This is a genomic window from Amycolatopsis ponsaeliensis (assembly GCF_030182635.1).
GTDB classification, from domain to species: Bacteria; Actinomycetota; Actinomycetes; order Mycobacteriales; family Pseudonocardiaceae; genus Amycolatopsis; species Amycolatopsis ponsaeliensis.
The window spans coordinates 57,011-114,270 of the sequence record NZ_JAPZLD010000033.1 but is presented as its reverse complement, the minus strand read 5'-3'; the positions used below and the strand labels follow the sequence as shown (position 1 = coordinate 114,270).

Here is a 57,260-nt window from a genome sequence, read left to right as displayed (position 1 = left end):
TTTCGTCGCCGTAGAAGAACAGCCTGCCGAGTGCGAACACCGTCTCGGGCCCGCGGCCGAGCCACCAGTTGACCAGGTCGAAGTGGTGGCCGGACTTGTGCACGAGCAGCCCGCCGGAGTTCGCCTTGTCGCGGTGCCAGCGCCGGAAGTAGTCGGCGCCGTGCGCGGTGTCGAGCAGCCAGCTGAACTCGACCGAGCCGATCTCCCCGATCGCGCCCGCGGCGAGCAGCTCGCGCACGCGCCGGTGCACCGGGTTGTAGCGGTAGTTGAAGGCGACCCGCACCGAGCCCCCGGTCTCGCGGCGGGCGGCCAGGATCCGCCGCGCGCCGCCGAGGTCGGTCGTCATGGGCTTTTCGGTGACGACGTCGCAGCCGGCGCGCAACGCGGCGACGACGTAGTCCGCGTGCGTGTGGTCCGGCGTGCACACCACGACGACGTCGACGCGCTCCTTCGTCAACATCGCCGTGAAGTCCGCCGGCCGGTAACCCGGTACCGAGGCGCCGAGCCAGCCATTGTGGACACGCATGCGGGTTTCGTTGTGGTCGCAGAAGGCCACGAGCTCGGCCCGCGGCGAGCCGGCCAGCGCGCGGGTGAACAGCTGGGCGCGGGAGCCCAGGCCGACGATCGCGTAGCGGCGCTCCACCATCACGTCTCCTCTCGAGCGAGGGTCCAGGGCAAGGCGAGTTCGGAGAAGAGCGCGAGCCGCTCGGCCGCGGTATCGACGGCCCGGTCGACGCCCGGCACGACGAACCGGCGCTCCGACCCGGTGCCGACGGCGCGCGCTTGGGGCAGCCGCCTCGGTTCGGGTGCGTCGCGGACGGCCTCGACCAGTGCGGTGAACGCGCGGGTGGCGGCCAGCGGAGCGAGCAGCGGCACGCCGTCGCGGACGTGGTCGACGAGGTTCGTCAGCAGGTCTTCCGGCGGGCCGACCGGGACCGGCTCGTCACCGATGAGGACGAGGTCGGTCTTGTAGTGCCACCGGATCCGGCCTTCGGTGCCGTGGATCAGCACGTAGGGCTCGTGGTCGGCTTCGGCGGCGAGCGTCGCGGCGGCGACGACGTCCGGGGCGCCGGCGAAGCACAGGCGGGCACACGCCGTGTCGTCCGACTCGATGTCGCGGGCGCGGTAGAGCTCGACGGCCGTGCGCTCGGGCAGGGCCCCCGCCGTGCCGTTGAGCAGCAGGGCGGTCGCGACGGCGTGGGCGAACGGGTTCGTCAGGGCGCCGTCCACGACCGCTCGCCCGTCGAGCCGGCGACGGCCCGCCCAGGCGGCCCGCGCGAAGTAGCGATCACGCCGGATCCACGCGCCCGCGGCGGCGATCCCGGTGACCGCCCCGATCGCCCCCCGGGCCAGCGCGGCCCGGATCACCGGGACCGCGGGCGAGCCGAAACTCTGGAACCCGACCTGGCACGCCCGGCCCCGGGCCCGCTCCGTCAGCTCGTCGAACGCCGTCAGATCGAGCACCGGCGGCTTCTCCACGAGGACGTGGCAGCCCGCAGCGAGCGCGAGGCGGGCCAGCGGCAGGTGCGTGTGCGGCGGGGTGGCCACCACGGCGATGTCCGCCGGCACGCGGGCCAGCAGCTCGGCCGGGTCGCGGGTGAACACCGGCACCAGCTCGCCGGCTTCGTCCGGCGGCTCGCGGATGTCGCACGCGCCGGCCAGGACGATCTCGCCCCGGTCGTGCAGGGCCCGGGCCCGGCGCAGGTGCGTGCGCGCGTAGCCGGCCGTACCGAAGACGACGACTCTCGGGATCATCGGCGGCAGCCGGTCGCCACCGCGGCCAAGGACAGGGGCCCGGCCACCAGCAACGCCAGGATCGGCAACATCCACACGAGCACCACCGCGAGGCCGGCCGCCCCGGCCAGGAGCAGGGCGTTCCCGGGTGCCGCAGCGGTCTCGCGCGCCGCCGTCACCGCCGCTCTGCGCCACGACGGTTCTCCGCTCGCGACGACCTCGCACGTCCGCAGGGCGACGACCGCGACCGCCGCGGCCAGCACCCACAACGCCGGGCCCAGCACTCCGGCTCCCGGCATCGAGCGCACGACTTCGAGGTCAACCGCGAACAGCACGACCGCCAGCAGACCCAGTCCGCCGAAGGCCAGCCCGCCCCGGGCCGCCTGCCGGAAGTCGGCCCAGAACGTCGTCCACAGTGGACGCCCGATGCCGTGGCGCGTCCGGTCGAGGACCCGGCAGCCCGCCGCCAGCGCCGGGGCCGCCGTCACCACCGGCACCGACGCGAGCGCGACGAGCAGGCCCGTCAGCAGGCAGTCCGAGAAGTTTTCCAACCCGGTTCGCCACTCGGTCGATCGCCTCTGGGTTCGCATCGTCGTCACCCCTTCAGGCCGCTGGTGCTGACGCCTTCGACCAGCAGGCGCTGGAAGGCGAGGAAGAAGAGCACGATCGGGACGAGCGCGAGCGCCGACATCGCGAACATCGCGCCGAAGTTCGACTCGCTGCTCGTGTCGACGAACAGCCGCAGGCCGAGCGGCACGGTGAACTTCTCCGTGTCGTTCAGGTACACCATCTGCGTGAAGAAGTCGTTCCAGGTCCAGATGAACGTGAAGATCGACGTCGTGACCAGCGCCGGTTTCGACAGCGGCAGCACGACGTGCCAGAACGTCCGGTAGACCGAGCAGCCGTCGATGGTCGCGGCCTCGTCGAGCTCGCGCGGGATCCCGCGCATGAACTGGACGATCAGGAACACGAAGAACGCCTCGGTGGCCAGCAGCTTCGGCAGGATCAGCGGGACGAACGTGTTGACCAGCCCGGCCTGCTGGAAGATCACGTACTGCGGGATGAGCGTGACGTGGTAGGGCAGCATCAGCGTCGTGATCATGAACGCGAACAGCGCGCCGCGGAACCGGAAGTTCAGCCGGGCGAAGGCGTACGCGGCCAGCGAGCACGACAGGACGTTCGCCGCCACCGACAGCCCGGCGACGAGGAAGGAGTTGAGGAAGAAGCGGCCGAACCCGACGTCCGCCGCGCCCTCCCAGCCCTTCGTGTAGCCGTCGAACACGAACCGCGTCGGCAGCAGCGCCAGCCGTGACAGGATCTCGTCCGGCGGCTTGACCGACGCGAACGCCAGCCACACCAGCGGGTACAGCACCACGGCGACGATCACCAGGCACAGCACGTGCCAGCCCACCGAACGCGCGGAGCGCGGGAGCACGGTCATCGGTGCTCCTCCGCATCGTCGTAGAACACCCACAGCTTCGCGGTTCGGAAGACAATGGCCGTGACGATCGCGATCACCGCCAGCAGGACCCACGCCATCGCGGACGCGTAGCCCATGTGGAAGTCCTGGAAGCCGACTTCGAACAGGTAGAGCGTGTAGAACAGGTCCGCGTCGGCCGGCCCGCCGCGGCCGCCGCCGATGACGAACGCCGGGGTGAACGCCTGGAACGCGTGGATGGCCTCCATCACCAGGTTGAAGAAGATCACCGGCGAGAGCATCGGCAGCGTGATGTGCCGGAACCGGCGGAACGCGCCGGCGCCGTCGATCGCGGCCGCCTCGTGCAGCTCGGCCGGGATCTGCTTGAGCCCGGCCAGGAAGATCACCATCGGCGCGCCGAACTGCCAGACCCCGAGCAGCACGATCGAGGCGAGGCTGAACTGCGGGTCGTCGACCCAGCTCGGCGTGTGCCAGCCGAAGAAGGCCAGCACCTCGTTCACCGGGCCGCCACCCATGAACAGCGCCCGCCACACCAGTGCCGCCGCGACGCTCGCGCCGAGCAGCGACGGCGCGTAGAACGCGGCACGGTAGAAGCCACCTCCGCCGCGGCGGGTGTTGAGCAGCATGGCCACCAGCAGCGACACGGTGAGCTTCAGCGGCACCGACACCAGGACGTAGACGAGCGTGACCTTCACCGACTGCAGGTAGCGGTCGTCGTCGGTGAACATGTGCGCGAAGTTGCCGAAGCCGACCCACTTCGGCGAGGTGAAGAGGTCGTAGTCGGTGAAGGACAGGTAGAGCGAGACGACCATCGGGCCGACGGTCAGCGCCACCGCGCCGAGCAGCCAGGGCGTCAGGAACGCGAAGGCCTCCGGCTGGCTCTTGCGGCGGCGCCCGGCCGGCCGGTCCCGCCTCCGGACCCGCGCGGCCGGCTCCGAGGCGACCGGCGGGTCCGGGGTGCGCACGGTCGTCATCGGCTACTTGAGTCCCTTCTCGGCTTCCGACATGAACCGGCTGACGGCGTCGTCGATGCTCATCCGCCCGAACGCGACCTCCTCGTAGGTGCGCTGGAGGAGCTTCTGGATCGCGCCGGCGCCCTTGGGCGGCACCGGCGGCGCGGCGCCCAGCTTCGGTTCGAGGGCGGATTCGTAGTCGTAGAGCGTCTTGTCGGCGCCCTTCGCCGCCCCCGAGAGCTGGGCGCGGACCTTGAGGTTCGGCGCGAGCCCGCGGTCGGTACCGACGATCTTGCCGACCTCGGCGTCGTTGACCAGGAAGTCGACGAGCTTCGCGGCCGCCTCCTGCTGGGGGCTGCGCGCGGAGACCGCCAGGAACATCGACGGCCGCCGGTACTGCCCGGTGTTCCCGTTCGCGTCCGTCGGGTACGGCGCCACGTTCAGCGGCTTGCCGTTCGCCTTCTGGTACGCGGGCAGGAGGTTGTCGTAGGCGAACTCGGAACTGGTCAGCTTCTTGCCGAGCGGCGACTGCTCGGGCGAGGTGTTGTAGGACGCCGTGACGTCGGCAGGGGACGCGCCCTTGGCGTCCCGGAACCGGCCCGCGAGCTGCCAGTACCGGCGCAGGTCGTCGGCGGTGAAGCCGAGCTTGCCCTCGGGGGTGTAGAACTGCTTGCCCTGCTGGCGCAGCCAGATCTCCAGCGTCGTGTCGAGGATGCCGAAGTCCGTCGTCCCGCGCGCGGCGAACCCGCTGGCGGCGCTGACCTTCTGCGTCGCTTCGGCGTACTGGTCCCAGGTCAGGCCCTTCGCCGGGTCCGCGCCCGCCGCGGTGAACGCGGCCGGGTCGTACAGCATCGCCGGTGTGTTCTGCGCCCACGGCACGGCGTACCGCTTGCCCTGGTACACGCCGGTGGCCGCCAGTTCGGGGTTGATGTCGGCCAGCGAGATCGCCTTCCCCGCGCCCCCGTTGAGGTCGGCCAGGACGCCCCGGCCGCCGTACTCGGCCAGGTAGCGCGTGTCGACGTTGAGCACGTCCGGCGGCTTGCCGCCCGCCGTCTGCGTCGCCAGCTTCTCCCAGTAGGCCGCGTACGCCGAGAACGACGTCTGCACCTTGATCTTCGGGTTCTTCTGCTGGAACAGCTCGACGGCCTTCTTCGTGAGGTTCGCCCGGCCGTCGCTGCCCCACCAGACGAACGTGATGGTCACGTCCCCGCCCTCGCCACCCGGGTCCGAGCCGCACGCGGCGACCCCGGTCAGCAGCAGCGGGACCACCGCGGCCAGCGCGACGAGCGTTCGCCGCTCTCTTGTCCGACGCATCGAGCTCTCCGTTCTCAGCCGGTCAGCACTTTTCTGAAAACGCTGTCAGCGCGCTCACGGTAGGCAGTGCGCGTGACTCGTGTCAACGGGCGAAACGGGGCAATAACCCTTGTGCAGCAACGTCTCTGACGTCCGATGGGCAGCCTGAGAAAGCGCTTACAGCAACCGGGTGAAGGCGGGCTGTCAGCGCGAGGGCACCGGGTGCGGGCGTTACCCGGTGCGTTCCGCGGCCGGCCCGCCCCGGCCGGCACTCGCCCACGGGACGCCGATCTCGGAGAACAGCGCCAGCCGGTCCGCGGCCACGGCGACCTCCTCGCCGATCCCGCGGACCACGGGGTGCCGGCTCGCCCCTTCGCCGGCCGTGCGGATCCAGCCCGCCGGGATCCGGGCCGGCGACGGCGCGTCCCGCACCGCCTCGACCACCGACGCGAACGCGCGGGTGGCCGGCAGCGGCGCGAGCAGCGGGACACCCGCCGGGTCGAGGTGGTGCGCGACGAGGTTCCGCAGCAGGTCCACCGGCTCGCCGAGGTGCACCCGCTCGTCGTCGAGCTCCAGCCGGTGGCTCTTGTACCAGAACTTCGCGCGCCCCTTCGAGCCGTGCACCACCACGTACGGCTCGTGGTCCTGCTCGGCGCACAGCGACGCTGCGACGACGATCTCGGGACCGCACTCGAAGCGGATGCGCAGGCAGGCCGTGTCGTCGGCTTCGATGTCGCGCGTGCCGTACAGCTCGAGGGCGATCTTCGCCGGGTCGCGCCCGCCGACCCCGCCCACGAGCAGCGCGGTGGCCACGGCGTGGGAGAACGGGTTGGTCAGAGCGCCGTCGACCACGGCTTCGCCGTCGAGCCACCGGCGGCCCGCCCAGGGGTTGCGGCGGTAGTAGGCGTCGGTGCGGATCCACGCCCCGGCCGCGCCGACGCCCACCACCTCGCCGAGCTTCCCGGCCGCGATCGCCGCCCGCAGCACCGGCAGGGCCGGGGAGCCGAAGCTCTGGAAACCGGTCTGGCACGCCGAGCCGTTCTCCGCGGCCAGCCGGGACAGCGTCCGGAACCCGGCCAGGTCGAGCACCGGCGGGGTTTCCAGGAGCAGGTCGCCGCCCGCCCGCAGCACCGCGCCGCCGACGCGGACGTGCGCGTGCGGCGGGGTCGCGACCACGGTGATGTCGGGACGGCAGCGGCGGAGCAGGTCGTCGACCCCGACGTGCGCCGTGGCGCCCTCGGGCAGCAGCGCGATCGCGGCGGCCGAGGGCACCCGGACGTCGGCCATGCCGGCGAAGCGCACCAGGCCTTCGTCGTGCAGGATGCGGGCGCGGTGCAGGTAGCTGAACGCGTAGCCGGACGTGCCGACCACGGCCAGCCTCGGCGGGTCCGCGACGGTGCGGCGCCTGCTCCCCGACATGGGTCTCCGATCGGCGCGACCGGCTCCGGCCGCGCGGGAACTGACGAATGGGCAGTTCGGGAGAAACTTCCGGTGGTCACGGTAGGGCGTTCGCGACAAGTGTGTCAATATCCGGGACTCGCTTTCGAATTCGTCGAATGCCGGATACTCCGAACGGCGGTGGCCGGTTCGAGATAGCGCTTACTCGAACCGGCCGAACGGCCCGCCGCCGGTCAGATCCGGCCGACGCCCGCGCCGGCGGTGACGCTGGCCTTGACCGTCGAAACCGGTTCCAGCGTGAAGGAATATGGCGCCTTCGTCATGCTCCCGGTGCGGGTGATCTTGTTCGTGCAGCCGCCGAAGGAGTTGCCCGACTCGTTGAGGTAACCGTCGACGTCGCTGTCTCCGGTCGTTTCGAGGCACACCTTCGTGGATTCGAAGACGTTGTTCTGGGCGAGGAACTGCGCGTTCATCCGCGAATGCACGGCGGAATCGGTGACCGCGTGGAAATAGTTGTCGTAGGCATGGCCGGTGCCGAACCGCAGGCTGGGCATCCGCGAGTTGACGTTCTCGAACCAGTTGTGACTGTAGGTCACGTGCAGCTTGCCGGTGTCCTCACTGGCGTTGCTGTCGCTGTGCCCGACGAGGGAGACCTTGTAGTGGTCGTGGAACTTGTTCCACGACACCGTGATCCCGTCGGCGGCGTGGCTGATGTCCAGCAGGCCGTCGTAGTAGTCCTTGCCGTGGTCGAGGTCGGAGGACAGGTCGTTGTGGTCGACCCACACGCGCGTGGCGCCGCGCTGGATCTGGATCGCGTCGGTGCCGACCGCCTTGGAGATGGCCAGGTTGCGGATGATCACGTTCGACGACTTGTCCACGGCGAGCCCGCCGCCGGTGAAGCCGGAGCCGGACCCGACGCCGAGCACGGTCTTGTTCGACCCGATCTTCACCAGCGTCTTGCTCGCCAGGGTGATCTTCCCGCTCACCCGGACCGTGCGTGCCGCCGAGTCCGCCACCGCGCTGGTGAAGGCGGACGCCGTCGTCACGGTGACGGTCTCACCGCCCGCGCCGCCGGTCGTGCCGGCGCCGTAGCCGGCGGGCGAACTTTCGAAAGCCGCGTGCGCGACTCCGGCGGGAACGGCGGCGACCATCGCCGCGGCGAGCGCGGCCGTTCCGAAAACGCGCAGGCAGAACTCGGTTTTCCTGGTCATCAGGCACCTCGAAGGGGGTGGGGACCCGCGCCCCGGGGAACGGGGAACACGGCGGAGACTCCGTTCTACGATTTGCAGCAAAACCCGGTCAATGATTTGCAGGGTTTTCATCCCAAGCCCAGCCGAATGGCCCTGCGGTGACCGGATCCCCGCTGCCGCAAGGCGATCCGTTGTTGACAACGCTGCCGGGCGTTTCCATGATGTTGCTCAGAGCCTGCCGAGGAGTAGCCGTGAGCGTGACCATTCACGACGTCGCCCGCCGGGCCAACGTGTCGATCTCGACCGTGTCGCGTGCGTTCACGTCCCCGGATCTGGTCCGCCACCAGACCCGCAGCCGGGTGCTGGCCGCGGCGAGCGAGCTCGGGTACCACGCGGTCGGTGCCCCACAGCCCGTCGTCCGTACCGGGCACATCGGCATCGTGGTGTCGGACCTCGGCAACCCGTTCTTCACCGGCGTGCTCGACGGCGTCCAGGCCCGCGCGCGCCAGGACGACGTCGCCGTGCTGTTCGCGAGCAGCGACCAGGACCCGGCGACCGAGCAGAACCTGGTGCGCCGGATGGCCCGGCAGGTCGACGGCGTGGTGCTGGGCAGCCCGAGCATGACCGACGACCAGCTGCGCGCGCTCGCCGGCCAGACGACGCTGGTGCTGCTCAACCGCGAGGTGCCGGGGATCCCGTCGATCGTGATGGACGCGGCCGACGGGATGCGCCAGGCGATCGAGCACCTCGCCGCGCTGGGCCACCGCCGCTGCGCCTACCTCGGCGGGCCGCGGATGTCGTGGGCGAACCGCGCCCGCCGCGCGGGGTTGACGGAGGCGGCCGAGCGCCACGGCACGGAGGTCGTCGAGTTCGGCCCGTTCCCGCCGGTGTTCGAGGGCGGGCTGCAGGGCGCGGACCTGGCACTGGCGGCGGACGTGACGGCGATCGTGGCCTACAACGACCTGGTCGCCTTCGGGGCCCTCGCGCGGCTGAACGCCCGGGGGGTGCCGGTACCCGACGAGATCAGCCTGGTCGGCTTCGACGACCTGGTCTTCGCGGCGATCTCGGCACCGCCCCTGACGACGATCGCGATGCCGACGGAGGCAGCGGGCCGCGCGGCGGTCACGATGCTGCTGGACCTGCTCGACGGTGCCGCGGACGAGCACGCGACCCAGGTGCTCGACACGTACCTGATCGTCCGCGCGACGACCGCCCCGCCGTCGGGCTGAGGCCCCGACCGGACTCGAACGTCTTGAATGAGTCATTCAGGTCTTCGGAGGTCCTGAATGACTCATTCAAGACAGCGGACCGGGCGGGCTAACCGCTGAACACGTGCCGGTCCAGGAACGGGTTCCGGAACTTGCCGGCCGGGTCCAGCTCCGCGGCCAGCGTCCGGAAATCAGCCAGCCGCGGATACGGCCCCGTGGTGTGGAAGAGCTTGCCCCAGTGGGCCCGGGCACCGAACGGCGCCAAGCGCTCCTCCAGCAGCGGGAGCACCGCCTCGACCTCCGGCTGCCGCGGCTGCCACGTGAAGTGGAACGCGACCCGGTCGCCCCCGTGGCACGGGCTCAGCCACAGGTCGTCACCCGCGATCGCGCGGATCTCCGACACCAGCAGCAGCGGCGCCAGCACGTCGCCGATCTCCCGGACCGCCCGCACCGCGGCCACCGCGTCCGCGTACGGCACGAAGTACTCCGACTGCAGCTCGTCCCCCACACTCGGGGTGAAGGCCAGCGCGAAGTGCGGCAGCCGGTCGTGCCACGGGCCCGGCACCCCCAGCTGGGGCGTGCCGTTTTCGGCGGAGATCCCCGCCGCGTGCGCGGGATGGCGCGGGCCGTCGGCCGGGACCGCGCCGAAGAGGTCCGTCCGCGCCGTGAACGCGTCCACGCGGCTCTTGATCCACACCTGGTCGATCGTGTCGTTCGCCCAGTTCGTGAACATGCTGACGCTGTAGCCGGCGTCCTCGATCTCGTCGAAGTGCCGGTCCGCGGCCTCCCACGGCAGGCCGTCGAAGACGTCCTGCCGCACGTCGAACGCCGGCACCACGTCGAGCGTCAGCCGGGTGACGACGCCGAGCGCGCCGAGGCCGACGACCAGCCCGGGGAACTCGGCGTGGGCGCGGGTGAACGTCCGCAGCTCGCCGTTCGCGGTGACGAGCTCGACCGCCGACACGGCCGCGGCGAGTCCCGGCTGACGGCGTCCGGAGCCGTGGGTGCCGGTCGCGACGCTGCCGGCCACCGTGATGTGCGGGAGCGACGCGAGGTTCGCCAGCGCGAACCCGGCGGCGTGCAGCTGCTCGGCGAAGTCGCCGTAGCGGGCGGACCCGCCGACGGTCACGGTCCCGTCGCCGAGCTCCACCGGGACGTCGAGGGTGCGCAGGTCCAGCAGGAGGCCGCCGGGTGAGTCCGCAATGTCGTTGAAGCAGTGACGGCTGCCCAGCGCCTTGACGTGCGTCGCGGCCGCGACGGCTTCCCGCACCTCGTCGACCGTGCGCGGCGTCGCCACCGTGTCCGCGGCGTAGGCATGGTTCCCGGCCCAGTTCGACTCGCCCACCTGAATGTCCTTCCACCGTGCCGGATCCCCGCGTCCGACCCTACGCGGCCGGGATGATCGCCTGGTGGGTGCCGCCGAGGCCGTGCGGGCTGAGCAGGCGGCCCATCCGCTTCGGCATCCGCAGGGTGATCGCGCGGTCGAGGACGCGGGCGCCCGGGGCCGCGGCCGCCAGCCGCGTCTCGTAGGCCGTGCAGCCGGCCGGCTCCCGCAGCCACGCCGACACCACCAGGTTGCCCTCCCCCACCACCGCGGCCGAGAGCCGCGTTTCCGGCAGCTGCGCGATCGCCGTCCCGGCGCGGTCGAGGTCGCCGGCCGCGATGTCGAGGCGGTAGCCCGCGATCACCGGCCAGCCCGCGGGGACGTGCGCGAGGTCGCAGCGGAAGTCGAGCTCGTGGTTGCGCAGCATCCGCGCGAGCGTGCGGCGCACGGCCGACTCGCTCATCCGGCAGTCGCGGGCCAGCTCGGCGTAGCTGCGCCGGCCGTCCTCGCCGAGGGACTCGACCAGCGCGCGCAGGTCCCGGTCGTTCCACTGTTGCGGGACGACCAGCCGCGCCTGCACGGCGGTCTCGTCGAGCACCGCGCGCTGTTCCGGGGCCAGCGCGTTCACCAGCCAGCCGCTGCCCTCGCGGTAGACACGCGTGGCGACGGCGAACCGGACCTCGCGCACGCCGGGCAGCGCGCCGAGCCGGCCGGTCACCAGCCCGTCCAGCGCGTCGAGATCGCGCGCGGCCAGGGACAGGAACAGCGAGAACCGGCTGGTCGTGCGTTCGACGCTGAACACCGACGGCCAGCCGCACAGCTCCCGCGTCAGCTCGGCCAGGGAGTCCGGGCGGCAGGCGACGTCGACGTACCCAACGGTCGTGGTCGGCGCCGTGACGTAGGCGGTGAGCCAGGCCAGCCCGGCGGCCTGCAGCCGGTCCCAGCGGCGGGCGGCGGTCGTGGCGTCGGTCCCGACGGCGGCGGCGATCCTCGTCCACGGCGCCCGCGGGTCGCGCTGCAGCGCCTCGACGAGCGCGAGGTCCGGACCACTCGGCCGCACCGGTTCCGGCTGGGCGGCCGTGGGAACGGGCATGGCGCATTCTGACCTGATCATGATCACCTGCCTAGAGGGCCGCCGGGCACACCGGCGGCCCCGGCCGTCCCTACCGCCGCCGCAGCCGCGGCATCACGACCCCGCCGGCCACCAGCACCAGGACACCGCCGAGCACGAACGGCAGCACCGGCACATCGCCGGGATCCGCGACCGGCACCGCGCGCTCACGGCCGCCGTAACCCCCGCCCGCGCCATCGCGGTCGTACGCCGAGCCTGGCAGCTTGTCCGCGTACCGCTCGTGCAGCGCCGCGCGGTAGTCGCGCACGCTCAGCGTCGTGCCCTCGGCCAGCCCAGTCACCGAGCCGGCCAGCACCGTGACCGCGTCTCCGTGCACCGCGTACCACGCGTTGACCTGCGGTTCGTGCAGGAGATAGCCACCGGCCGCGGCCTCGGCGTACTTCTTCTCGTAGTCACCCGACGCGACGTTCACGACAGTCCAAGCCGCGCCCTGACGCTCGGCCCAGACCGTCGCCGTCGTGCCGTCGCCGGTTCGGGCCGGCACCGCGACGTACGCGAGCGCGGCCGGGACGTCCGAGGTTCCGGCGACGAACGCCGCCGTCGGCTCGTAGACCGCTACCTGGGTGCTCGGGTCGGCGTTCGCCGCCGGTGCCGCCGCCGCGTGGGCGCCGGGGAACTTCGTCGTCGTGAGCCGGTCGAGGGTGGCCTGGCCGCCGGTGACCTGGCCGATCGCGGCGGTGTCGGCCGCCGTCGGGGTGCCGGCAGGCCCGGTCGCCGCGCCCGCGGTGCCGGCCGTGGTGAGCATCGCGGCGCCGGCCAGCACGGCCGCGCCCATCGCCTTCTTCAGCACGCTCATCCCTCGATCCCGTACAGCGTGTGCGTCCACTGGAACTGGTTGTTCGAGCGGTAGGTGTCGTAGTTCATCGAGTTGTACCGGCTGTTGTCCGGCCACGGGTCGCCGTATTCCACCCGCGTCGCACCACTCGAATTGTCGTACCCGTAGAGGACGTGCATGTGGCCACCGCCGGAACGCCAGCCGATGCGGGTGCCGATCGGCCGGCCCGCGTCGATCTGGTTCTTGATGGTGGCGAAGGAAAGGACCTGCCCGTTCGAGTTGTAGGAGCCGACATTCGCGAATCCCAGGGAACGGAACACCCGCTGCTGGTCGGACAGATATCCCTGGTTGTTCGCGCAGTCGCTGCCGGACTCGTTGTGCGCTATCTGGCAGAACCGCGTCTGGGAAAGCGAATATCCCCAGTAGTCGGCGATCGTGTTGCCGCTGGCGTCCCAGCACCACTGGTCCTTCTGCTGGGCCTGCATGGTGATGCCGAGATCGGTCCGCGCGGCGGCCGCGGCGGCGGGTGCCTGCAGCGCGACGACGGCCGCCGCCGCGGCCGAGACCGCCGCGAGTCCACGCAGGACTCCTGATGTGGTTTTCACGAAGTGGTCCTCCAGCCGGTGACGATTCGACGTGGTGGCACGGAATACTCCGCGCCCGGCCGGTGAATCGGTACCTACTAAGGGAGGATCACGTTGGGAGGGAACGGTTCCGGCGGATCCCGGCAGTTCCCGGGTGCCGGATTCCGGCATCCGCTCCGGCCCGCCGGGTGGATTCCGGCGGGCCGGTGCGGCGGGTCAGCCGACCGTCGTGGTGCCGAGGGTGGCGTCCTGGTCCGGCGGGTCCAGCGTCAGGTCGACGTCGAACTCGCCGAGGCCGCTGTCGGTGACGACGTGGGTGGTCGCCGCGGAGTCGACGCTGCTGGTCGCCTCGCCCGCCGGGGTGCCGGCCGGGATGGTGAAGTCGACCTGGCCCTGGGCGGTGAACTTCAGGCTGCCTTCGGCGGGGACCGGCGTCTCCGGGATCGGCAGGTCGATCGGGATGGCCACGGACTGGCCGCCGATCGCGACGTTCACCTTCGCCGCGATCGTGCCGGAGACCTTGGTGGCACCGACGAGCCGCAGGCCGTCACCGGCGGCCTGACCGGCGTCGACGTCGAGGCTGAACGGCACCGAGACCGGCGTGCCCGCCGTGGCGGTCGCGGGGATGTCCGCCTTGACCACCACGGTGACCTGCTGGTCGCCGATCAGGGGGAAGCCGCCCTTGAAGGTGAGCGATTTCTCGGCCGCCGCGGCCGGTCCCGCGGAAAGCAGGGCCACTGCGCCCGCGAGCAGCGTGGCCAGCCCCATTCCCAGGAACCGCTTTTTCCGCACGAGGGTTTCCGTCATCTCTGGGTCCTTTCGTCGTTGAACGGCTTTTCGGATGCTAGGCGGAAACTTCCCAACCAGCCAATACGCTTTTCCGTGGCCCAGAAATTTGTCACGTGGATTTGCGTCGTGGACATTGTTTTTTGTGAGGTGCGTGAGAGCGCGGGTGTAGTGGCCGTGTAGGGGCCGCGCGCAAGGTCGTCCCGGTCGCAACCTGTCCACTGAGGGAGACACCATGCGCAGCATCTACCCGGCGGCGGCGCTCTCGGCCGCCCTGCTCTTCGGCGGCGCGACCGTCGCCACGGCCGCCCCCGCGCCGGCCGACGTCTACGCGGAGGTGACGGCCGCCGACATCGCCGACCCGGGCGCGGTGATCGTCGACTCGGCCGCCGAACTGGCCGCCGCCCGGACCGCGACGCAGGCGATCGCGTGGTATTCGAGCCGCAACGGCAGCACGGCGTACCAGGGCTACTGCGAGAAGGCCGCGCGCCTGTCGTGGAACCGCACGACGCACCACGCGAGCGCGATCGAGCACTGGCGGTCCTCCGACGGCGCCCGCCACACGACGGGCACCCCGCCGAAGGGCGCGTTCGTGTTCTGGAACATCTCGGCGTACGGCCACGTGGGCATCGCGGACGGCAGCGGCGGCGTCTGGGCGACGAGCGTCAACGGCGCGATCGGCCACGCGAAGCAGAGCTACTTCGGCAGCTACCTGGGCTGGAAGCCGGGCAACAGCAACTGATCCCGGCCCGGCGGCCCGTGGTCTGCCGCAGCCGGTCGTGAGTGAGAAACAGTGTTCTAACCCTGTTTCTCACTCACGACGGGCCGCACCGCCGGTCGTAGCCGGGATCCGTCGCCGCTGCACCTGCTCCAGCAGCTCCAGCCCGGTCGTTTCCCCTTGCCGGTTCCCGGTTTCCCGGAACACCCGCAACGCGCGGTCGCACACCCCGCGTGCCTGGACCGGCTCGCCCGCCGCGAGCAACGTCTGCCCGATGCCCAGCAACGCATACGCGCTGCACCGCTCGTCGGTCAGCTCCTCGAGGATGCTCAACGCCAACCGCAAGCAGGTCAACGACTCCGGCAGCGCCCCCGTGTCCCGGTGGAGCGTGCCGAGCTCGGTGAGGACCTTCGCCTCGCGGTGCGGGTCGTCGATCTCCCGGGCCAGCTCACGCGCCTGGCGCAGCCAGGAACCCGCCTCCGCGAACGAACCCAGCGACGCGTACGTCGTCCCCAGGGAATTCCGCACTTGCGCGACGCCCCGGCGGTCGCCGGCTCGCTCCAGGCCGGCGAGGGCCCGGCGGTAGAAGCCGAGCGCTTCCTGCGGCCGGTCGCGGACCCGCGCCACCGTGCCGAGCCCCGCCACCGCGAGCGCTTCCCCGCGCACGTCGCCGAGCGAGGCGAACAGCGAGGCCGAACGCTCCATGTCCGTCACCGCCGCCGCGTATTCGTCGTGGTAGAGCCGGACCTGGCCGAGGCCCCGGTACAGGACCGCCGCGCCCGCGACGTTGCCCGCCGCCTCGACCGCCGCCAGCGCCGTGAGGTGGCTGCGGCGCCAGTCGTCGTACGTGCCGCGCAGGTCGTAGAACGGGACGGCCGTCGCGGTCAGCTGCCAGGCCAGCTCGTCCAGGCCGGCGTCCGCGGCCAGCTGGACCGCGGCCGCGAGCAGCTTGCGTTCCGCGGTGAACCAGCCCAGCGGGTCGGCGCCCGGCCCGGCCGTGGCGACCGGCTCGCCGACCGCCGGCCCGGTCATCGCGCCGAACGCCGGGGGCAGGCCCGCCGCGGCCGTCTTCGCCATGGCCAGCAACACCGTCAGCACCCGGGCGAGGGTCTCGCGCCGTGAAGACGACGGCTCGGCGGCCAGCAGTTCCGCCGCGTAGCACCGCAGCAGATCGTGCAGCCGGTACCGGGGATCGCCGCTGGAATCCCGTCCCGCCAACGCGACGAGGTTCGCGTCGACGAGCACGTCGAGCACCTCGTGCGCGCCGTCGCGGTCCAGCAGCGCGTCGACCACCCAGCTCGGGAAGTCCTGCGCGCCCAGCACCGCCGCGCGGCAGAACGCCGTCCGCGCGTCGGCCGGCAGCTGCCGGAGGCTCAGCTCAAAGCTCGGCCGGACGCCGAGGTCGCCGACGCGCAGTTCGCTCAGCCGGCCGGCTTCGTCGGCCAGCCGGTCGTGCAGCGTGCGCAGGCTCCAGGCCTGGCGTCCGGCCAGCCTCGCGCCGGCGATGCGGATCGCCAGCGGCAGGTACCCGCAGCAGCGGACGATCGCCGCCGCCTCGGCCGGTTCGCCGACCACCCGGTCGACGCCCGCGACCCCGGCCAGCAGCCGCGAAGCCTCGTGCTCGCCGAACACCGTCAGCTCGACGTGCTTCGCGCCCGCCAGCTCCGGCAGCCGCCCGCGGGTCGTCGCCAGCACCGCGCACCCGGCGTCCCCGGGCAGCAGCGGGCTGACCTGCGCGGCGGTCGCGGCGTCGTCGAGCACCAGCAGCACCCGCCGGCCGGCCAGCCGCGAACGGAACAACGCGGCCCGCTGGCCGAGGCCCGCGGGGACGGTGTTCCCGGTGACGCCCAAGGCGTGCAGGAAGTCGGCGAGCACCTCGGCCGGGTCGCGCGGCGTGCCGGTGCCGGCGAGGTCGACGTACAGCTGCCCGTCGGGGAACCGGTCCGCGACGCGGTGGGCGACGTGCATCGCCAGCGCCGTCTTGCCGGTCCCGGGTGCCCCGGTCAGGACGACCGGCGCCGGGCCCAGCGCGGTTTCCAGCTCCCGGACGTACTCCGCGCGGCCGGTGAAGTCGGGCAGGTCCGCGGGGAGCTGCCGCGGTGGCGGCGGGACCGCCGGCGGCGCCGCGACCGGTTCGCCCGCGAGGATCGCGGCCTGCACCGCCCTCAGCTCCGGCCCGGGTTCGACGCCCAGCTCCGTGACCAAGCGCTCCCGGGCGGTCGTGTACGCCTGCAGCGCTTCGGCTCGCCGGCCCGCGCCGGTGAGCGCGAGCAGGTACTGCTGCCAGAGGCGTTCCCGGTACGGGTGTTCGGCCAGCAGCACGGTGAGCTCGGCGATCGCCGGGTCGTGCCGCCCCAGCCGCACCTGCAGTGAAAGCCGTTCCTCGACGGCGGCCAGCCGGTTCTCGGCGAGCCGCCCGAGCTCGGCGTCCCAGGCGGGCGTGGCCGGCAGGTCCGCCAGTGGATCGCCGCGCCACAGCGACTCCGCCTCGGCGAGCAGCGTCAGCGCCGTCTCCGGTGCGGTGGCCCGCGCGGCGTCGGCGACGAGCCGGGTGAACCGGTGCGCGTCGACCGCGCCGGGTTCGACGACGAGCGAGTAGCCCGGCCCCTGCGTGCGCAGGACGGGCCCCTCCGGCAGCAGCCGGCGCAGCCGCCACACGTAGGTCTGCAGGTTGGCGGTCGCGGACGTCGGCGGGTCGCCCGGCCAGATCGTGTCGACCAGCTGCCCGGGCGGGACCGTCCGGTTCGCGTTGAGCAGCAGGTGGGCCAGCAGGACCCGCTGCTTCGCCCCGCCGAGCGGCACCGGCCTCCCGTCGACCGTCACGACCAGCGGTCCGAGCAGGTGGAACCGCACTTCAGGACCCATCGAGCACCCCGTTCCCGCGGCCGCCCCCAGGCGGAACCAAGCAGCGGGACTGTAGCCGGGCGAGGCCACGGACCGTGAGCGAATCGCACACATTCGAGACAGCGAGCCAGAACATGGCGCCCGATACGCCGGACAGCTCACGACGAAAGTCGCGTTTTGGATCAACCGACTATCGGCGGGTTCCGGAGATTCACCCACAGCAGTGACGGTAGGTGCGTCCTTCACTACACGTCACCGCGAGACCCCGGTCCGCGGCAGGAGGTTGATCCTAAAGTGCGTATCGCGCGAACCGGCGTAGTCGTCTCCGGTGTTTTGCTCTCGGCACTCGCGGCCGCGGCGCCGTCCGTGGCCGCCCAGCCGGCCATCATCGACGGCAGCAATGCCGACTCGCTCCACTCGGCGGCCCGGATGTTCGCCGGTGGCCAGGAGATCTGCTCGGCGACGATCATCGCGCCGGACTGGGTCCTCACCGCCCGCCACTGCACGCAGGGCGCCGACGGCAAGCCGATCAGCTTCCACGTCGGTGACCTGGACCAGACGAAGGGCACGACCGTCAACGCCACTTCCGTGCACGAGGCGCCGGACTCGGACATCGCGCTGGTGCAGATCGACCAGCAGGTGCAGACCGAGTACGCGCCGCTGGGCAGCGAGGGTGACGTGAAGGTGGGCGACCAGGCCGAGGTCTACGGCTGGGGCGCGACCTGCACCGACAAGCCCGAGATCGAGTGCCAGTCCCAGCTGCTGAAGGTCGCGAAGGTCAGCGTCACCTCGATCGACTGCCCGGACGGCGCGGCCGGCGTCTCGGTGTGCGCGAACCGCGGCGACGGCATCACCGCGGGCGGCGACTCCGGTGGCCCGATGTACGCGAACGGCAAGCAGGTCGGCGTCGCTTCGACGAGCGACCGCCAGTCGTACACGGCCTACATCAACATCACGAAGTACCGCGACTGGATCTCCCAGACCGCGGGCGTCTGAGCCCCTCCCGCCGCGCCCGTCGCGTCCACTGTGGACACGGCGGGCGCGGTCGCGTGACACGGCACCGGCCGCGCCGGCACTGGCGGGGTCGATAAGGTCCACTGCGTGGCGAATCGTGAGATCAGCGTCGGATCCGGTCCGTCGCTGGAGGGCCGGGTCGCCGTGGTGACCGGTGTCAGCCGCCGAGCGGGGATCGGTTTCGCGGTGGCCGGGGAACTGCTGGCAGCGGGCGCCTCGGTGCTCGCGCATTCGTGGTCCCCGCACGACGCGGAACAGCCATGGGGCACCGATCCTGTCGGCGATGCCGGGATTGCGGAGCTGCTCGGCGGCGAGGGTCACCGGCTGCGGCACGTCGCCGCCGACTTCGCCGAACCGCAGGCACCCGGGCTGGTGGTGGGCGCCGCGGTCGAGGCGTTCGGCACGGTCGACGTGGTGGTCGCCAACCACGCTCGAAGCTCGAACCAAAGCCTCACCGAAGTCACCGCCGCCGAGCTGGACCTGACCTGGGCCGTGAACGCCCGCGCGAGCGTGCTGCTGGCCCAGGCGTTCGCCGCCGCTCACGACGACGAGCGCCCCGGCGGGCGAATCATCTTGTTCACCTCCGGGCAGCACCTGGCGCCGATGAGCCAGGAGCTGCCGTATGCGATCAGCAAGGGCGCGATCCACCAGATGACGCTCAGCCTGTCCGACGCGCTGGTCGATCGAGGGATCACGGTCAACACGCTCAACCCCGGGCCGGTCGACACCGGCTGGGCGGACCCGGACCTCACCGAACGCGTCGGGCGCGCCCTGCCCGCGGGACGGTGGGGCAGCCCGGCCGAAGTGGCCCGTCTCGTCCGGTGGCTGGCATCCGATGACAGCCAGTGGATCACCGGTCAGGTCATCAACGCCGAGGGCGGATTCCGCCGCTGGGTCATGTGACCGCGCTTGCTTCGCCAACAAGAGTGAGTGTACAGTCACTCACATGACGAAACGCGGTGCCACGCTCTCCACCTCCGACGCCCGGCGGGACGTCGTCGTCGACGCCGCCATCGCCGAGTTCGCCAAGAGCGGGTACCACAGCACGCCGATCAGTGCCGTGGCCGCGAAGGCCGACATCTCCCCCGCCTACGTCTTCAAGTTGTTCCCCGGCAAGGTCTCCCTCTTCGTCGCCGCGCTCGACCGGTGCTACGAGCTCGTCGCGCACGCGCTGTCGAACGGGGCCGCCCGCGCCGACGGCGAAGGCCCCGACAAGATCCTCTACGCGATGGGCGGCGCGTACGCCGAGCTCATCGCCGACCGGAGCCTGCTCATGCTGCAGGTGCACGCCCAGTCGGCCGCCGACACCCCCGAGATCGCCGACGCCCTGCGGCGCGGCCTGGCGAAAGTCACCGAACTTGCCCTCGAGCGCTCCGGCGCCGGCGGCGAGCAGGTCCAGCGCTTCATCGCCTACGGGCAGCTCTGCCACCTCATCGCCACCCTCGACCTCGACGAGCGCACCGGCAGCTGGGCCGCCGTGCTCGCCGCCGGCATCCGCCACCCCGGCAAAAATTGACCCTGAGCAGCAAGTCCTTTGCACGCCCATCGAGTGATTGACCAGTCACTCACATCTCGGAAGGAAAGCACCATGACCACCACCACCGAAATCGTCCTCCCCGGCCTCGTCGAGCCGGACGGCCTGCGCGTAGAGCACCGCGAGCTGCCGCGCCCCGGCGCCGGCGAAGCCCTCGTTCGCGTCGAGGCAAGCGGGATCTCCTTCGCCGAGCAGCAGATGCGCCGCGGGAAGTACTACGACCAGCCGCCTTTCCCGTTCGTGCCCGGGTACGACGTCGTCGGCACGGTCCTCGAAGCCGCGGACCCGGCGCTGGTCGGGCAGCGCGTGGCCGCCATGACCAAGATCGGCGGCTGGAGCAGCCACCTCGTCGTCCCCGCCGCCGACCTGGTCCCGGTGCCGGCCGGGCTGGACGCCGCCGAGGCCGAGACGTTCGTGGTCAACGGCATCACGGCCTACCAGATGCTGCACCGGATCGCGAAGGTCAAGGCCGGCGGCACGATCCTCGTCCACGGCGCGAGCGGCGGCGTCGGCACCACGCTCGTCCAGCTCGCCCGGGCGGCCGGGATCGAGGTGATCGGGACCGCCTCGGCCCGCAACCTCGACGTCGTCACCGCGCTCGGCGCCACCGCGCTCGACTACCGCGGCGACGTCCCGGCCCAGGTCCGCAAGCTGGCGCCGGGCGGGGTCGACGCCGTCTTCGACCACGTCGGCGGCCCCGGCATCGTCGACTCGTTCCGGCTGCTGGCCCCCGGCGGGACGCTGGTCGCCTACGGCAGCGCGTCCACGAAGGACACCGGGGGCAACCCGAAGCCGGCCGTGCTGAAGCTGGTCGCCCGGCTGCTGTGGTGGCAGGCGCTGCCGAACCGGCGCCGGACGCACTTCTACAACGTCTGGGGCGGCAAGCGGAACCTCGCCCGGTTCCGCGCGCGCCTGGCCGAGGACCTGACGGCCGTCTTCGACCTGGCGGCGAAGGGACAGCTCAAGGCGCAGGTGGCGGCGCGGATCCCGCTGGCCGAAGCCGCGAAAGCCCTGACGCTGGCCGAATCCGGCACTGTCACCGGCAAGGTCGTGCTCGTCCCCTGAACACACCGAAGGCCACCACGGTGAGCGTGGTGGCCTTCGGGAAACGCGAAATCAGTCCGTGCCGAACTCCATCGCGGCGCTGTCGAGCAGCTCGTCGTCGTCGGTCTTGCCGCGGGAGGCGATCACCTGGGCGCCGCCCTCGGGCATCGCGCCGATCAGGCCGGTCGAGGCCGCCTGGGCGGCGCCGATCAGCTTCGGGTGCGAGTTCCCGCCGACCATGCCGAGGCTCGCGTACTGCTCGAGCTTGGCCCGCGAGTCCGCGATGTCGAGGTTCCGCATGGTCAGCTGGCCGATCCGGTCGACCGGGCCGAACGCCGAGTCCTCGGTCCGCTCCATCGACAGCTTGTCCGGGTGGTAGCTGAACGCGGGGCCGGTGGTGTCCAAAATGGAGTAGTCCTCGCCGCGGCGCAGCCGCAGCGTGACCTCGCCGGTGATCGCGGTGCCGACCCAGCGCTGCAGCGACTCGCGCAGCATCATCGCCTGCGGGTCCAGCCAGCGGCCTTCGTACATCAGGCGGCCGAGCTGGCGCCCGTGGTTGTGGTAGCTGGCGAGGGTGTCCTCGTTGTGGACGGCGTTGACGAGCCGCTCGTAGGCCGCGTGCAGCAGCGCCATGCCCGGCGCCTCGTAGATGCCGCGGCTCTTGGCCTCGATGATCCGGTTCTCGATCTGGTCGGACATGCCCAGGCCGTGGCGGCCGCCGATGGCGTTGGCCTCCAGCACCAGGTCCACGGCGGAGGCGAACTCCTTGCCGTTGATCGTCACCGGCCGGCCCTGCTCGAACCCGACGGTCACGTCCTCGGCGGCGATCTCGACCTCGGGGTCCCAGAACGCCACGCCCATGATGGGCTTGACGATCTCGATGCCGGTGTCCAGGTGCTCCAGCGACTTCGCCTCGTGCGTCGCGCCCCAGATGTTGGCGTCGGTCGAGTAGGCCTTCTCGGTGCTGTCGCGGTAGGGCAGGTCGTGGGCCAGCAGCCACTCCGACATTTCCTTGCGGCCACCGAGCTCGGTGACGAAGTCCGCGTCGAGCCACGGCTTGTAGACGCGCAGGGAGGGGTTGGCCAGCAGGCCGTAGCGGTAGAACCGCTCGATGTCGTTGCCCTTGTAGGTGGAGCCGTCGCCCCAGATCTGGACGTCGTCCTCGAGCATGGCGCGCACCAGCAGCGTGCCGGTGACCGCGCGGCCGAGCGGGGTGGTGTTGAAGTAGCCGCGGCCGCCGGAGCGGATGTGGAACGCGCCGCAGGTCAGCGCCGCGAGCCCTTCTTCGACGAGGGCTTCCTTGCAGTCGACCAGCCGCGCGATCTCGGCGCCGTACTGCCCGGCCCGCCCGGGCACCGAGTCGATGTCGGGCTCGTCGTACTGGCCGATGTCGGCGGTGTAGGTGCAGGGGACCGCGCCTTTGTCGCGCATCCACGCGACCGCTACGGAAGTGTCGAGGCCACCGGAGAAGGCGATACCGACACGCTCGCCGACGGGCAGGGAAGTGAGCACCTTGGACATGCGAATGATTATGCACGGCCATGCATCGTCGTGCAATTCGGGGTGCCCGGAGTCACGAAACCGCGTTGACGTGCGTGGTTCGGTGATCACATGGGCCGGATGCACGCCGACGAGCACACCATCGACACCACGCTGGTCCGGCGGCTGGTGCGCGGGCAGTTCCCGCGGTGGGCGGACCTGCCGGTCACTCCCCTGGCCTCCGGCGGCACGGTCAACGCGGTGTACCGGCTGGGTGACGACCTGACGGTCCGGCTTCCCCTGACCGCGGGCGGCGCCGGCGATGTGGCGAAGGAACAGCGCATCCTGAGCGCGCTCCCCGGGCTGCCGGTGGCGGTCCCCTCCGTCGAGGCGGTCGGCGAACCCGCGGAGGGCTATCCGTGGCCGTGGGCCGTGCACGGCTGGCTCGACGGCGAACCGGCGGTCGAAGGCCGGACCGCACCAGCTCGCGATCTGGCCGAGTTCGTCCGCGCGCTCCGGACGCACCCGGCGGACGGTCCCCCGGCCTACCGCGGCAAGCCGCTGTCCGCGGTGGACGCGGGTGCCCGCCGGGCGATCGACGAGCTGAGCCGCACCGACGAGCCGTTCGACGCCGTCGCCGCCCTGGCCGTGTGGACCGAGTCGCTCGCCGCTCCACAGTGGACCGGACCGCCGTGCTGGGTCCACTCGGACCTCATGCCGAGCAACCTCCTCCTGCGCGACGGCCGCCTGGCCGCGGTCCTCGACTGGGCCACGGCGGGCCTGGGAGATCCGGCGTGCGACCTGATCCCGGCGTGGAACCTGCTGACGGCGGCTACGCGCCCGGCCTTCCGCGACGCGGTCGGCGCCGACGACGCGACCTGGGCCCGCGGCCGCGGCTGGGCGCTGGCGATGGCCGTGATCCAGCTGCCGTACTACCGCCACACGAACCCGGTCATCTCGGCCAACGCCCGCTACGTCCTCGCCGAACTCGGCTGCCGAACGCCATGAAGGGCACCCTCATGGCTTTTACGACCATGAGGGTGCCCTTCATGGCACTTCCGCTCAGCCGGGCAGCAGAGCCGGGGCCGCGAGGCGGGTGGCGTTGGCGGCCTCGTCGTCCGGGGCCTCCTGCGCCGACCGCTCCGCTTCGACCCGGGCGAGGTAGTTCGCCACCTCTCGCTCGACCCGGTGCGAATCCCAGCCCAGCAGCGGGGCGATCAGCCCGGCGACCACCGGGGCCGCCACCACGCCGCGGTCGCGTTCCTCGATCGAGATGCGCGTCCGCCGGGTCAGGACGTCCTCGAGGTGCAACGCGCCCTCGTGCGAAACCGCGTAAACCGCTTCCACGCGAAGGTATTCCGAGGTGTCCGTGATCGGCGAACCCAGCGCGGGCTGGTCCTCGATCAGCGAAACGAGGTTCCAGATCCGCGTGCCGTAGCGCTGCAGCAGGTGCTCGACGCGCGGCAGCGGCAGCCCTGTCTTCGAAGCGACCGAAACGCGCTCGGCCCACAGCTCGTGGTACCCCTCGGCGCCCACGATCGGCAGCCGGTCGGTCCACGACGGCGGGGCCGGGCGGCCCAGCTCCTCGACCACGACGTCGACCGCGTCCGCGGCCATCACCCGGTACGTCGTGTACTTGCCGCCGGCCACGATCACCAGGCCCGGCACCGGGTGCGCCACCGCGTGCTCCCGCGACAGCTTCGTCGTCGCGGCCGCCTTCGCCGCGAGCAGCGGACGCAGCCCCGCGTAGACGCCCTCGATGTCGTCGTGCGTCACCGGTGTCCGGAGCACGGCGTTGAGGTGCTCAAGCACGTAGTCGACGTCCGCGCGGCTCGCCGCCGGGTGCTCGCGGTCGAGGTCCCACTCCGTGTCGGTGGTGCCGACGAGCCAGTGCTTGCCCCACGGGATGACGAACAGCACGCTCTTCTCGGTGCGCAGGATCAGCCCGGTGTCGAGGTCGATCTTCTCCCGCGGCACCACCAGGTGGATGCCCTTCGACGCGCGCACGGTGAACGGCGCGGGGATCCCGGCCGCCTCCGCCATGTCGTCACTCCACACGCCCGTCGCCGCGACCACGGTGCGAGCCCGGACCTCGATCTCGGCGCCGCTCTCGCGGTCCACGACCTTCGCCCCGACGACGCGCTCGCCGTCGCGAAGCAGCGACGTCACGCGAGCCCGCGTCAGCACCGAAGCGCCCTGCTCGGCGGCCGTCCGCGCGATCGTCATCGTGTGGCGGGCGTCGTCGACCTGGGCGTCGTAGTACTGGATCGCGCCGATCAGCGCGTCGTCGGCCAGGCCGGGCGCCACCTTGGCGGCCCCGCGCTTGGACAGGTGCCGGTGCCGCGGCAGTGCCCGGGCCCCGCCGAGCGTGTCGTACAGCGTGACGCCGGCGCCGATGTAGCCGCGCTCCCACACCCGGTGCTTCAGCGGCACCAGGAACTTCACCGGCCGCACCAGGTGCGGGGCCAGCGTCTGCAGCAGCAGCCCGCGTTCCTTGAGCGCTTCGCGCACCAGCTTGAAGTCCAGCTGCTCCAGGTAGCGCAGGCCGCCGTGGATCAGCTTGGACGACCGGCTGGACGTGCCGGCGGCGAAGTCGCGAGCCTCGACCAGCGCGACGGACAACCCGCGCGACGCAGCGTCGAGCGCGACGCCGGCGCCGGTCACTCCCCCGCCGACGACCAGGACGTCGATCTCCTCACGAGCCAGTTTCCGCAGCGCGTCCGCACGGTACTGCGGGGAAAGTGCTGTCACGGTGTTCCTCCTCATCACTCCACGTCCACCCAGTCGAGCGTCCGGCCGACGGCCTTCTGCCAGCCCGCGTAGCCCTCGGCGCGCTGGTCTTCCGTCCACGACGGCTGCCAGCGCTTGTCCTCGTTCCAGTTCCGCTCGAGCTCGTCGGTCGACCGCCAGAAGCCGACGGCCAGCCCGGCCGCGTAGGCGGCGCCGAGCGCGGTGGTCTCGGCGACGACCGGCTTAGACACCGGGACGCCGAGGATGTCCGCCTGCAGCTGCATGCACAGCTCGTTGGCGGTGACGCCGCCGTCCACCCGCAGCACGTCGAGAGTGACGCCCGAGTCGTTCTGCATGGCCTCGACGACGTCCCGGGTCTGGTAGCAGATCGCCTCCAGGGTCGCCCGCGCGAGATGAGCGTTGGTCGTGGCGCGGGTGAGCCCGACGATCGCGCCGCGGGCGTCCGAACGCCAGTACGGCGCGAACAGGCCGGAGAACGCCGGGACGAAGTAGATGCCGCCGTTGTCCTCGACCTGGCGGGCCAGGCTTTCGCTCTGCGACGCGCCGCTGATGATGCCGAGCTGGTCGCGCAGCCACTGCACGGCCGACCCGGTGACGGCGATCGACCCTTCCAGCGCGTAGACGGGCTTCTCGTCGCCGAACTGGTAGCACAGCGTCGTGAGCAGGCCGTGCTTCGAGCGGACCAGCTCGTGGCCGGTGTTGAGCAGCAGGAAGTTGCCGGTGCCGTAGGTGTTCTTGGCCTCGCCGGGCCGGAAGCAGACCTGCCCGACGGTCGCCGCCTGCTGGTCGCCGAGGACGCCGGTGATCGGCACCTCGCCGCCGAGCGGGCCGTCCGCGCGGGTGGTGCCGAAGAAGCCGGGGTCCGACGACGGCCGGATCTTCGGCAGCATCTGCCGCGGGACGCCGAAGAACGACAGCAGCTCGTCGTCCCAGTCGAGGGTTTCGAGGTCCATCAGCATGGTGCGCGACGCGTTGGTCGGGTCGGTGACGTGGACGCCGCCGTCCGGGCCGCCGGTGAGGTTCCAGATCAGCCACGAGTCGGTGGTGCCGAAGAGGGCGTCGCCCTTTTCGGCGTCCTCGCGCACGCCGTCGACGTTTTCGAGGATCCACTGCAGCTTGCCGCCGGAGAAGTACGTCGCGGGCGGGAGGCCGGCCTTGCGGCGGATGACGTCGCCCTTGCCCTCGCGCTCCAGCGCGGAGGCGATCCGGTCGGTGCGCGTGTCCTGCCAGACGATCGCGTTGTGGTACGGGCGGCCGGTGCGGCGGTTCCACACGACGGTGGTCTCGCGCTGGTTGGTGATGCCGAGCGCGGCGAGGTCACCCGCGGTCAGGTTGGACTTGGTGAGCGCGGTGGCGATGACCGAGCGGGTGCGTTCCCAGATCTCGGTGGCGTCGTGCTCGACCCAGCCGGGCTTGGGCAGGATCTGCTCGTGCTCGAGCTGGTGGCGGGCGATCTCGTTGCCGCCGTGGTCGAAGATCATGAAGCGGGTGCTGGTGGTGCCCTGGTCGACGGCACCGACGAAGTCCGGCATGGTCGTGCTCCTTCTCAGGCGGCGGTCTCGAAGTCCTTGGCGGGCATGGCGTCCAGCGGGTCCCCGGCGGGCAGGTGGCGCTCGATGAGGAACTTGTAGATGCCGCCGCCGACGATCGCGCCGAGGACGGGCGCCACGATCGGGATCCACCAGTAGGGGAAGCCGTACTGGTCGGACCACGCCGTGTCGTAGCCGGTCAGCCAGGAGGCCAGGCGCGGGCCGAAGTCGCGGGCGGGGTTGATCGCGTAGCCGGCGTTGGTGCCCCAGGCCATGCCGATCGCGACGACGAGGAAGCCGACGACGACCGGGGCCAGGTTCGCGCCCGGCGAGGTGTTGCGGAGGTCGGTGATGGCGAAGATCACCAGGACGAGGATCGCGGTGCCGATGATCTGGTCGCGGAAGGCGCCCCAGTCACCCACCGGGAGCGTGCCGTTACCCGGGAGGGTGGAGAACACGCCCTGGGTCTTGATCGTGAGGCCGGGGTCCTTGGCGTTGAGCACCTCGGTGTAGTTCCAGCGCACCAGCAGCGCGGCGAGGAACGCGCCGGCGGTCTGGGCCAGGGCGTAGGGGGCGACCTTGCGCCATTCGAAGCCCTTGAAGACCGCGAGGGCGACGGTCACGGCCGGGTTCAGGTGCGCGCCGCTGATCCGCGAAGCGACGTAGACACCGAGCGTGACACCGAGGCCCCAGGCCCAGGCGATGCTGTCGTGGTCCCCGATGCCCGCGGCGGCGACCTGCGCCACCACCCCGCACCCGAACAGGATGAGGATCATCGTCCCCACGAACTCGGCGGCCATCTCGCCGGCGAGTCCGTGGGCCTTGAGGTTTCGCACCATTGCTTCCTCCACAAAGGACCGTTCATTCCCCCTGGTGAGTGAAAGTTAAGTTCACGAAAACACCCGGTCAACGCGGCCGGGTCGGCATTGTCGAACGCGCGAAGACGATGTTCGACATTGTCGAATCAGAGCCGGTCGGGCTAGGGTCGCGGACGTGCCGGGTCCGATCCAGTCCATCGAGCGCGCCGCCGCGATCCTCAAGCTGCTGGCGCGCGGCTCGGGCCGTCTGGGTGTCGGCGAGATCGCCGAGTCCCTCGAACTGGCCAAGGGGACGGCGCACGGCATCCTGCGGACGCTGCAGGGCGTCGGGTTCGTCGAGCAGGACCGCGACACGGGCAAGTACCAGCTCGGAGCCACGCTGCTGCACCTGGGCACGAGCTACCTGGACGTCAACGAGCTGCGCTCCCGCGCGATCAACTGGGCCGACGCGCTGGCGTCGCGCAGCGGCGAGGCGGTCCGGATCGGCGCGCCGCTGGAGGGCCGGGTGCTGGTCGTGCACCACGTGTTCCGCCCGGACGACAGCCTGCAGACCCTGGACGTCGGTACCCTGCTGCCCCTGCACGCGACGGCGCTGGGCAAGGTCCTGCTGGCCTACGACACGACGTTGAAGGCCACGCCGGAGCCGTACACGCGCCGGACGCTGGTCACCCAGACGGCGATCAAGCGGGCGTGTGCGAAGGTACGCGAAGCGGGCTGGGCGGAGGAGAACGGCGAGATGATCTCCGGCGAGGCGGGCATCGCGGCCCCGATCCGCGGCCACGGCGGCATCGTGGTGGGCGCGATCGGCGTGTCGGGAGCGATCGAGCGCATCTGCGAGCACGACGGCAGCCCCAACCCCCGGCTGCTGGGCCACGTCCGCGACGCGGCGCGCGCGGTTTCGCGTGATCTCGGCGCGTCCCGATGGTGAGGGAGGTGAGCACGTGGTCCAGCGGTACGTGATGTCCATCGACCAGGGCACCACCTCCACCCGGTGCATCCTGTTCGACGCGCGCGGCCGGCTCGTCTCCGTCGTGCAGCGGGAACACCAGCAGCACTTCCCGCGCCCCGGCTGGGTCGAGCACGACGCCGGCGAAATCTGGCGGAACCTCTCGCGGATCGTCCCGCAAGCCCTCGCCGATGCCGGCGCCACCGCGGGGCAGGTCGTCGGCCTCGGGATCGCCAACCAGCGGGAGACCACCGTCCTCTGGGACCGGCACACTGGCAACCCGATCGGGCGGGCCATCGTCTGGCAGGACACCCGCACCGACGCCATGCTCGAACAGCTGGCCCGCGAACCCGGCGCCGACCGCGTCCGGCAGCTGTGCGGCCTCCCCCTGGCGACGTACTTCTCCGCGCCGCGGATCCGCTGGCTGCTCGAACGTACGCCCGGCCTGCGCGAACGCGCCGAGCGCGGCGACGTCCTCTTCGGCACCATCGAGAGCTGGCTGATCTGGAACCTCACCGGCGGCGCCGAGGGCGGCGTGCACATCACCGACGTCACCAACGCCTCGCGCACCATGCTGATGAACCTGCGCACCCTGAACTGGGACGACGAGCTCCTCGACTTCTTCGACGTCCCGCGCGCGATGCTGCCGCAGATCCGCTCCTCCACCGAGGTGTACGGCACCACCAGCCGGGTCGTGCCCGGCATCCGGATCGCGGCGGCGCTCGGCGACCAGCAGGCCGCGCTGTTCGGCCAGACCTGCTTCGCGCCCGGCGAGGCGAAGTGCACGTACGGCACCGGCAGCTTCCTGCTGCTCAACACCGGCTCGACACCCGTGCTCTCCACGCACGGCATGCTCACCACGGTCGGCTTCAAGATCGGCGACGAGCCGGCGGTGTACGCCCTCGAAGGCTCGATCGCCGTCACCGGGTCGCTGGTCCAGTGGTTCCGCGACGGCCTCGAGCTGATCGGCAGCGCGCCGGAGATCGAGACCCTCGCAAGGACGGTCGAGGACAACGGCGGCTGCTACATCGTCCCCGCGTTCTCCGGGCTGTTCGCGCCGCACTGGCACAGCGAGGCCCGCGGGGTGATCGCCGGGCTGACGTCGTACATCACCAAGGGCCACCTCGCGCGGGCGGTGCTGGAGGCGACCGGCTGGCAGACCCGCGAGGTCGTCGACGCGATGAACGCCGACTCGGGCCTGGCCCTGAAGACGCTCAAGGTCGACGGCGGGATGACCGCGGACAACCTGCTGATGCAGTGCATCGCGGACGTCCTCGACGTGCCGGTGGTCCGTCCGATGGTGGCCGAGACGGTGTCGCTCGGCGCGGCGTACGCGGCCGGGCTGTCCGTCGGGTACTGGCCGGACCTCGAGGGGCTGCGACGCAACTGGCACCGGGCCGGGCAGTGGCTGCCGGCGATGGACCCGGCCCGCCGCGACTCCGAATACGCGCATTGGCGCCAGGCGGTCGAGCTGACGTTCGGCTGGATGCGCCCGGGCCCGGCCGCGGTCCCGCCCGGGTCCGACCTGGTCGAGGTGCTGCTGGCCGACCACCGCCGGTTCGAGCAGCTGTTCCGCGACCTGCGCAACACCGAGGCCGACCGCCCGGCCCTGGTCGCGGAGCTGGCCGCCCTGCTGGTCGCCCACGCGACGGCGACCGAGCGGATCGTCCGGCCGGACTCCCCCGGTGTGCCGTTCGCCGACGACCTCCTGGCGGTCCTCGAAGAAAGCGACTTCGACAAGACGTTGCTACGCCTGGAGAACGTCGTGGACGCCCACGTCCGCGGCGAGGAACGCGGGCTGCTCAACGACCTGCGCCGCACGATGTCCACATCGGACCGCACGGGCCTGGGCCGCGCGTTCGTGGCCGAGCGCGGCCGCCAGCTGGACCTCGACTGCGGCAACGCCGACCACGTCCGCGACCTCGGCGACCGCCTGACGCTCTAGAGGTAGCCGGGAAAGGGTTGCGCGCTCAGGAACACCGCGCCCGCGGCGTCGTACATCGCCTCCGTCAGGAACGCGTGCTGCGGGACCACCGCCGCGTCGCGCAGGTGGCGCTGCAGCGGGTGGTCCGCCTCGATCGCCGACGTGCCGCCCAGCGTGTACGCCGCCCGCACCACGTCGAAGCCGACGCGGGCCGCGTGCGCCGCCGCCAGCCGGAGCAGGCTCACCTGCTCCGGTCCCGGCGTCCCCTCCGACGCCGCTTCCCAGGCCTCCTCCGTGACTTCGTAGAAGAACGCGCGCACCGAACGGAGGTCCGCTTCGGCCTTCGCGAGCGCGATCCGGGCGTACGCGCGGTCGGCGAGCACCGGGCCGCCGGTGAGCCCGGCGCGGCCCGCGCCGAACGCCGTCACGTGGTTCAGCGCCGCCCGGGCGATGCCGACGTTGACCACCGCGAGCACCTGCGAGGCGTACGCGAGCGCCGGGTAGCGGTAGAGCGGCTCGTCGATCGTGCTGCCGCCGCCGCGGACGAACGTCCACTCCGCCGGCACGACGACGTCGTCCACCCGCAGGTCGTGGCTGCCGGTGCCGCGCATCCCGACCGCGTCCCAGGTTTCGACGACCTCGGCGCGCGCCGCCGGCAGGACCGCGGTGCGCGGCCGGCCCGCGCCGCCCGGCCCGATGCCGACGCCGAGGTAGTCGGCGGCGAGGCAGCCGCTGGCCAGGCGCCACTGCCCGCGGACCCGGAACCCGCCCGGCACCTCCTCGGCCGGCTGCACGGGGAAGAGCGCGCCGGCGAACACGAGGTCCGGGCCGTCGGCGTAGAGCCGCTCCTGCGTCTCGGGTGGCAGCGCCGCGAGGTAGACGCCCGAAGCGCCGAAGCTCGCGACCCAGCCGGCGGATCCGTCCACTTCGGACATCCGCTCCACCATCCGGAGGAACTCCGCGGGCGGGCGAGCGTCGCCACCGAAGCGTTTCGGCGTGGTCGCGCGGTAGAAGCCGGCGAGGCGGAACTTGTCGACCACGTCCCGCGGCACGTGCCGCCGCCGGGTGAACTCCCCGGCCCGGCGCGCCACCTCCGCCAGCGCCGCGTCGAAGGCCGGCGAAGTCCCCCAGGTTGGCGCCATCCGGCCAGGGTAGCCGGTCAGGACACCGACGGACGGCTGCTTTCCCGCACCACCAGCTCGGCCTCGACCGTCGCGCGCGGCAGCGGCACCACCCCGTCGATCGCGGCGGTGAGCACCACGAGCGTCTGCCGGCCGGCGGCGAGGAAGTCCTGGCGGATCGTCGTCAGCGGGGGCGCGAAGTAGGCCGCCTCGGGGACGTCGCCGAAGCCGACGACGTGGGCGTCGCGCGGGACCCGCACCCCGGCTTCGGCGAACGCCGCGAGCAGCCCGAGGGCCATGTGGTCGTTGGCGGTGAACACCGCGCACATCCGGACTTCGACCGCGAGCGACTGCCCGGCCCGGTAGCCGGACCGGGCCGACCAGTCGCCGCGGAGCACCGGCGGGACGTCCGCGCCGTGCCGCTCAAGGGCCTCACGCCAGCCGCGTTCGCGGGCACGCGCGATCGGCGCGTCCTCCGGGCCGCCGACGTGCCAGACGGTCGAGTGGCCGATGTCGAGGAGGTGCTCGGTGGCCCGTCTCGCGCCGTCGTACTGGTCCGCGGCCGCGGCCGGGACGAGCGGAACGCCGACGACCGGCGGGTGTTCGGCGAAGAGGTGCGGGTCGAGCAGGACGATCCCCGCCACGCCCTGCAGCCGCAGGCCGGCCACCGCGGCCGGCACCGCGGAGCGGCCGCGCCCCGGCACGCTGAAGACGACGAGGGCGTACCCGACTTCCCGGGCGGCGGCGCGCAGGCCGTTGAGGAGCGGCCCCGACGCGGCGGTTCCCGTGGCGATCACGCCGAGCGTGCCCCGCCGGACCGGCATGCGGAGGGGACCTGCGTCGTCCACGGACATGCCGCCGATGTTAACGATCACACCGGCAGACGTGAACTTCCTTCACTTTCCATAAATAACGAAACGATAACGCGGGAAAGGCGCGGTGAACCGGCCTCGCGCCGGAGCCGTTTCAGCCAATGCCGGAACCAGTGACACCAGGCGCGGTTCCCCGATTCCCGCGCCCCGAGGTGGCACTCCCCTGGGTTCCGCGCGCCTCCCCATCGGGCACGCAGATGCACTCCGTCGTGCCCGGAAAACCGAAGAAGGTGACCATGCCCCGGAAAACATCCCCCGCCACGGGCAGACATCGCATCAGCCGCCGTACCAAGATCGCGACCGGCGGTCTCGCCCTCGCGCTCGCGGTCGGCGGCATCGTCGTCGCGACCACGGCCGGACGCACCGGCGAGGCCAGCGCGGATCCCGCCGACGCGTCGTTCTTCCTCGACATCGCGAAGGTGCCAGCCGGTGTTAACGTGAACAAAGCGCTGCAGGGCAAGGGTGCGCGCGGCACGTTCACCGTGGACTGCGGCCGCAACGAAAACCAGCACTTCAACCCCGACAACTTCATTGCGCAGCCCGGCATCAAGAACGGCGCCCAGCACCTGCACGACTACGTCGGCAACCTTTCGACGAACGCCGACTCGAACAACAAGAGCCTGGTCAAGGCCGGCACCACCTGCAAGAACGGCGACAAGTCCGCCTACTTCTGGCCCGTCGTCCGCATCGACACGGGCGAAGAGGAAGAACAGAACCCGCCCGCCACGCAGCCGGACCGCGCCGGGAGCGCGAGTGACAAGGCGAGCAGCCAGGTCGACTGCCCGGACGTCGCGAGCAAGCTCCCCGACGTCCCGGACCAGGCCATGGACGAGGTGAACCGCAACCTCGACCTGCTCGACAAGCAGATCGACGAGGCGAACGCGCGGATCGCCAAGGGCGACCTGAAGACTCCGCAGGACATCCAGAACGCCGTCGTGGGTCCGCTGAAGGACAAGCGCGCGGCGACGATCGACCGGATCGCCATCGCGATCGGCCGCCGCGCCGCCAAGCCGACGAACCTCGGCGGGCTCGCGGCGTGCGTGCTCAAGCAGAACGGCCAGGGTGGTCTCGACAACGGCGGGCAGAACAGCACCGGCCAGCCGGCCGAGCTGCCCGGCGTCAACGACCAGAACGAGGTGGCCGGCAACGACGGCGAGATCCAGCGCGTCCGCTCGGCGACGATCACGTTCACCAGCGGCGGCGCGAACAAGGTCGTCGCGATGCCGCAGTTCCTCCGCATCCTCTACGGCGACGCCAAGCAGAGCACCAACGGCCCGGCCAACGCGCGGCCCAGCTGGACCTGCACCGGCTTCGAGGACCGGTTGACCGACCACTACCCGATCTGCCCGGCGAACAGCAAGGTCGAGCGCATCCACGCCTTCCCGAACTGCTGGGACGGCAAGAACATCGACAGCGCGAACCACCGCACGCACATCGTGTTCGCCGACCAGCAGGGCAAGTGCCCGCAAGGGTTCAAGAACGTGCCGCAGCTGGTGATGAAGCTGGTCTACGACATCCCGCACGACATCCAGGTCAAGGGCCAGTACAAAGTGGACGCCTTCCCGCAGGAGAGCCACAACCCGCGCTCGGACCACGACGACTTCGCGAACGTCATGGGCCAGCGGCTGATGAACCAGGTGGTCAAGTGCATCAACAGCGGTCAGCGCTGCAAGCAGTGACCGGATTCAGGAGACCGTGACGGAATAGCTGTTCGCGGCGAAGTCCAGTCCACCGGCGGACGAGGTGATCTCGAAGCCGAACTGGACTTCGCCGAGCGTCACGTCCCCGAACCACCCGCGGGCACGGATCCAGTTCAGCACCGCGAGGACGTCGACGGTGCCCGCGTTGGTGTTCGAGGTGCGCACGAACGAGAACACCGCGTTCGAGCCGTTCGATCCCTTGTAGACGTCCCAGGTGTGGCCGCCGACCGTCGCGGTGGTCTGTTTTGTGCCCAGCGGGCCGACCGCGCCCTGCTTGTTCATCCACAGCATCGTCTCGTAGGCGTTGTTGTCCGCCCAGATATCGTACGCGGTCTCGTACGCACCACTGCCGGGCCGAGTGACGCCGAAGCTGCTGGAGACCCGGCTCAACGCGCTGAGCTTCTTGCCGGCGTTCTTCGCCGCGTGCGGGTACGACTTGACCCCGCCCGTGTTCGGGTGATCGGCCCAGACGCCCCAGTTCGAATACGAATTCGCCCAGATGGTCTGCGGGCCCGCGCCACCGCCCCAGACGTCGTTGCGGACGGTGTAACCACCATTCGACCAGGTCGCCCATTTGTCCGTGGACGACCACGTCGCAGCCGAAGCGACGCCGGCCGAGGTGACCACCGAGGCCGCCACGATCAGGGAAACCGCAAGGGAACGCACGACTTTGTGCATGAGTGAGGTCCTCCGCTGGTGAGGGATTCACCAGCACTATGACCGGCCCGTTACCGCGTGGTCAAGCAATTCGAGAACTTCGAAAAGAAAGGGGCTCCCCCGACCGGGAAAGCCCCTTCCGAAAACACCGGAACTCAGGAAGCCGCGCGGCGTTTCGTCCAGATGTCGTACGCCACCGCCGCCAGCAGCACGACGCCCTTCACCAGCATCACCCGCTCGCTCGGTGCGCCGATCAGCGACATCCCGTTGTTGATCACCGCCATGATCAGCCCGCCAGTGATCGCGCCGACGACCTTGCCCACGCCGCCCTGGACCGCCGCGCCGCCGATGAACGCCGCCGCGATCGCGTCCAGCTCGAAGTTCACGCCCGCCGTCGGGCCCGCCTGGTTCAACCGGCCCGCGAAGATGATCCCCGCCAAAGCCGCCAGCACGCCCATGTTGACGAAGATCCAGAACGTCACCGACTTGACCTTGACACCCGAAAGCGTCGCGGCCTGCAGGTTGCCGCCCACGGCGTAGATGTGCCGGCCGAACACCGACTTCCCGGCCACTAGCGAGTAGCCGAGCACCAGCACCGCCAGCAGGATCAGCACCCACGGCAGGTTCTTGAACCGCGCCAGCTGCACCACCAGGGCCAGCACCAGCACCGCGATCCCGGCGATCTTGAGCACGAACACCGCGAACGGGTCGACGTCCTGGCCGTAGCCCAGCCGGGCCGAGCGCTTGCGCCACTGGGTAAACACGATCCCGGCCACCGCCGCCACGCCCGCGAGCAGGGACACCAGGTCGGCGCCGCCGAGCGGGCCGAGGGCGATGTTGCCCAGGTAGCCGTCGGTGAAGCCGTTCGACAGCGTGCGGATCGTGTCCGGGAACGGGCCGATGCCCTGGTTGCCCAGCACCGTCAGGGTCAGCGCGCGGAACACGAGCATCCCCGCCAGCGTCACGATGAACGCCGGGATGCCGAAGTAGGCGACCCAGTAACCCTGCCAGGCGCCGATCACCGCGCCGACGACGAGCGTGATCAGCACCGCCCAGAACCACGGCAGGTGCCAATTCACCATCAGCACGGCCGACACCGCGCCGGTCACCGCGACGACCGACCCGGCGGACAGGTCGATGTGCCCGGAGATGATCACCAGGATCATCCCGATCGCGAGGATCAGCACGTAGGAGTTCTGCACGATGATGTTGGAGATGTTCTGCGGTTCCAGCAGCGCACCGCCGGTGAGCACCTCGAACAACACCACGATCAGCGCGAACGCGACGTAGATGCCGCTCTGGCGCGGGTTGATCGAGATCCGCCGGGCGGAGCGCTCGGCCGGGGGCGCGTCGGGACGCGCTTCGGTCGTGGTCATTGCCGTTCCTTGGTCATGTACTGCATGAGCAGTTCTTGGGTGGCTTCTTCGCGGGTCGCCTCGCCGGTGATCCGCCCGGCCGACAGCGCGTAGATCCGGTCGCAGAGCCCGAGCAGCTCCGGCAGCTCGGAGGAGATGACCAGCACGGCCTTCCCCTGCGCGGCCAGTTCGTTGATGATCGTGTAGATCTCGAACTTCGCGCCGACGTCGATGCCGCGGGTCGGCTCGTCGAGGATCAGCACGTCCGGGTCGGTGAAGATCCACTTGGCCAGCACGACCTTCTGCTGGTTGCCGCCGGAGAGCTTCCCGGTCACGCTGCGCACGGTCGGCGCCTTGATCGAAAGGCTCCGCCGGTACCCGACGGCCGTCTCGTGCTCGGCGTGCTCGTTGACCCAGCCGCGCTTGGCCAGCTTGCCGAGCCCCGCCGCGGACACGTTGCGCTGGATGTCCTCGATCAGGTTGAGCCCGTACCGCTTCCGGTCCTCGGTGGCGTAGGCGATGCCGTGGCGGACGGCGTCGCGCACCGACCGGACGTCGATCTCCTTCCCGTGCTTGAGGATCCGCCCGGAGATGTCCTTGCCGTAGGACCGGCCGAACACGCTCATCGCGAGCTCGGTCCTGCCCGCGCCCATCAACCCGGCGAGGCCGACGATCTCCCCGCGCCGCAGCGAAAGCGACGCGTTGTCGACGACGACCCGGCCGGCCTGGGTGGGGCTGTGCACGGTCCAGTCCTCGATCCGCAGCACCTCTTCGCCGATGTCCGGCTCCCGGGGCGGGAACCGGTGCTCGAGGTCGCGGCCGACCATCCCGGTGATGATGCGTTCTTCGGTCAGGCCGGCCGCGTCGAGGGTGTCGATGGTGCGGCCGTCGCGCAGGATCGTGACGGTGTCGGCGATCGCGGTCACCTCGCCGAGCTTGTGCGAGATGATCACGCAGGTCACGCCGTCGGAACGCAGCTCGCGCAGCAGCTCCAGCAAGTGGGCCGAGTCCTCGTCGTTGAGCGCCGCGGTGGGCTCGTCGAGGATCAGCAGCCGGACCTCCTTGGACAGCGCCTTGGCGATCTCGACCAGCTGCTGCTTGCCGACCCCGAGGTCCCGCACCGGAGTCACCGGGTTTTCCGCGAGGCCGACGCGCCGCAGGAGCGCGCCGGCCTCGTGGTTGGTGCGGTTCCAGTCGATCCAGCCCCGCTTGCCGCGTTCGTTGCCGAGAAAAATGTTCTCCGCTATCGAGAGCTGCCCGCACAGCGCGAGCTCCTGGTGGATGATCACGATTCCGTGCCGCTCGCTGTCGCGGACCGAACCGAACTCACACCGCTGCCCGTCGAAGTGGATCTCACCGTCGTACGTCCCGTGCGGGTAGACGCCGGAGAGCACCTTCATCAAGGTGGACTTCCCGGCGCCGTTCTCCCCGCAGATCGCGTGGATCTCGCCGCTGTTCACGGAAAGGGTGACGTCCGACAGCGCCTTGACCCCGGGGAAGGTCTTGGTGATCCCGCGCATGCCGAGCAGTTCGGTCATTTCAGCTGACCTGCCGTGTAGTAGCCCGAGTCGACGAGTTCCTTCTGGTAGTTGGCCTTGTCGACGGTCACCGGCTGCAGGAGGAACGACGGGACGACCTTCTTGCCGTTGTCGTAGTCCTTGGTGTTGTTGACCTCGGGCTTGCCGCCCTTGAGCACCGCGTCGGCCATCTTCACCGTGGTGTCGGCGAGGATGCGGGTGTCCTTGAAGATCGTCGAGTACTGCTCACCGGCGATGATGGACTTGACCGAGGCGACCTCGGCGTCCTGCCCGGTGACGACCGGGTACGGCTGGCCGGCGGTGCCGTAGCCGTTGCTCTTCAGGGCCGAGAGGATGCCGATCGACAGGCCGTCGTACGGCGAAAGCACACCCGCGACCTTCGCGCCGCCGGTGTAGGTCTTGGTGAGCAGGTCCTCCATGCGGCGCTGCGCGGTGGCCGGGTCCCAGCGCAGGATCGCCGCGCGGGCGAAGTCCGTCTGGGTGCTCTTGACCACGAGCTTGCCGCTGTCCATCAGCGGCTTGAGCACGGACATCGCGCCGTTGAAGAAGAACGTCGCGTTGTTGTCGTCGGGCGAACCGGCGAACAGCTCGATGTTGAACGGACCGGCGCCGTCGCCCAGCCCCTTGACCAGCGAGTTCGCCTGCTCGACGCCGACCTTGAAGTTGTCGAAGGTCGCGTAGTAGTCGACGTTCGGCGAGTTGCGGATCAGCCGGTCGTAGGCGATGACCGGGATCTTGCGGTCGGCCGCCTCCTGCAGCTGGGTGGTGATGGCGGTGCCGTCGATCGAGGCGATGACCAGGAGCTTCGCGCCCTTGGTGATCTGGTTCTCGATCTGGTTGACCTGCGTCGGGATGTCGTTCTCGGCGTACTGCAGGTCGACCTTGTAGCCGAGCTTCTCCAGCGCCGACTTGATGTTGTCGCCGTCGTGGATCCACCGTTCCGACGACTTCGTCGGCATGGTGACGCCGACCAGGCCGCCCGCCGCGCTCGCGGCGCCGGGTGCCGCCGTCTGGTCGGCGGTCTTCTGGCTCGAGCCGCACGCGGACAACGTCAGCACGAGCCCCGCGGCGGCGATCCCCGCGATTGTTCTGGTGAACTTCATTGTTCCTTCTTCCTTTCTCAGAAACCCTGGGCGAGGCGGTGGTACGCCTGGTTCCAGCGGATGCGGTCGGCGAAGCCGTGCGGGGTGGTGTCCTTGTCGATCACCAGCAGTTCGACGCCGAGGAGGTTCGCGAAGTCGCGAAGGGTTTCGGTGCCCACGGCCTGGGTGAGCACGGTGTGGTGCGGCCCGCCCGCGGTGATCCACGACTCGGCGGACGTCGACAGCGACGGCGCCGGCTCCCACACCGCCCGCGCCACGGGCAGGTTCGGCAGCGGCTCGTCGGGCGCGACGACCTCGATCTCATTGGCGACCAGGCGGAACCGGTCGCCGAGGTCGACCAGGCCGAGGGTGACGCCGGGCCCGGGCCGGGCGTCGAACACGAGCCGCACCGGGTCCTCGCGGTCACCGATGCCGAGCGGGTGGATCTCGCAGGTCGGCTTCGCGGCGGCGATGCTGGGGCAGACCTCGAGCATGTGCGCGCCGAGGATCTTCGGCGTGCCCGGCCCGAAGTGGTAGGTGTAGTCCTCCATGAACGAGGTGCCCCAGCCGATGCCGACACCCATCGCCTTGACCGCCGCGAGCAGCGCGGACGTCTTCCAGTCGCCCTCGCCGCCGAAGCCGTAGCCGTCGGCCATCAGCCGCTGGACGGCGAGGCCGGGCAGCTGGCGCAGGCCGCCGAGGTCCTCGAAGTTCGTGGTGAACGCGCCGAACCCGCCGTCGGTGAGGAACTTCCGCAGCCCGGCCTCGATCTTCGCCGCGTAGCGCAGCGACTCGTGCTGCGCTCCCCCGGCCGCCAGCTCGGGGACCACCGCGTAGTCCTCGGCGTACTGCGCCACCAGACCATCCACTGTGTCCTTTTCGGACACCGCGTCGACCAGTTCCACCAGGTCGTTGACGCCGTAGGTGTTGACCGAGACGCCGAACCGCAGTTCGGCCTCGACCTTGTCCCCCTCGGTGACGGCGACGTCGCGCATGTTGTCGCCGAACCGGGCCAGCCGGAGGTTGCGCAGGTGGTCGGCGCCGATCGCGGCCCGCGCCCACGCGTCGATCCGCGCGACGACGACCGGGTCGGAGACGTGCCCGGCGACGGTCTTGCGCGGGATGCCGAGCCGCGTCTGGACGAACCCGAACTCGCGGTCGCCGTGCGCGGCCTGGTTGAGGTTCATGAAGTCCATGTCGATGGTGGACCACGGCAGGGCTTCGTTGAGCTGGGTGTGCAGGTGCAGCAGCGGCTTGCGCAGCGCGTCCAGCCCGGTGATCCACATCTTCGCGGGCGAGAAGGTGTGCATCCATGCGATGACGCCGACGCAGGCGGCGTCGGCGTTGGCCTCCTGCAGGACCCGGCGGATCGACGACGCCTCGGTCAGCACCGGCTTGCCGACGATCTCGGCCGGCAGCCCGCCGGAGGCGGCCAGGAGCTGCTGGATCCGCAGGGACTGGCCGGCGACCTGTTCGAGGGTTTCCTCGCCGTAGAGGGCCTGGCTGCCGGTGAGGAACCAGAGCTGGGGTTTCGACGCGCGGGTCATCGTTTCTCCTGGAAGCGTTTCAGTGCTGGCCGTAGACGTTCTGGTACCGGGCGTAGAGCCGGTCGACGTCCTCGGGTGGGAGGGGTTCGGGCGTGCCGAGCTCGAAGGCCTTGTGCACGGTGCGGGCGACGTCCTCGACCATCACCGCGGCCTTGACCGCGTCACGCGCCGTGCGGCCGACGGTGAACGGGCCGTGGTTGCGCATCAGCACGGCCTTGGAACGGCTCGTGCGCAGCGTCTCGACGATGCCGCGGCCGATCGAGTCGTCCCCGATCAGGGCGAACGGGCCGACCGGGACGTCCCCGCCGAACTCGTCGGCGATCATCGTGAGCACGCACGGGATCGGCTCGCCCCGGGCGGCCCACGCCGTGGCGTAGGTCGAGTGCGTGTGGACGACGCCACCGATCTCGGGCATGTGCCGGTAGACGTAGGCGTGCGCGGCGGTGTCCGACGACGGCGCCAGCTCGCCGTGGACCAGTTCGCCGTGCAGGTCGGTGACGACCATGGTGTCGGCGGACAGGTCGTCGTAGGAGACGCCCGAGGGCTTGATCACCATCAGCTCGCGGCCGGGCACGCGGGCCGAGACGTTGCCCGCGGTCCAGATGACCAGCGCGTTGCGGGTCAGCTCGCCGTGCAGGTTCGCCACGGTCTCCCGGAGTTCGGCGACGGTGTCGAGGACTTCATCGGTCAGGGAGGACATCAGGACCTTCCTTTCGCGACAGCGCGACGGCGGGCCGCGAGGCGGTGCATGACATCGTTGGCGCCGCGGCCGAAGTAGTCGTGCAGCGTCGTGTATTCGGCGTACAGCTCGTCGTAGGCGGTGACGTGCGCGGGCACCGGCTGGTACACCGCGCGCTGGACCGAGCCCATCGCGGCGGCGGCCGCGCGGATGTCCGGGTGGGCCCCGGCGGCGACGGCCGCGTGGATCGCGGACCCGAGCGCGGGTCCCTGTCCGGAGCCGATGACCGATAGCGGGAGGTTCGTGACGTCGGCGTAGATCTGCATGAGCAGCGCGTTCTTCATCAGCCCGCCCGCGATGATCAGCTCGGTGACCGGGACGCCGGCTTCGCCGAACGTCTCGACGATCTTGCGGGTGCCGAACGCCGTTGCCTCGAGCAGTGCGCGGTAGACGTCCTCGGGGCGGGTGGCCAGGGTCTGGCCGACGATGACGCCGGACAGTTCGTGGTCGACCAGCACCGACCGGTTGCCGCTGTGCCAGTCCAGGGCGACCAGGCCGTGTTCGCCGATCTCCTGCCGGGCGGCGAGCCGGGTGAGCTGCTCGTGACCGTCGTGCGCGAAGTGCTCGACGAACCAGCCGAAGATGTCGCCGACGCCGCTCTGCCCGGCTTCGTAGCCCCAGAGACCGGGGACGATCCCGCCGTCGACGACCCCGCACATGCCGGGGACCTCGTGCAGTTCGGCGCCGTTCATGACGTGGCACGTCGAGGTGCCCATGATCGCGACCATCTGGCCGGGCTCGACGGCGTTCGCCGCCGGCGCGGTCACGTGCGCGTCGACGTTGCCGACGGCGACCGCGATGCCTTCGGGCAGCCCGGTCCAGGCGGCGGCCTCCGCGGTGAGCCCGCCGGCGCGGGAGCCCAGCGCGCCCAGGGGGTGTTCGAGCTTGTCGGCCACGAAGGACTCGAAGCCGGGCGCGAGCTCGCGGAGGAAGTCGCGGCTCGGGTACTGGCCGTCCTGCAGGATGCCCTTGTACCCGGCCGTGCACGCGTTGCGGACGTACACCCCGCTCAGCTGCCAGACGATCCAGTCGGCCGCCTCGACCCAGTGCCGCATCGCCGCGTAGACGTCCGGGGCCTCTTCGAAGACCTCGAGGCCCTTGGCGAACTCCCACTCCGACGAGATCAGCCCGCCGTAGCGCGGCAGCCACTTCTCGCCGCGGGTGCGGGCCAGCTCGTTGATCCGGTCGGCCTGGGGCTGGGCCGAGTGGTGCTTCCACAGCTTGACGTAGGCGTGCGGCTCGGCCTCGAACTCGGGCAGCTCGCACAGCGGCGTGCCGTCGGCGGTCGCCGGGACCATGGTGCACGCGGTGAAGTCGGTCGCGATGCCGACGACGGCCGCCGGGTCCGCCCCCGCATCGGCGAGCGCGGCGGGAACGGCGGTGCGGAGCACGCCGACGTAGTCCGCGGGCACCTGCAGCGCCCAGTCCGGCGGCAGCGCGCGGCCGGACGCGGGCAGCGTCTCGTCGAGCACGCCGTGCGGGTACTCGAAGACCGCGCTGCCCAGTTCGGCGCCGTCGGCCACGCGCACGACCACCGCACGTCCCGAGAGCGTGCCGAAGTCGACGCCCACGACGAGAGGGTCTGCTGACACTTCTGGTTCCTTTCCGGTACGGCTCAACGGCCGGTCATCACGAGAGTCGTCACGGAGTTGGCGGGCAACGTCAGCTTCGACGTCGCCGCCAGCCCGGTGATCTCCCTGGTCTGCGGCACGATGGCGGTCGGCGCGGCGAGGCTGTTGCGGCCCGCCGGGTCGCCGGTGAGCGTGGTGAGCGTCCCGGTGCCGTCGACCGCCGTGACGCCGGTGAGCGCCAGCCGCGCGGTCTGCACCTGCCCGGTCGGGTTGACGAGCTTGACCGTGAACGTCTTCTTTCCCGCCTTGGTGGTCACGTTGACCACCTGCCGCAGCGGGCTGCCTTGGCTGAGGCGGCTGGTGACGATCTGCTTGCCGAGCGTGCTGGAGAACATCTGCTGCACCCAGTACGACGGCGAGCCGTAGCTGCTCCCGGCGTCGAGGCCGATCAGGTTGACCGGCCAGTTGGCCTGGTTTTCGTGCACCAGCACCGGCGCGTACATCGAGCCGATGACGATGTCGCTGTTGCGCTCCAGCCCGGTGAGGAACGCGGCTTCGCCGATCGCGGCGGCCAGGGTGCCGGTGGGCCGGCCGTCCTGGGCGCCGTACTCGCCGACGAGGATCTCCGGGCCGCTGCGGTCCGCGGTGTCGTAGCGGGTCGAGTTGTCCGTGAACCACTGCGGCGACTGGTAGTAGTGGTCGTCCGCGGCGTCCGGGCGCACGCCGGTCGGGGTGCTCGACGCGGCCCCGCCCTGCAGGCCGCCGGTCGTCGCGATGACCGTCAGCTGCGGGTACTTCGCCTTGATCGCGTTGTACATGTCGGTGAAGCGCCAGGCGTAGCTGCCCGACCCGTCGAACCAGTCCTCGTTGCCGACCTCGACGTAGTGCAGGTCGAACGCGGCCGGGTGCCCGTCGGCGATCCGCTTCGCACCCCACGCCGTGGAGGCGTCGCCGATGGCGTACTCGATCTCGTCGAGCGCTTCCTGGACGTACTGCGGGTAGTCGGCCTGGCTGACGTGCTGGCCGTTGAGGGTGTAGCCGGCGAACAGCGCGAGCAGCGGCTGCGCGCCGATGTCCTCGGACAGCTTGAGGTAGTCGAGGATGCCGAAGCCGTCGGTGGACCAGTAGCCCCACGCGGTGTTCTGGTGGCCGGGCCGCTCTTCCGGCTTCCCGATGGTGTTCTTCCACGCGAACCGCGTGTCGAGGGTGTTGCCTTCGAGGTAGTTCCCGCCCGGGACGCGGAACAGGCCGAGCTTCATCGCGGCGAGCTTCTGCCCGAGGTCGAGGCGGACGCCGTGGTTCTTGAAGGTGGGCGGGAACAGCGACACCTGCTGGAACCAGGCGTCCCCGGCGAGCGCCTTCTTCCCCTTGTTCACCAGCGAGACGACGATCCGGTTGTCGGTGGACGTCGTGATCGTCGACGGCGTGGTGAGGCTGAACGTCTGCTGTGCCCAGTCCACGCCGGCCGGCTGGAGGTCCTTGCTCGCCAGCACGGTGCCGTCCGGCTTCTCCAGGCTGACGCGGACCGCGCCGGTCCACGTGCCCCTCGCGAAGAAGCTGCCGGTGTACTTCGTGGACGGCTTGGCGGCGATGCCGTAGTAGCCGACGTTCGCCGCGGCCACGCGCCCACCGGCCGGGACGACGTCGGCGTGCAGCTTCATCGACCGGTCGAGGGCGGTGTTCAGCGGGGTCGCGGTGTCGATCGCGTACGTGCCGGTCGCGCCGGTGGAGGTGAGCAGGGACCAGTACGGGACCGGGGTGTCGCCCGCGCCGCTGCCGCGCTGGTAGGCCTCCTTGAAGGTGCGGTTGCGGACGAGTTCGGCGTACAGCCCGCCTTCGACGGAGTGGCTGATGTCTTCGAGGATCGAGCCGTACGTGGTCGGGCGGGTGTTGGCGCGGACGACGTTGGCGTCGACCGCCAGTTGGTTCGCTCCGGCGAGGGTGCCGATCTGGGCCGCGCTGAGCGGGAAGCGGCGCAGCTCGACCTCGTCGACCGCGCCGGTGAACCCGGCGCCGACGGTGAAGGCCGCCGTGCTGTTCCCGGACGCCGGGCAGGCCGAGACGTCCAGGGTCGTGCCCGTCGGTGTGCCGCAGGTGCTGGTGACCGCGGCCGCGTCACCGTCGGCGTAGACGGTGAGCCGCTGCGAAGCGCGGTCGAGGACGACGGCGGCGTGGTGCCAGTTGCCGTCGGCCAGACCGCCGCCGCTGGTGGTCACCTGGATCGTGCCGACGCGGGCGGTGAGCTTGCCGCCGGCCACGCCGAGGGCATAGCCGTCGCCGTGGTCGACCAGCGTCCCGTCCGCGGCGGTGCGGAACCACGCGGCCAGCGAGAGCGAGCCGGTGCCGGTGTCGAACGCGGGCGAGGTTCCCATGTCCACAGTGGACTTGCCGTCCAGCTGGACGGCCTTGCCCGCCGCGCCCGCAGTCCAGGTCGCTCCGCGGAGCGTGCCGTCGGCGGCGTTGGCCGAAGAGTCGCGGGCGACCGTGCCCGTGCCTTCGTCGAAGTGCCACGACCCGCTCGCGGCCAACGCGGTGACGGCGGACGCGGTCAGCGGCGTCGGGTACGCGCGGACGTCGTCCACTCCCCCGGCGAACCAGTCGGCCGGGCTGCCGGCCCACTTGCCGCGTCCGATGACCAGGTGCCCGCCGGCGGTCCACGGCGTGGTGAACGGGACGCTCTGCTGCAGGGTTCCGTTGACGTACAGGGAAAGCGTGCCGGCGGCGCGGTTGTAGACGCCGACGACGTGCTGCCACTGGTCGGCCTGGGCGGGCAGGGTGGACACCGCCGAGGACGACGCCGCGTCGCCATCGGACGCCCGGCGGGTGAAGGCGAACCGCCCGTCGGCGGTGCGCTGGAGGTAGAAGCCGCTGATGGTCGTGCCGTCGACGCTGACGGCGGTCCGGAAGCCGGTCGCCGCGGTCGGCTTGACCCACGCGGACACCGAAAAGCTCTGCGCCGTGTCGACCACCGGGGCCGGGGCGTCGATCGCCGCGTCGGTGCCGTTGAACGCGGCGCCGTGCGGGCCGACGACGCCGTCGCCCCACGTGGTGCCCCCGGTGAGGGTGGCGGTGCGTGCGTCGAGGGAGTCGTCAGCGGCGGTGGTGCCGGTGCCCTCGTCGAGGGTCCAGTGCCCGGCGATGGCCAGGCGGGCGGCCTCGGCCGCGGTCAGCGGGCCGGAGTAGGCGCGGACGTCGTCGATCGTGCCGTCGACGTAGTCCACCGGGTTGCCGCCGTACTTGCCGCGGCCGATCACCAGGTGGCCGGTGCCGGCCCAGCCGGCGGGCGCGGACACCGTCGCCTGCCGGGTGCCGTCCACGTACAGGGCCAGGGTCGACGCGGCCGCGTCGAACACGCCGGTGAGCTGGTACCACTGGCCGACGACCGGGTCGAAGTTCGCCGAAGCGACGACGCCGTCGGCCGGCGCGTCCCCGGCGAGGCGGGTGAAGGCGAAACGGCGCGAGTCGTCGCGGAACTGGAGGAAGAAGTTGCTGACCTGGTTGCCGTCGACGCTGACGAACGTCTGGAAGCCGGACGTCTTGTCGAGCTTGACCCAGCTGCTGACGGAGAAGCTCTTCGTGGTGTCCAGCACCGGTGCGCCGGCGTCGGCGAAACCACTCGCGCCGTCGGTCGTCAGGGCGCCGCCGCGGATGCCCGGGCCCCAGCCCGCGCCGGAGTTCAGCGTCGCGGGGTGCTCCCCCACGGTGTCGGCGGCGGTCGTGCCACTGCCTTCGTCGAACGTCCAATGCCCGGCGAGCGCCGGGTCGGGGTCGGCCGCGGCGGCCGTGACGGGCAGGGCGGAGAACAAGGTCAGGGCCGCGAGCACGGCCAGGGGGCGCCGGATTCTGCGGAGCATGACTCTCCTTCGAGTGTGAGCGCTCACAGTCAGGGGGTTCGGCGGGTGACGAGGCGTTGCAGGACGATGAAGACGAACAGGAGGGCGCCGGTGATGATCGAGGTCCACCAGGAGTTGAGGGTGCCGTCGAAGGTGATCAGCGTCTGGATGATGCCCAGCACCATGATCCCGAGCACGGTGCCCAGCACGTAGCCGGAGCCGCCGGTGAGGATGGTGCCGCCGATGACCACCGCGGCGATCGCGGTCAGCTCGAGGCCGACGCCGTTGAGCGGGTCCCCGGAAGACTTGTACAGCACCAGCAGCAGCCCGCCGAGGGCCGAGCAGAAGCCGCTGATCGTGTACACCGCGATCTTCGTGCGGCCGGTCTTGAGGCCCATCAGCATCGCGGACTGCGCGTTGCCGCCGATCGAGTAGACCGTGCGCCCGAACCGCGTGAAGGCCAGCACGTAGACCGCGACGGCGACGACGACCAGCGCGACGACCACGCTGATCGAGATGTGCAGCTCCCCGCCCAACGGGATCTGCGTCTGGGCGAGCGTGGCGATCGTCGCGTTGTCGATCGAGTACGCCTCCGTGCTGATCGTGTAGCAGAGCCCGCGGGCGAAGAACATCCCGATCAGCGTCGCGATGAACGGCTGGATCTCGAAGAAGTGGATGAGCGCACCCATCCCGGCGCCGAGCAGCGCGCCGACCACCAGCACCACCGCGATCGCCGCGTACGCGGGCCAGCCGTGCTTCTGCAGCAGGTCCCCGGAGATCACTGTGGACAGTGCGACCACCGACCCGACGGACAGGTCGATGCCGCCGGTGAGGATCACGAACGTCATCCCGACCGCGACCACGAGCAGGAAGGCGTTGTTGATGAACAGGTCGAGCACGACCTGCCCGGACCCGAACGCCTCGTAGCTGGCCGCACCGAAGATGTAGGCCCCGATGAGCAGGGCCATCGTGGCGAGGATCGGGAGGTGCCGTTGGCGCGGCCGGTAACCGCGGACGCGCGCGAGGGTGGTCATGCCGTGACCTCGACCTTCTCGGGGGCGGACGTGGGTGCCGGGTGCCCGGCCTGCGGAGTCCGGCGCCGCCGGAGCTTGCGGCGGAACGCGGGCGACTGCAGCAGGCAGACCGCCAGCACGACCACGGCCTTGAACAGCATGATCGCCTCGGGCGGGATGCCGAGGGCGTAGACGGTGGTGGTGAGCGTCTGGATGAGCAGCGCGCCGATCACCGCGCCGCCCACGGAGAACCGGCCGCCGGTAAGCTGCGTGCCGCCGACGACGACGGCGAGGATCGCGTCGAGCTCGATGAACAGCCCGGCGTGGTTGGCGTCGGCGCTGTGCACGTTCGCGCTGATCATCAGCCCGGCGATGCCCGCGCACAACGCGCAGAAGACGTAGACGAGCCAGGTCAGCCGCGCCGACCGGAGCCCGGCCAGCCGGCTGGCCTCCGGGTTGCCGCCGACGGCCTCGACGAGCAGGCCGAGGGCGGAGCGGCGGACCAGCAGCGAAGCGAGCACGAACACGGCCAGGGCGATGAGGATCGCGCTCGGCAGGGTCAGCACGAACCCGCTGCCGATCCATTCGTAGGGGGCCGAGTTGATCGTGATGATCTGCCCGCCGGAGATCAGCTGCGCGATCCCGCGCCCGGCGACCATCAGGATGAGCGTGGCGATGATCGGCTGGATGCCCAGCGCGGCGACGAGCCAGCCGTTCCACACCCCGAGCACCAGCGACAGGCCCAGCGCCAGCCCGACGGCGACGAGCGTCGCGCCGATGCCGCCGGGGTGGTCGGCGATCCACAGGCAGGCGAGCGAACCGCTGATCGCGACGACCGCGCCCACCGAGAGGTCGATGCCGCGGGTGGCGATGACGAGCGTCATGCCGATCGCGATGAGGATCAGCGGGGCGCCGTTCTTCAGGATGTCGACGAGGTTCCCGTAGAGGTGACCGTCGCGCAGTTCGATCGAGAAGAACGCCGGGCTCGCGATGAGGTCGCCCACCAGCAGCGCCAGCAACGCCACCACGGGCCAGAACAACCGGTGCTTGGTCATGAGACGGCTCCCTCGGCCATCGTGGCCATGATGTCGTCGGCGGTGAGCGCCTGGTTCGCCAGCTGGGCCACCACTTTCCGGTCGCGCAGCACCACGACGCGGTGGCTCAGCCGGAGCACCTCCTCCAGCTCGGCGGAGATGTACACGACGGCCATCCCCTCGGTCGAAAGCTGGGTGACCAGCCGCTGGATCTCCGTCTTGGCGCCGATGTCGATGCCGCGGGTCGGCTCGTCGAGGATGAGCAGCCGGGGCTCGGTGATGAGCCAGCGCGCCAGCAGCACCTTCTGCTGGTTGCCGCCGGAGAGGTTGCCGACCAGGGCTTCGGGGTCGGTGGGGCGGATGTCGAGCGTCTCGATGTACTTGCGCGCGATCTCGTCCTGGCGGCGGCGGGACAGCGGCCGCGCCCAGCCGCGGGAGGCCTGCAGCGCCAGGACGATGTTCTCCCGGACGGTCAGTTCCTCGACCAGGCCTTCGGTCTTGCGGTTCTCGGAGCAGAACGCGATCCGGTGGTCGAGCCCGGCGCGCGGGGTGCGCAGTGACGTCGCGTCGCCGTCGATCTTCACGGATCCGGTGTCGGCGTGGTCGGCGCCGAAGAGCAGCCGGGCGAGCTCGGTGCGCCCGGAGCCGAGCAGCCCGGCCAGCCCGACGACCTCGCCGGCGTGGATGTCGAGGCTGAACGGCTCGACGCCGCCCTTGCGGCCGAGGTCTTCGGCGGACAGGAGCACCGGCGCGTCCGCGACCTCGGCCCGGGTGGGACCGGAGTCTTCCAGGGTTTCCAGGACGCGCAGTTCCTTGCCGATCATCTTGGTGATCAGGTCGACGGGCGTGATGTCCGCCGTGCGGAACTCGCCGATCAGCTTTCCGTTGCGCAGCACGGTCATCCGGTCGGCGACGGCGAAGACCTGGTCGATGAAGTGGGAGACGAACAGGATCGCCAGCCCCTGCTCGCGCAGGGACCGGACGACCTTGAGGAGCTGTTCGACCTCGCCGGTGTCCAAACTGGACGTCGGCTCGTCGAGCACCAGGACTCGCGCCTCGACGTCGAGGGCGCGGGCGATCGCGACCAGCTGCTGGACGGCGATCGAGCAGGTGCTCAGCTCGGCCGAGACGTCCACGTGGACGTCCAGCCGGGCGAGGAGCTCCTCGGCCCGCCGCCGCATCGGGCCCCACTGGATGCGGCCGAAGCGGCGGGGTTCCCGGCCGAGGCAGACGTTTTCCGCCACGGACAGGTTCGGGCAGAGGTTGACCTCCTGGTAGACCGTGCTGACGCCGGCCTGTTGCGCCTCGCCGGGACCGCCGAAGGCGACGGCGGTCCCGGCGAGGGTGATCGTGCCCGCGTCCACCCCGTACACCCCGGTCAGCACCTTGATCAGGGTGGACTTGCCGGCGCCGTTCTCCCCCATCAGAGCGTGGACCTCGCCCGGGAACAGGCGGAAGTCGACGCCGTCGAGGGCGAGGACACCGGGGAACTCCTTGCGGATGCCGGTCATGGTGAGCAGTTCGGTGGACACGAGGACCTCTCAGTACTGGCGCTGCGGCAGGGCGGCCTTCGCCGACGCCTGGTCGAACTCGGTCTCCTTGGTTTCGATCCGCGCGGGCACCGACTCCCCGGCGGAGACCTTCTTCACCAGGTCCATCAGCTGCGGGCCGAGCAGCGGGTTGCACTCGACGATGTGGTTGATCTTGCCGTCGGCCAGCGCCTGCATCCCGTCCTTCACGGCGTCGACCGAGATGATCTTGATGTCCTTGCCCGGGACCTTGCCCGCGGCTTCGATCGCCTCGATGGCGCCGAGCGCCATGTCGTCGTTGTGCGCGTAGAGGACGTCGATCTTGGGCTGGGACTTGAGGAAGGCCTCCATGACCTCCTTGCCCTTGGCGCGGGTGAACTCACCGGTCTGCGAAGCGATGATCTTGTACTTCGGGTCCGCCGCGATGACGTCCCCGAAGCCCTTCTTGCGGTCGTTGGCCGGCGCCGAGCCCGTGGTGCCCTGCAGTTCGACGATGTTGACCTGGCCGGTGGCGCTGCCGTACTCCTTGGTCAGCCACTCCCCCGCCTTCTTGCCCTCGGCGATGAAGTCCGAGCCGAGGAAGGTCTTGTAGAGCGACTTGTCCGGCGAGTCGATCGCCCGGTCGGTCAGGATGACCGGGATGTTGGCCGTCTTGGCCTCCTTGAGCACGGTGTCCCAGCCGGACTCCACCACCGGCGAGAAGGCGATGACCTTGACCTTCTGCTGGATGTAGGAGCGGATGGCGGAGATCTGGTTTTCCTGCTTCTGCTGCGCGTCCGAGAACTTGAGCTCGATGCCGGCGGTCTTCGCCGAGTCCTGGATCGACTTGGTGTTGGCCGTCCGCCACCCGCTCTCGGCGCCCACCTGGGCGAACCCGAGCGTGATCGCCCCGCCGGAACTGCCGGAGGAACCACCACTCCCGCAGGCGGTGAGCAGCACGAGTCCGGCCGCCGCGGCCGCCGCGGCGGCCCATCGCTTCTTCAGCACGTTCACTCCTCGATCGACGGTGATCATTCTTGTTAGCGTTAACATTCGGAGCTGGACATCTTCGGTTCGGCGCGCGCGGGGCGCTAACGCGGCCCGGTGCTCTCGCGGACGATCAGCTCGGGCACGACCAAAGCGCGCGCGTGCCGGTCGCCCCCTTCCATCCGCTGCGTGAGCAGGCCGAACGTGCGCCGGCCGACTTCGATGAAGTCCTGGCGCACCGTGGTCAGCGGCGGCGTGAAGTACGCCGCCTCGGGTACGTCGTCGAAGCCCGCGACGCGCACGTCCCGCGGCACCGAGACGCCGGCCTCGGCGAACGCGCGGAGCAGGCCGAGCGCCATCTGGTCGTTGCCGGCGAAGACGGCGTCGAGGTCGCCTTCCTTGGCGAGGGATCGCCCCGCCTCGTAACCCGAGCGCGAGCTCCAGTCGCCGCGGATCACCCGGGGCACGTCCACGCCGTGGCGTTCCAGGGTTTCCCGCCAGCCGAGCTCGCGGTCGCGGGCCTCCAGCCAGTCCTCCGGCCCGGCGACGTGCCAGACCGTGCGGTGGCCCAGGGCCAGCAGGTGCTCGGTGGCGCGGCGGGCGCCGTCACGCTGGTCGACGGAGATCACCGGGACCGGCGCGGCCTCGCCGCCACCGACGGCGACGACCGGGAAGTCCGCCGGCGCGGCTTCCAGGGCGCGGCCCGCGGTGACGTGCGGGGCGATGACGATGATGCCTTCGACGGCCTGGCGGCGGAGGTTCTCCACCGCGTCGGTGATCGACGACCGGCCGGGACGGCTGACACTGGAGATCGTGATCGCGTACCCGGCTTCGCGGGCGGCGTTCTCGATGCCGTAGAGCGTGCTGGCCGGACCGTACAGATTGGACTCGAGCGCGACGACACCGAGCGTGCCGGTGCGTCCGGTGACGAGCGCGCGGGCCGCGGAGTTCGGGCGGTAGCCCAGTTCTTCGATGGCGGCGAGCACCCGGGCGCGGGTTTCGGGGCGCACCGGGCCGGTCCCGTTGATGACCCGGGAGACGGTCATGTGCGACACGCCCGCCACGCCCGCGACGTCGGTGAGACTGGGCTGCCGCGTACCGGCCGCGGTCACCTTCACAGGGCCGCCGGAGCGGGGTCGTTCGGCCACCGGCGTCCCCTTCCGTCCGCGTCGACGTGGTCCCCGTCACCCGTTCCGGTGACGGCGAGGAGTCAGTGTTAGCGATAACACCCACGCGGTCAAGACCGGGGTGCGTAACGGTCTCGTCACGTGCCCTCGCGTCCGGCCCGGGGCCGCCGACCAGCGGGAGGCGTGGTGGGGAATTCACCGGAAGGGACACAGGCGCGGTGTTCAGGCCCGATGTTCGGCCCACGGCAGCGCGTCTTGAATGACTCATTCAGGACCTCCGAAGACCTGAATGAGTCATTCAAGACACCGGACCCGGGACAGCGCCGGCGTCAGAGCGCCAGGGTGGCCGCCACCGGGAGGTGGTCGCTGCCGGTGGCGGCCAACGTCCACGACGCCACCGGCCGCACCCCCGTCACGAAGACCTGGTCGATCCGCGCCATCGGCAGCCCGGCGGGCCAGCTGAACCCGAACCCGTCCCCCGCGTCGTCCTGGGCGGACTGCATCCGCGCGGTGATGGGCGCCAGGGCCCGGTCGTCCGCGGTGCCGTTGAAGTCGCCGACCAGGACCGTGCGCGGCGACGGTTCCCCGGCCACCGCGTCCGCGAGCAGGCCGATCGCCTCGTCGCGGCCGTTGGCGGTGAAGCCCGAATCGAGCCGGACCCGCACCGACGGCAGGTGCGCGACGAAGACCGCCACCGGGCCCTTCGGAGTGTCCACTGTGGTCCGCAGCGCCCGGGTCCACGGCATGATCGCCACCGGTTCCGTGTCGCGCAACGGGAAGGTGCTCCAGATCCCGACGGTCCCCTGCACCGAGTGGTGCGGGTAGCCGGCCGCGAGCGCGTCCTCGTACTTCGGGATCTCGGACTTCTTCAGCTCCTCCAACGCGATCACCTGCGCCCCCGAGGCGGCCAACGCACGCGCGGTGCCGGCCGGGTCTGGGTTCTCGTCGTTGACGTTGTGCGAGACGATCGTCAGGTCGCCGCCGCCTGCCGTCCGGTCGACCAGCCTGCCGCCGAAGAACCCGCCCCAGACCAGCGTCGGAAGCAGCAGCGACACGAGCGCGAGCGCGGAACGCCGGACCAATGCCGCGACGAGCAACGGCAGCACGAGCAGGCCCGTCCACGGCAGGAACGTCTCCAGCAGGCTGCCGGCGTTGCCCACCCAGTTGGGCACCAGCGAGTGCGCGAGCAGCAGCAGTGCGGTCAGCGCGGAGAACACCGCGATGACCCGGCCGCGGCGCCAGGTCCCGCGGTCCGGCACGGTCTTCTCCGGTTCGAGGGTCGCGGTCACCGGGTCGCCGCCGGCAGTTCCCGCTGGATCGCCGAGATGAGCGTCTCGCTGGTGTCGAGCGCGGCCCGCAGCCCGGCCGCCGGGCTGCCACCCGGGTTCTGGTGCAGGACGACCCCGAGGATGAGCGCGCCGCCGTCGGCCCGCGCGGCCCACATCAGAGCGCCGCCGGCCGCGGTCGACGAGCCGGTCTTGAGCCCGATCACGCCGTGGCGGCCGAGGAGGGTGTTGGTGTTGACGACGTCGCCGGGCACGCCGTCGACGCGCAGGCTCGCGGTGCCGACGATCGCGCGGATCACGTCGTTCTTCATGACCTCGCGGGCCAGCCGCAGCTGGTCGGTGGCGGTGCTCGTCGTCGAGTCCTCGACACCGCTGGCGCCGGTGTAGGTGGTGCTGGTCATGCCGAGCGCGGCGGCCTCGCGGTTCATCTTCGCGACGAAGGCGTCCTGGCTGCCGGCGTCCCACCGGGCCAGCAGGCGGGCGACGTTGTTGCCGGACGGGACGAGCATGAGCGACAGGAGGTCCCGCTCGCTGATCTCCCGGCCGGCGCGCACGGGAGCGCTCGACTCTTCGGACGACGTCGACTCGGCTTCGGCCTGTTCGTCGACGGTGATCCGCGGGCCCGCTTCACCGGCGGCGAGCGGGTGGTCCTTGAGCACGACGTAGGCGGTCATGACCTTGGTGACGCTCGCGATCGGCACCGGCCGCTGGTCCCCGCGACTGCCGAGCGAGCCCAGGCCCTGCACCTCGGCACTGGCCTGCCCGCCGGCCGGCCACGGAAGCGGCAGGTCGACAACGGGCCGCGCGGCACTGGCGCGGCCGTCGACGGTGGGCGGGAAGAGCACCCAGCAGGCCACGGCGAGAGCCACCGCCACGGCGGCGGCGATCCCGCCGGCGACGGGTGGGATGCGGGTACGGGCCATGGGTCTCCTCCGGGTGCCGGGGCGCTTCTCGAGCGCACACCGTCACTTTGTCCGGGGAAGATCGCCGGGCCGTCGGGGTTGTTCGACAGGTCTGAACCAGAAATGTCCCGGTTCTGTACCAAAGGCCCGCCTGCGGTGCCTTGAATGACTCATTCAGGACGTCCGAAGACCTGAATGAGTCATTCAAGACCACTGCCCGAGACCGGGGAAATGGCGCGGGACCGGCCCCCCTCCGCCGCGCGCGGTGGGAAGCCGGTCCCGCTGGTCTGGACCCTCAGCTCACGTGGACGTAGTCGACCACGAGCTGCTGCGGGAACTGGGTGCTGCCGTCGGGGTCACCGGGCCAGTAGCCGCCGACCGCCAGGTTCAGGATCACGAAGAAGTCGTGGTTGAACACCCACTGGTTGCCGCCGACGTCGGCCGGCGTGCGGGTCTGGTAGGCGTTGCCGTCCACGGACCAGACGATGCGATCGGCAGACCAGTCGATCGCGTACGTGTGGAAGTCGTCGGAGAAGTTCGGGCCGTTGTAGGCCGCGCCGATGCCGCCCGAACCCGAATACCCCGGGCCGTGGATGGTGCCGTGCACGGTGTTCGGCTCGAAGCCGACGTTCTCCATGATGTCGATCTCGCCGCACTGCGGCCAGCCGACGTTGCCGATGTCCGAACCCAGCATCCAGAACGCGGGCCACATGCCCTGCCCGCGCGGCAGCTTCATCCGGGCTTCGATGTGCCCGGAGGACGCGGTGAACTTGCCGGACGTGTTGAGCCGCGCCGACGTGTACTCGCAGGCGCCGTACCAGCAGTTGTTCCCGCTGTTCTCCTTCTTGGCGGTGATCACGAGGTGGCCCTGGCCGTCGAGCGCCGCGTTGGCGGTGCCGTCGGTGTACCACTGCCGCTCGTGGTTGTTCACGTTGTCGCCGGTCTCGTGGACCCACTTCCCGCCGTCGACCCCGCTGCCCGCCGGGCCGTCGAAGTCGTCGGTGAAGGAGGCCAGAACCGACGCGGGTGCGGCCTGGACCTGCGGTGCGGCCACCAGAGCGCCGGCCACGAGCAAGGCCGCGGGTGCCACCAGCAGGCGGGTCGTCCGCCGCCATCGGGCGGAGTTCCTGGTCGACATCGTCGTCGCCCCTTCCGTTCCGCGGGCGACGGCTGGCGGCTCACCGGCACCCTATTTGTTGTCGGACGCAACAAAGTATGAACGGGTACCTGGCGAAGAACAAGGTTAACCGGTCGGACATTTTCCGACGAGTACCCGATGGTCCGGACCACCGGGTACTTTCGGGCAACTTCAGCGCTGGATGCAGTCGAGCCCGAGCCCGACGCCGGTGGCGACGTACTGGCAGACGTGCGACGCGTGCGCCACGTCGGTCTCCGCGCAGCCCAGGGGCACCCCGAGCAGGTCGACCGCGCAGTAGGCGTAGAACTGGTTCGGATTGCCCGGGACCGGGTCGGCCGACGCCGGGGTCGCCGTGGCGACGGCGGCGGTGACGGTGAGCGCGGCCGCGAGTGCGGCGATACGGGTCTTCATGGTGTTCTCCTCCCGGAAGCCCCTGTACGCCAGGGGTTTGTGCTGGGAGAGGTTCCCCGTGCGGACCGGGTTCACCTCCGGGTCACCGGAAAGTGTCACGCGGCCGGGCCGCGAACCGAACAGCTCGTGAACTTCGTTCTGCGTGATTCCGTCCGAAGGTCGGTGTTTCCGAACAGCTTTGATCACTTACGCTGGCCCGGCCCTGCCGAGGTCCCCCTGGAGGCTCCCCGTGATGGCCGACCCGCACGAGTTCACCCGCCGCAGCTTCCTCGGCGGGGTCGCCGCCGCCGGCGCCCTCGGCGCCCTGCCGCCCGGCATGGCCGAAGCCCTCGCCGAGCCCCGCGTCTCCGGCAGCCTGTCCGACGTGGAGCACGTCGTGGTCCTCATGCAGGAGAACCGCTCGTTCGACCACTACTACGGCACGATGAAGGGCGTCCGCGGCTACGGTGACCGCTCGGCGATCGTGCGGCCGAACGGCCAGGACGTCTTCCACCAGCCCGATTCCGGCCGCAGCGACGGCAAGTACCTGCTGCCGTTCCGAGTGGACACCACCACAGTGGACGGTCAGGACCTCGGCGACCTCGGCCACGGCTGGGCCGACCAGCACCAGGCGATCGCCGGCGGCGCGAACGACGCGTGGGTCGCCGCCAAGGGCGAGATGACCATGGGCTACTTCGCGCAAGGCGACATCCCCTTCCACCGCGCGCTGGCCGACGCGTTCACCCTGTGCGACCACTACTTCTGCTCGGTGCAGGGCCCGACCACGCCCAACCGGCTCTACCTGTTCACGGGCACGATCGACGCCGACGGCAAGGCCGGCGGCCCGGCGAACTACAACCCCGCCGACTACAAGCCGGTCTTCGGCTGGACGACCTACCCGGAACGCCTGCAGCAGCGCGGCGTTTCGTGGAAGGTCTACGCCAACAAGGAGGTCGGTGACGCGGGCGGCTCGTTCGTCGGCGACTACGGCGACAACCCGCTGTGGCTTTTCAAGGCCTACCACCAGGACTACGCGAGCGATCTGTCCGAACGGGCCAGTGTGTTCAAGACCTGGGGCCCGGATTCGGGGAAGGGCAAGGACGTCGGCCACGTGCTGGCCGAGTTCACCGCCGACTGCGCGAGCGGATCCCTGCCGAAGGTTTCGTGGATCGTCGCGCCCTACGGCTACTGCGAGCACCCCGAAGCCCGCCCGGTCGACGGCGCCGCGTACACCCAGACCGTGCTGAACGCCTTGTGGGCGAACCCGAAGCTGTGGGAGTCCACTGTGGTCTTGATCAACTATGACGAGAACGACGGCTTCTTCGACCACGTCGCGCCGCCGATCGCGCCGCCGGGGACCGCCGGCGAGTACATCGGCGGCAAGCCGATCGGGCTCGGCGCGCGGGTGCCGATGACGGTGATCTCGCCGTGGAGCCGCGGCGGC

General features: G+C 71.0%; 47 protein-coding genes and 1 pseudogene (2 of these 48 running past the window's edge). 11 read left to right on the top strand and 37 right to left on the bottom strand.

Annotated elements, in window-relative coordinates; translation table 11 throughout:
* From QQ657_RS37815 to QQ657_RS37780, 8 genes are all read right to left on the bottom strand, one after another.
* A protein-coding gene (locus QQ657_RS37815; RefSeq protein WP_284747139.1) for a Gfo/Idh/MocA family oxidoreductase crosses the window boundary here: on the bottom strand, positions 1-646 show its 5' portion. It extends 581 nt beyond the left edge of the window; the window shows 646 of its 1,227 coding nt (coding positions 1-646); the start codon lies at positions 644-646; its stop codon lies off the left edge, out of view.
* The gene (locus QQ657_RS37810) at positions 646-1,755 is read right to left on the bottom strand and encodes a Gfo/Idh/MocA family protein (RefSeq protein ID WP_284747138.1); all 1,110 of its coding nucleotides are present in this window, start codon (positions 1,753-1,755) and stop codon (positions 646-648) included. Before QQ657_RS37810 ends, QQ657_RS37815 begins: the two co-directional genes overlap by 1 nt.
* Complete coding sequence (locus QQ657_RS37805) at positions 1,752-2,324, bottom strand: DUF624 domain-containing protein (RefSeq protein WP_284747137.1); 573 nt, start codon at positions 2,322-2,324, stop codon at positions 1,752-1,754. The genes QQ657_RS37810 and QQ657_RS37805 overlap by 4 nt, the downstream gene beginning before the upstream one ends.
* Before the next feature lie 5 nt (positions 2,325-2,329).
* Positions 2,330-3,175 carry a carbohydrate ABC transporter permease gene (locus QQ657_RS37800; protein ID WP_284747136.1) on the bottom strand — a complete coding sequence of 282 codons (846 nt, stop codon included), beginning with the start codon at positions 3,173-3,175 and terminating at the stop codon, positions 2,330-2,332.
* Positions 3,172-4,146: a carbohydrate ABC transporter permease gene (locus QQ657_RS37795; RefSeq protein WP_284747135.1), complete on the bottom strand. Its 975-nt coding sequence runs from the start codon at positions 4,144-4,146 to the stop codon at positions 3,172-3,174. The genes QQ657_RS37800 and QQ657_RS37795 overlap by 4 nt, the downstream gene beginning before the upstream one ends.
* Positions 4,147-4,149: 3 nt before the next feature.
* On the bottom strand, positions 4,150-5,439 hold the full coding sequence (locus QQ657_RS37790; RefSeq protein WP_284747134.1) for an ABC transporter substrate-binding protein: 1,290 nt from the start codon (positions 5,437-5,439) through the stop codon (positions 4,150-4,152).
* A gap of 210 nt (positions 5,440-5,649) precedes the next feature.
* Positions 5,650-6,837, bottom strand: a complete 1,188-nt coding sequence (locus QQ657_RS37785) for a Gfo/Idh/MocA family protein (protein ID WP_284747133.1) — start codon at positions 6,835-6,837, stop codon at positions 5,650-5,652.
* A 212-nt stretch (positions 6,838-7,049) separates the two neighbouring features.
* Entirely contained in the window at positions 7,050-8,027 is a 978-nt protein-coding gene (locus QQ657_RS37780) for a pectate lyase family protein (protein ID WP_284747132.1), read from the bottom strand.
* Between the two features lie 230 nt (positions 8,028-8,257).
* Between QQ657_RS37780 and QQ657_RS37775 the strand changes: the two genes are divergently transcribed.
* Positions 8,258-9,235, top strand: coding sequence for a LacI family DNA-binding transcriptional regulator (locus QQ657_RS37775; protein WP_284747131.1), 978 nt, complete (start codon positions 8,258-8,260; stop codon positions 9,233-9,235).
* 88 nt (positions 9,236-9,323) lie between these two features.
* Here QQ657_RS37775 and QQ657_RS37770 read toward each other — a convergent pair whose 3' ends face one another.
* The 5 genes from QQ657_RS37770 to QQ657_RS37750 form a co-directional block, all read right to left on the bottom strand.
* Positions 9,324-10,559, bottom strand: a complete 1,236-nt coding sequence (locus QQ657_RS37770; protein ID WP_284747130.1) for an FAD-binding protein — start codon at positions 10,557-10,559, stop codon at positions 9,324-9,326.
* A gap of 40 nt (positions 10,560-10,599) precedes the next feature.
* Positions 10,600-11,631, bottom strand: coding sequence for an Lrp/AsnC family transcriptional regulator (locus QQ657_RS37765; RefSeq protein WP_284747129.1), 1,032 nt, complete (start codon positions 11,629-11,631; stop codon positions 10,600-10,602).
* A gap of 70 nt (positions 11,632-11,701) precedes the next feature.
* Complete coding sequence (locus QQ657_RS37760; protein WP_284747128.1) at positions 11,702-12,466, bottom strand: hypothetical protein; 765 nt, start codon at positions 12,464-12,466, stop codon at positions 11,702-11,704.
* Positions 12,463-13,050: a papain-like cysteine protease family protein gene (locus tag QQ657_RS37755; RefSeq protein ID WP_284747127.1), complete on the bottom strand. Its 588-nt coding sequence runs from the start codon at positions 13,048-13,050 to the stop codon at positions 12,463-12,465. Before QQ657_RS37755 ends, QQ657_RS37760 begins: the two co-directional genes overlap by 4 nt.
* 195 nt (positions 13,051-13,245) lie before the next feature.
* Entirely contained in the window at positions 13,246-13,836 is a 591-nt protein-coding gene (locus QQ657_RS37750) for a DUF6801 domain-containing protein (RefSeq protein ID WP_284747126.1), read from the bottom strand.
* Between the two features lie 214 nt (positions 13,837-14,050).
* Between QQ657_RS37750 and QQ657_RS37745 the strand changes: the two genes are divergently transcribed.
* A complete protein-coding gene (locus QQ657_RS37745; protein WP_284747125.1) occupies positions 14,051-14,557 on the top strand; it encodes a hypothetical protein in 507 nt (168 codons plus the stop codon).
* Positions 14,558-14,626: 69 nt separating this feature from the next.
* Here QQ657_RS37745 and QQ657_RS37740 read toward each other — a convergent pair whose 3' ends face one another.
* Positions 14,627-17,398, bottom strand: coding sequence for an AfsR/SARP family transcriptional regulator (locus tag QQ657_RS37740; protein WP_284747124.1), 2,772 nt, complete (start codon positions 17,396-17,398; stop codon positions 14,627-14,629).
* Between the two features lie 273 nt (positions 17,399-17,671).
* Here QQ657_RS37740 and QQ657_RS37735 point away from each other — a divergent pair, with 273 nt between their 5' ends.
* The 4 genes from QQ657_RS37735 (at position 17,672) to QQ657_RS37720 (ending at position 20,990) form a co-directional block, all read left to right on the top strand.
* The gene (locus QQ657_RS37735) at positions 17,672-18,373 is read left to right on the top strand and encodes a S1 family peptidase (protein WP_284747123.1); all 702 of its coding nucleotides are present in this window, start codon (positions 17,672-17,674) and stop codon (positions 18,371-18,373) included.
* 105 nt (positions 18,374-18,478) lie between these two features.
* A complete protein-coding gene (locus tag QQ657_RS37730) occupies positions 18,479-19,294 on the top strand; it encodes an SDR family oxidoreductase (protein ID WP_284747122.1) in 816 nt (271 codons plus the stop codon).
* A 43-nt stretch (positions 19,295-19,337) separates the two neighbouring features.
* The gene (locus QQ657_RS37725) at positions 19,338-19,907 is read left to right on the top strand and encodes a TetR/AcrR family transcriptional regulator (protein WP_284747121.1); all 570 of its coding nucleotides are present in this window, start codon (positions 19,338-19,340) and stop codon (positions 19,905-19,907) included.
* A 72-nt stretch (positions 19,908-19,979) separates the two neighbouring features.
* On the top strand, positions 19,980-20,990 hold the full coding sequence (locus QQ657_RS37720) for a medium chain dehydrogenase/reductase family protein (protein WP_284747120.1): 1,011 nt from the start codon (positions 19,980-19,982) through the stop codon (positions 20,988-20,990).
* 51 nt (positions 20,991-21,041) lie between these two features.
* Here QQ657_RS37720 and argG read toward each other — a convergent pair whose 3' ends face one another.
* Positions 21,042-22,490, bottom strand: a complete 1,449-nt coding sequence (argG, locus tag QQ657_RS37715; RefSeq protein WP_284747119.1) for an argininosuccinate synthase — start codon at positions 22,488-22,490, stop codon at positions 21,042-21,044.
* 90 nt (positions 22,491-22,580) lie between these two features.
* Between argG and QQ657_RS37710 the strand changes: the two genes are divergently transcribed.
* Complete coding sequence (locus QQ657_RS37710; RefSeq protein ID WP_284747118.1) at positions 22,581-23,456, top strand: aminoglycoside phosphotransferase family protein; 876 nt, start codon at positions 22,581-22,583, stop codon at positions 23,454-23,456.
* A 54-nt stretch (positions 23,457-23,510) separates the two neighbouring features.
* Here QQ657_RS37710 and glpD read toward each other — a convergent pair whose 3' ends face one another.
* The 3 genes from glpD to QQ657_RS37695 are packed head-to-tail and all read right to left on the bottom strand — an operon-like array spanning position 23,511 to position 27,567.
* Positions 23,511-25,214 (bottom strand): glycerol-3-phosphate dehydrogenase, encoded by a 1,704-nt coding sequence (gene glpD / locus QQ657_RS37705; protein WP_284747117.1) that lies wholly within the window; start codon positions 25,212-25,214, stop codon positions 23,511-23,513.
* Positions 25,214-26,731: a glycerol kinase GlpK gene (gene glpK / locus QQ657_RS37700; RefSeq protein ID WP_284747116.1), complete on the bottom strand. Its 1,518-nt coding sequence runs from the start codon at positions 26,729-26,731 to the stop codon at positions 25,214-25,216. Before glpK (QQ657_RS37700) ends, glpD begins: the two co-directional genes overlap by 1 nt.
* A gap of 14 nt (positions 26,732-26,745) precedes the next feature.
* Positions 26,746-27,567: an MIP/aquaporin family protein gene (locus QQ657_RS37695; RefSeq protein ID WP_284747115.1), complete on the bottom strand. Its 822-nt coding sequence runs from the start codon at positions 27,565-27,567 to the stop codon at positions 26,746-26,748.
* 154 nt (positions 27,568-27,721) lie between these two features.
* Here QQ657_RS37695 and QQ657_RS37690 point away from each other — a divergent pair, with 154 nt between their 5' ends.
* Entirely contained in the window at positions 27,722-28,474 is a 753-nt protein-coding gene (locus tag QQ657_RS37690) for an IclR family transcriptional regulator (protein ID WP_284747114.1), read from the top strand.
* A 13-nt stretch (positions 28,475-28,487) separates the two neighbouring features.
* The gene (glpK, locus tag QQ657_RS37685; protein ID WP_284747113.1) at positions 28,488-30,437 is read left to right on the top strand and encodes a glycerol kinase GlpK; all 1,950 of its coding nucleotides are present in this window, start codon (positions 28,488-28,490) and stop codon (positions 30,435-30,437) included.
* Here glpK (QQ657_RS37685) and QQ657_RS37680 read toward each other — a convergent pair.
* A complete protein-coding gene (locus QQ657_RS37680) occupies positions 30,434-31,558 on the bottom strand; it encodes an acyl-CoA dehydrogenase family protein (RefSeq protein WP_284747112.1) in 1,125 nt (374 codons plus the stop codon). The two genes, glpK (QQ657_RS37685) and QQ657_RS37680, sit on opposite strands and share 4 nt — an antisense overlap.
* Positions 31,559-31,575: 17 nt before the next feature.
* Entirely contained in the window at positions 31,576-32,391 is an 816-nt protein-coding gene (locus QQ657_RS37675; protein ID WP_284747111.1) for a substrate-binding domain-containing protein, read from the bottom strand.
* Between the two features lie 254 nt (positions 32,392-32,645).
* Between QQ657_RS37675 and QQ657_RS37670 the strand changes: the two genes are divergently transcribed.
* Positions 32,646-34,088, top strand: a complete 1,443-nt coding sequence (locus QQ657_RS37670) for a DUF1996 domain-containing protein (RefSeq protein ID WP_284747110.1) — start codon at positions 32,646-32,648, stop codon at positions 34,086-34,088.
* A 6-nt stretch (positions 34,089-34,094) separates the two neighbouring features.
* On the opposite strand, the gene QQ657_RS37665 is transcribed toward QQ657_RS37670, so the two are convergent.
* The 17 genes and pseudogenes from QQ657_RS37665 to QQ657_RS37585 all read right to left on the bottom strand — a co-directional run bounded on the left by QQ657_RS37665 (position 34,095) and on the right by QQ657_RS37585 (position 55,837).
* Positions 34,095-34,787: a glycoside hydrolase family 12 protein gene (locus QQ657_RS37665; protein WP_284747109.1), complete on the bottom strand. Its 693-nt coding sequence runs from the start codon at positions 34,785-34,787 to the stop codon at positions 34,095-34,097.
* Between the two features lie 134 nt (positions 34,788-34,921).
* Positions 34,922-36,142, bottom strand: coding sequence for a multiple monosaccharide ABC transporter permease (gene mmsB, locus QQ657_RS37660; protein WP_284747108.1), 1,221 nt, complete (start codon positions 36,140-36,142; stop codon positions 34,922-34,924).
* Complete coding sequence (mmsA, locus tag QQ657_RS37655; RefSeq protein WP_284747107.1) at positions 36,139-37,659, bottom strand: multiple monosaccharide ABC transporter ATP-binding protein; 1,521 nt, start codon at positions 37,657-37,659, stop codon at positions 36,139-36,141. The genes mmsB and mmsA overlap by 4 nt, the downstream gene beginning before the upstream one ends.
* Positions 37,656-38,762 (bottom strand): multiple monosaccharide ABC transporter substrate-binding protein, encoded by a 1,107-nt coding sequence (gene chvE / locus QQ657_RS37650; protein ID WP_284747106.1) that lies wholly within the window; start codon positions 38,760-38,762, stop codon positions 37,656-37,658. The genes mmsA and chvE overlap by 4 nt, the downstream gene beginning before the upstream one ends.
* 17 nt (positions 38,763-38,779) lie before the next feature.
* Positions 38,780-40,288, bottom strand: coding sequence for an L-arabinose isomerase (gene araA / locus QQ657_RS37645; RefSeq protein ID WP_284747105.1), 1,509 nt, complete (start codon positions 40,286-40,288; stop codon positions 38,780-38,782).
* Between the two features lie 19 nt (positions 40,289-40,307).
* Complete coding sequence (locus QQ657_RS37640; RefSeq protein ID WP_284747104.1) at positions 40,308-40,988, bottom strand: L-ribulose-5-phosphate 4-epimerase; 681 nt, start codon at positions 40,986-40,988, stop codon at positions 40,308-40,310.
* Positions 40,988-42,619 carry a ribulokinase gene (gene araB / locus QQ657_RS37635; RefSeq protein ID WP_284747103.1) on the bottom strand — a complete coding sequence of 544 codons (1,632 nt, stop codon included), beginning with the start codon at positions 42,617-42,619 and terminating at the stop codon, positions 40,988-40,990. Before araB ends, QQ657_RS37640 begins: the two co-directional genes overlap by 1 nt.
* 23 nt (positions 42,620-42,642) lie before the next feature.
* Entirely contained in the window at positions 42,643-46,452 is a 3,810-nt protein-coding gene (locus QQ657_RS37630; RefSeq protein ID WP_284747102.1) for a LamG-like jellyroll fold domain-containing protein, read from the bottom strand.
* Positions 46,453-46,481: 29 nt separating this feature from the next.
* A complete protein-coding gene (gene yjfF, locus QQ657_RS37625) occupies positions 46,482-47,465 on the bottom strand; it encodes a galactofuranose ABC transporter, permease protein YjfF (protein ID WP_284747101.1) in 984 nt (327 codons plus the stop codon).
* Positions 47,462-48,499 (bottom strand): ABC transporter permease, encoded by a 1,038-nt coding sequence (locus QQ657_RS37620; protein WP_284747100.1) that lies wholly within the window; start codon positions 48,497-48,499, stop codon positions 47,462-47,464. Before QQ657_RS37620 ends, yjfF begins: the two co-directional genes overlap by 4 nt.
* Positions 48,496-49,989 carry a sugar ABC transporter ATP-binding protein gene (locus QQ657_RS37615; protein WP_284747158.1) on the bottom strand — a complete coding sequence of 498 codons (1,494 nt, stop codon included), beginning with the start codon at positions 49,987-49,989 and terminating at the stop codon, positions 48,496-48,498. Before QQ657_RS37615 ends, QQ657_RS37620 begins: the two co-directional genes overlap by 4 nt.
* Before the next feature lie 30 nt (positions 49,990-50,019).
* Entirely contained in the window at positions 50,020-51,021 is a 1,002-nt protein-coding gene (locus QQ657_RS37610; protein ID WP_434056819.1) for an ABC transporter substrate-binding protein, read from the bottom strand.
* Between the two features lie 56 nt (positions 51,022-51,077).
* Entirely contained in the window at positions 51,078-52,121 is a 1,044-nt protein-coding gene (locus QQ657_RS37605; protein WP_284747099.1) for a LacI family DNA-binding transcriptional regulator, read from the bottom strand.
* A gap of 308 nt (positions 52,122-52,429) precedes the next feature.
* A complete protein-coding gene (locus QQ657_RS37600) occupies positions 52,430-53,359 on the bottom strand; it encodes an endonuclease/exonuclease/phosphatase family protein (protein ID WP_434056821.1) in 930 nt (309 codons plus the stop codon).
* 26 nt (positions 53,360-53,385) lie between these two features.
* Positions 53,386-54,309 carry a D-alanyl-D-alanine carboxypeptidase family protein gene (locus QQ657_RS37595; RefSeq protein WP_284747097.1) on the bottom strand — a complete coding sequence of 308 codons (924 nt, stop codon included), beginning with the start codon at positions 54,307-54,309 and terminating at the stop codon, positions 53,386-53,388.
* Positions 54,310-54,586: 277 nt separating this feature from the next.
* Positions 54,587-55,426: pseudogene (locus tag QQ657_RS37590) on the bottom strand (glycoside hydrolase family 16 protein); the annotation flags it as partial.
* A 171-nt stretch (positions 55,427-55,597) separates the two neighbouring features.
* A complete protein-coding gene (locus QQ657_RS37585; RefSeq protein WP_284747096.1) occupies positions 55,598-55,837 on the bottom strand; it encodes a hypothetical protein in 240 nt (79 codons plus the stop codon).
* Between the two features lie 232 nt (positions 55,838-56,069).
* On the opposite strand from QQ657_RS37585, the gene QQ657_RS37580 reads away from it, so the two are divergent.
* Positions 56,070-57,260, top strand: partial view of a phosphocholine-specific phospholipase C gene (locus QQ657_RS37580; protein ID WP_284747095.1) — the 5' portion only. The gene runs 849 nt beyond the window's last position; 1,191 of the gene's 2,040 nt are visible here — the first part of the coding sequence; it begins with the start codon at positions 56,070-56,072; its stop codon lies off the right edge, out of view.

What these genes read in the sequence shown, in the direction of transcription:
- QQ657_RS37810 (WP_284747138.1), bottom strand. Translation starts at nt 1,755, where the DNA reads ATGATCCCGAGAGTCGTCGTCTTCGGTACGGCCGGCTACGCGCGCACG.
- QQ657_RS37805 (WP_284747137.1), bottom strand. Translation starts at nt 2,324, where the DNA reads ATGCGAACCCAGAGGCGATCGACCGAGTGGCGAACCGGGTTGGAAAAC.
- QQ657_RS37800 (WP_284747136.1), bottom strand. Translation starts at nt 3,175, where the DNA reads ATGACCGTGCTCCCGCGCTCCGCGCGTTCGGTGGGCTGGCACGTGCTG.
- QQ657_RS37795 (WP_284747135.1), bottom strand. Translation starts at nt 4,146, where the DNA reads ATGACGACCGTGCGCACCCCGGACCCGCCGGTCGCCTCGGAGCCGGCC.
- QQ657_RS37790 (WP_284747134.1), bottom strand. Translation starts at nt 5,439, where the DNA reads ATGCGTCGGACAAGAGAGCGGCGAACGCTCGTCGCGCTGGCCGCGGTG.
- QQ657_RS37785 (WP_284747133.1), bottom strand. Translation starts at nt 6,837, where the DNA reads ATGTCGGGGAGCAGGCGCCGCACCGTCGCGGACCCGCCGAGGCTGGCC.
- QQ657_RS37780 (WP_284747132.1), bottom strand. Translation starts at nt 8,027, where the DNA reads ATGACCAGGAAAACCGAGTTCTGCCTGCGCGTTTTCGGAACGGCCGCG.
- QQ657_RS37765 (WP_284747129.1), bottom strand. Translation starts at nt 11,631, where the DNA reads ATGCCCGTTCCCACGGCCGCCCAGCCGGAACCGGTGCGGCCGAGTGGT.
- QQ657_RS37760 (WP_284747128.1), bottom strand. Translation starts at nt 12,466, where the DNA reads ATGAGCGTGCTGAAGAAGGCGATGGGCGCGGCCGTGCTGGCCGGCGCC.
- QQ657_RS37750 (WP_284747126.1), bottom strand. Translation starts at nt 13,836, where the DNA reads ATGACGGAAACCCTCGTGCGGAAAAAGCGGTTCCTGGGAATGGGGCTG.
- QQ657_RS37745 (WP_284747125.1), top strand. Translation starts at nt 14,051, where the DNA reads ATGCGCAGCATCTACCCGGCGGCGGCGCTCTCGGCCGCCCTGCTCTTC.
- QQ657_RS37740 (WP_284747124.1), bottom strand. Translation starts at nt 17,398, where the DNA reads ATGGGTCCTGAAGTGCGGTTCCACCTGCTCGGACCGCTGGTCGTGACG.
- QQ657_RS37725 (WP_284747121.1), top strand. Translation starts at nt 19,338, where the DNA reads ATGACGAAACGCGGTGCCACGCTCTCCACCTCCGACGCCCGGCGGGAC.
- QQ657_RS37720 (WP_284747120.1), top strand. Translation starts at nt 19,980, where the DNA reads ATGACCACCACCACCGAAATCGTCCTCCCCGGCCTCGTCGAGCCGGAC.
- argG (WP_284747119.1), bottom strand. Translation starts at nt 22,490, where the DNA reads ATGTCCAAGGTGCTCACTTCCCTGCCCGTCGGCGAGCGTGTCGGTATC.
- QQ657_RS37710 (WP_284747118.1), top strand. Translation starts at nt 22,581, where the DNA reads ATGGGCCGGATGCACGCCGACGAGCACACCATCGACACCACGCTGGTC.
- glpD (WP_284747117.1), bottom strand. Translation starts at nt 25,214, where the DNA reads ATGAGGAGGAACACCGTGACAGCACTTTCCCCGCAGTACCGTGCGGAC.
- glpK (WP_284747116.1), bottom strand. Translation starts at nt 26,731, where the DNA reads ATGCCGGACTTCGTCGGTGCCGTCGACCAGGGCACCACCAGCACCCGC.
- QQ657_RS37695 (WP_284747115.1), bottom strand. Translation starts at nt 27,567, where the DNA reads ATGGTGCGAAACCTCAAGGCCCACGGACTCGCCGGCGAGATGGCCGCC.
- QQ657_RS37680 (WP_284747112.1), bottom strand. Translation starts at nt 31,558, where the DNA reads ATGGCGCCAACCTGGGGGACTTCGCCGGCCTTCGACGCGGCGCTGGCG.
- QQ657_RS37675 (WP_284747111.1), bottom strand. Translation starts at nt 32,391, where the DNA reads ATGTCCGTGGACGACGCAGGTCCCCTCCGCATGCCGGTCCGGCGGGGC.
- QQ657_RS37670 (WP_284747110.1), top strand. Translation starts at nt 32,646, where the DNA reads ATGCCCCGGAAAACATCCCCCGCCACGGGCAGACATCGCATCAGCCGC.
- QQ657_RS37665 (WP_284747109.1), bottom strand. Translation starts at nt 34,787, where the DNA reads ATGCACAAAGTCGTGCGTTCCCTTGCGGTTTCCCTGATCGTGGCGGCC.
- mmsB (WP_284747108.1), bottom strand. Translation starts at nt 36,142, where the DNA reads ATGACCACGACCGAAGCGCGTCCCGACGCGCCCCCGGCCGAGCGCTCC.
- mmsA (WP_284747107.1), bottom strand. Translation starts at nt 37,659, where the DNA reads ATGACCGAACTGCTCGGCATGCGCGGGATCACCAAGACCTTCCCCGGG.
- chvE (WP_284747106.1), bottom strand. Translation starts at nt 38,762, where the DNA reads ATGAAGTTCACCAGAACAATCGCGGGGATCGCCGCCGCGGGGCTCGTG.
- araA (WP_284747105.1), bottom strand. Translation starts at nt 40,288, where the DNA reads ATGACCCGCGCGTCGAAACCCCAGCTCTGGTTCCTCACCGGCAGCCAG.
- QQ657_RS37640 (WP_284747104.1), bottom strand. Translation starts at nt 40,988, where the DNA reads ATGTCCTCCCTGACCGATGAAGTCCTCGACACCGTCGCCGAACTCCGG.
- QQ657_RS37630 (WP_284747102.1), bottom strand. Translation starts at nt 46,452, where the DNA reads ATGCTCCGCAGAATCCGGCGCCCCCTGGCCGTGCTCGCGGCCCTGACC.
- yjfF (WP_284747101.1), bottom strand. Translation starts at nt 47,465, where the DNA reads ATGACCACCCTCGCGCGCGTCCGCGGTTACCGGCCGCGCCAACGGCAC.
- QQ657_RS37620 (WP_284747100.1), bottom strand. Translation starts at nt 48,499, where the DNA reads ATGACCAAGCACCGGTTGTTCTGGCCCGTGGTGGCGTTGCTGGCGCTG.
- QQ657_RS37615 (WP_284747158.1), bottom strand. Translation starts at nt 49,989, where the DNA reads ATGACCGGCATCCGCAAGGAGTTCCCCGGTGTCCTCGCCCTCGACGGC.
- QQ657_RS37610 (WP_434056819.1), bottom strand. Translation starts at nt 51,021, where the DNA reads ATGATCACCGTCGATCGAGGAGTGAACGTGCTGAAGAAGCGATGGGCC.
- QQ657_RS37595 (WP_284747097.1), bottom strand. Translation starts at nt 54,309, where the DNA reads ATGGCCCGTACCCGCATCCCACCCGTCGCCGGCGGGATCGCCGCCGCC.
- QQ657_RS37585 (WP_284747096.1), bottom strand. Translation starts at nt 55,837, where the DNA reads ATGAAGACCCGTATCGCCGCACTCGCGGCCGCGCTCACCGTCACCGCC.